Annotated in this window: 55 protein-coding genes and 1 pseudogene (2 of these 56 only partly in view); 17 read left to right on the top strand and 39 right to left on the bottom strand. The window is 72.7% G+C overall.

Annotation, left to right across the window (positions count from 1 at the left end; genetic code table 11):
• The 5 genes from ABEA10_RS09605 to ABEA10_RS09585 form a co-directional block, all read right to left on the bottom strand.
• On the bottom strand, positions 1 to 40 hold the 5' portion of the coding sequence (locus ABEA10_RS09605) for an AfsR/SARP family transcriptional regulator (protein ID WP_345460374.1). 3047 nt of this gene lie to the left of the window's left edge; 40 of the gene's 3087 nt are visible here — the first part of the coding sequence; it begins with the start codon at positions 38 to 40; its stop codon lies off the left edge, out of view.
• Between the two features lie 65 nt (positions 41 to 105).
• Positions 106 to 891, bottom strand: coding sequence for an IclR family transcriptional regulator (locus ABEA10_RS09600; RefSeq protein WP_345460371.1), 786 nt, complete (start codon positions 889 to 891; stop codon positions 106 to 108).
• Between the two features lie 44 nt (positions 892 to 935).
• Positions 936 to 2573, bottom strand: a complete 1638-nt coding sequence (locus tag ABEA10_RS09595) for an FAD-binding protein (RefSeq protein WP_345460368.1) — start codon at positions 2571 to 2573, stop codon at positions 936 to 938.
• A 3-nt stretch (positions 2574 to 2576) separates the two neighbouring features.
• A complete protein-coding gene (locus tag ABEA10_RS09590; RefSeq protein WP_345460366.1) occupies positions 2577 to 2999 on the bottom strand; it encodes an Ohr family peroxiredoxin in 423 nt (140 codons plus the stop codon).
• A gap of 84 nt (positions 3000 to 3083) precedes the next feature.
• Positions 3084 to 4130: a cyclase family protein gene (locus ABEA10_RS09585; protein ID WP_345460364.1), complete on the bottom strand. Its 1047-nt coding sequence runs from the start codon at positions 4128 to 4130 to the stop codon at positions 3084 to 3086.
• Between the two features lie 218 nt (positions 4131 to 4348).
• Here ABEA10_RS09585 and ABEA10_RS09580 point away from each other — a divergent pair, with 218 nt between their 5' ends.
• Genes ABEA10_RS09580 through ABEA10_RS09535 form a run of 10 tightly spaced genes read left to right on the top strand, consistent with a single transcriptional unit; the run spans position 4349 to position 14866 of the window.
• The gene (locus tag ABEA10_RS09580; protein ID WP_345460361.1) at positions 4349 to 5215 is read left to right on the top strand and encodes an isocitrate lyase/PEP mutase family protein; all 867 of its coding nucleotides are present in this window, start codon (positions 4349 to 4351) and stop codon (positions 5213 to 5215) included.
• Positions 5212 to 6513, top strand: coding sequence for a 3-isopropylmalate dehydratase large subunit (locus tag ABEA10_RS09575; protein WP_345460358.1), 1302 nt, complete (start codon positions 5212 to 5214; stop codon positions 6511 to 6513). The genes ABEA10_RS09580 and ABEA10_RS09575 overlap by 4 nt, the downstream gene beginning before the upstream one ends.
• Positions 6513 to 7055, top strand: a complete 543-nt coding sequence (locus ABEA10_RS09570; RefSeq protein WP_345460355.1) for a LeuD/DmdB family oxidoreductase small subunit — start codon at positions 6513 to 6515, stop codon at positions 7053 to 7055. Before ABEA10_RS09575 ends, ABEA10_RS09570 begins: the two co-directional genes overlap by 1 nt.
• A gap of 1 nt (position 7056) precedes the next feature.
• Entirely contained in the window at positions 7057 to 8697 is a 1641-nt protein-coding gene (locus ABEA10_RS09565; protein WP_345460352.1) for an alpha/beta fold hydrolase, read from the top strand.
• A gap of 51 nt (positions 8698 to 8748) precedes the next feature.
• Positions 8749 to 9918 (top strand): ABC transporter substrate-binding protein, encoded by a 1170-nt coding sequence (locus tag ABEA10_RS09560; protein WP_345460349.1) that lies wholly within the window; start codon positions 8749 to 8751, stop codon positions 9916 to 9918.
• 19 nt (positions 9919 to 9937) lie between these two features.
• Positions 9938 to 10822 carry a branched-chain amino acid ABC transporter permease gene (locus ABEA10_RS09555; protein ID WP_345460346.1) on the top strand — a complete coding sequence of 295 codons (885 nt, stop codon included), beginning with the start codon at positions 9938 to 9940 and terminating at the stop codon, positions 10820 to 10822.
• Positions 10823 to 11716 carry a branched-chain amino acid ABC transporter permease gene (locus ABEA10_RS09550; protein WP_345460343.1) on the top strand — a complete coding sequence of 298 codons (894 nt, stop codon included), beginning with the start codon at positions 10823 to 10825 and terminating at the stop codon, positions 11714 to 11716. It abuts the gene before it with no gap.
• A complete protein-coding gene (locus tag ABEA10_RS09545; RefSeq protein ID WP_345460340.1) occupies positions 11713 to 12477 on the top strand; it encodes an ABC transporter ATP-binding protein in 765 nt (254 codons plus the stop codon). The genes ABEA10_RS09550 and ABEA10_RS09545 overlap by 4 nt, the downstream gene beginning before the upstream one ends.
• A 21-nt stretch (positions 12478 to 12498) precedes the next feature.
• Positions 12499 to 13230, top strand: coding sequence for an ABC transporter ATP-binding protein (locus ABEA10_RS09540; RefSeq protein ID WP_345460337.1), 732 nt, complete (start codon positions 12499 to 12501; stop codon positions 13228 to 13230).
• 10 nt (positions 13231 to 13240) lie between these two features.
• Positions 13241 to 14866, top strand: a complete 1626-nt coding sequence (locus ABEA10_RS09535; RefSeq protein WP_345460334.1) for an AMP-binding protein — start codon at positions 13241 to 13243, stop codon at positions 14864 to 14866.
• A gap of 97 nt (positions 14867 to 14963) precedes the next feature.
• On the opposite strand, the gene ABEA10_RS09530 is transcribed toward ABEA10_RS09535, so the two are convergent.
• Both ABEA10_RS09530 and ABEA10_RS09525 read right to left on the bottom strand, forming a co-directional pair.
• A complete protein-coding gene (locus tag ABEA10_RS09530) occupies positions 14964 to 15587 on the bottom strand; it encodes a hypothetical protein (protein ID WP_345460331.1) in 624 nt (207 codons plus the stop codon).
• Positions 15584 to 15952 carry a hypothetical protein gene (locus ABEA10_RS09525; protein ID WP_345460328.1) on the bottom strand — a complete coding sequence of 123 codons (369 nt, stop codon included), beginning with the start codon at positions 15950 to 15952 and terminating at the stop codon, positions 15584 to 15586. Before ABEA10_RS09525 ends, ABEA10_RS09530 begins: the two co-directional genes overlap by 4 nt.
• On the opposite strand from ABEA10_RS09525, the gene ABEA10_RS09520 reads away from it, so the two are divergent.
• Entirely contained in the window at positions 15939 to 16205 is a 267-nt protein-coding gene (locus ABEA10_RS09520; protein ID WP_345460325.1) for a hypothetical protein, read from the top strand. The genes ABEA10_RS09525 and ABEA10_RS09520 overlap by 14 nt on opposite strands.
• Before the next feature lie 213 nt (positions 16206 to 16418).
• Here the strand turns inward: ABEA10_RS09520 and ABEA10_RS09515 are convergent, their stop codons facing one another.
• Positions 16419 to 16583: a hypothetical protein gene (locus ABEA10_RS09515; RefSeq protein ID WP_345460322.1), complete on the bottom strand. Its 165-nt coding sequence runs from the start codon at positions 16581 to 16583 to the stop codon at positions 16419 to 16421.
• Between the two features lie 330 nt (positions 16584 to 16913).
• Here ABEA10_RS09515 and ABEA10_RS09510 point away from each other — a divergent pair, with 330 nt between their 5' ends.
• Positions 16914 to 19619, top strand: coding sequence for a fibronectin type III domain-containing protein (locus tag ABEA10_RS09510; protein ID WP_345460319.1), 2706 nt, complete (start codon positions 16914 to 16916; stop codon positions 19617 to 19619).
• Positions 19620 to 19764: 145 nt separating this feature from the next.
• On the opposite strand, the gene ABEA10_RS09505 is transcribed toward ABEA10_RS09510, so the two are convergent.
• The 3 genes from ABEA10_RS09505 to ABEA10_RS09495 all read right to left on the bottom strand — a co-directional run bounded on the left by ABEA10_RS09505 (position 19765) and on the right by ABEA10_RS09495 (position 24448).
• A complete protein-coding gene (locus ABEA10_RS09505) occupies positions 19765 to 21057 on the bottom strand; it encodes a lanthionine synthetase C family protein (RefSeq protein WP_345460316.1) in 1293 nt (430 codons plus the stop codon).
• Positions 21054 to 24017, bottom strand: coding sequence for a lantibiotic dehydratase (locus ABEA10_RS09500; RefSeq protein ID WP_345460313.1), 2964 nt, complete (start codon positions 24015 to 24017; stop codon positions 21054 to 21056). Before ABEA10_RS09500 ends, ABEA10_RS09505 begins: the two co-directional genes overlap by 4 nt.
• A gap of 305 nt (positions 24018 to 24322) precedes the next feature.
• The gene (locus ABEA10_RS09495) at positions 24323 to 24448 is read right to left on the bottom strand and encodes a hypothetical protein (RefSeq protein WP_329236862.1); all 126 of its coding nucleotides are present in this window, start codon (positions 24446 to 24448) and stop codon (positions 24323 to 24325) included.
• Positions 24449 to 24496: 48 nt separating this feature from the next.
• On the opposite strand from ABEA10_RS09495, the gene ABEA10_RS09490 reads away from it, so the two are divergent.
• Genes ABEA10_RS09490 through ABEA10_RS09480 form a run of 3 tightly spaced genes read left to right on the top strand, consistent with a single transcriptional unit; the run spans position 24497 to position 28685 of the window.
• Positions 24497 to 25579, top strand: coding sequence for a lanthionine synthetase LanC family protein (locus ABEA10_RS09490; RefSeq protein ID WP_345460306.1), 1083 nt, complete (start codon positions 24497 to 24499; stop codon positions 25577 to 25579).
• Complete coding sequence (locus tag ABEA10_RS09485) at positions 25579 to 27537, top strand: ABC transporter ATP-binding protein (protein WP_345460303.1); 1959 nt, start codon at positions 25579 to 25581, stop codon at positions 27535 to 27537. The genes ABEA10_RS09490 and ABEA10_RS09485 overlap by 1 nt, the downstream gene beginning before the upstream one ends.
• Entirely contained in the window at positions 27534 to 28685 is a 1152-nt protein-coding gene (locus ABEA10_RS09480; RefSeq protein WP_345460300.1) for a JmjC domain-containing protein, read from the top strand. The genes ABEA10_RS09485 and ABEA10_RS09480 overlap by 4 nt, the downstream gene beginning before the upstream one ends.
• Before the next feature lie 14 nt (positions 28686 to 28699).
• On the opposite strand, the gene ssuE is transcribed toward ABEA10_RS09480, so the two are convergent.
• The 22 genes and pseudogenes from ssuE to ABEA10_RS09375 form a co-directional block, all read right to left on the bottom strand.
• Positions 28700 to 29254, bottom strand: coding sequence for an NADPH-dependent FMN reductase (gene ssuE / locus ABEA10_RS09475; RefSeq protein WP_345460295.1), 555 nt, complete (start codon positions 29252 to 29254; stop codon positions 28700 to 28702).
• Between the two features lie 43 nt (positions 29255 to 29297).
• Entirely contained in the window at positions 29298 to 30041 is a 744-nt protein-coding gene (locus tag ABEA10_RS09470; protein WP_345460292.1) for an alpha/beta hydrolase, read from the bottom strand.
• A gap of 123 nt (positions 30042 to 30164) precedes the next feature.
• The gene (locus ABEA10_RS09465; protein WP_345460289.1) at positions 30165 to 31229 is read right to left on the bottom strand and encodes an LLM class flavin-dependent oxidoreductase; all 1065 of its coding nucleotides are present in this window, start codon (positions 31227 to 31229) and stop codon (positions 30165 to 30167) included.
• Between the two features lie 30 nt (positions 31230 to 31259).
• Complete coding sequence (locus ABEA10_RS51045; protein ID WP_425550887.1) at positions 31260 to 31643, bottom strand: LLM class flavin-dependent oxidoreductase; 384 nt, start codon at positions 31641 to 31643, stop codon at positions 31260 to 31262.
• Positions 31543 to 31962, bottom strand: a pseudogene (locus tag ABEA10_RS51040) (LLM class flavin-dependent oxidoreductase); the annotation flags it as partial. The pseudogene ABEA10_RS51040 and the gene ABEA10_RS51045, both read right to left, overlap by 101 nt.
• A 77-nt stretch (positions 31963 to 32039) precedes the next feature.
• Complete coding sequence (locus ABEA10_RS09455) at positions 32040 to 33026, bottom strand: ABC transporter ATP-binding protein (protein ID WP_345460283.1); 987 nt, start codon at positions 33024 to 33026, stop codon at positions 32040 to 32042.
• Positions 33023 to 34027 (bottom strand): ABC transporter ATP-binding protein, encoded by a 1005-nt coding sequence (locus ABEA10_RS09450; RefSeq protein WP_345460280.1) that lies wholly within the window; start codon positions 34025 to 34027, stop codon positions 33023 to 33025. Before ABEA10_RS09450 ends, ABEA10_RS09455 begins: the two co-directional genes overlap by 4 nt.
• Entirely contained in the window at positions 34008 to 34889 is an 882-nt protein-coding gene (locus ABEA10_RS09445) for an ABC transporter permease (protein ID WP_345460277.1), read from the bottom strand. The genes ABEA10_RS09450 and ABEA10_RS09445 overlap by 20 nt, the downstream gene beginning before the upstream one ends.
• Positions 34890 to 34891: 2 nt before the next feature.
• Positions 34892 to 35905 carry an ABC transporter permease gene (locus tag ABEA10_RS09440; RefSeq protein WP_345460274.1) on the bottom strand — a complete coding sequence of 338 codons (1014 nt, stop codon included), beginning with the start codon at positions 35903 to 35905 and terminating at the stop codon, positions 34892 to 34894.
• A 22-nt stretch (positions 35906 to 35927) separates the two neighbouring features.
• Positions 35928 to 37469, bottom strand: a complete 1542-nt coding sequence (locus ABEA10_RS09435) for an ABC transporter substrate-binding protein (RefSeq protein ID WP_345460271.1) — start codon at positions 37467 to 37469, stop codon at positions 35928 to 35930.
• Positions 37470 to 37897: 428 nt separating this feature from the next.
• A complete protein-coding gene (locus ABEA10_RS09430; RefSeq protein WP_345460266.1) occupies positions 37898 to 38797 on the bottom strand; it encodes a DsbA family oxidoreductase in 900 nt (299 codons plus the stop codon).
• Positions 38794 to 39216, bottom strand: coding sequence for a cupin domain-containing protein (locus ABEA10_RS09425; protein WP_345460263.1), 423 nt, complete (start codon positions 39214 to 39216; stop codon positions 38794 to 38796). Before ABEA10_RS09425 ends, ABEA10_RS09430 begins: the two co-directional genes overlap by 4 nt.
• Before the next feature lie 26 nt (positions 39217 to 39242).
• On the bottom strand, positions 39243 to 39692 hold the full coding sequence (locus ABEA10_RS09420; RefSeq protein WP_345460260.1) for an RrF2 family transcriptional regulator: 450 nt from the start codon (positions 39690 to 39692) through the stop codon (positions 39243 to 39245).
• 154 nt (positions 39693 to 39846) lie between these two features.
• Positions 39847 to 40641: an amino acid ABC transporter ATP-binding protein gene (locus ABEA10_RS09415; protein WP_345460257.1), complete on the bottom strand. Its 795-nt coding sequence runs from the start codon at positions 40639 to 40641 to the stop codon at positions 39847 to 39849.
• On the bottom strand, positions 40638 to 41510 hold the full coding sequence (locus ABEA10_RS09410) for an amino acid ABC transporter permease (protein WP_345460254.1): 873 nt from the start codon (positions 41508 to 41510) through the stop codon (positions 40638 to 40640). Before ABEA10_RS09410 ends, ABEA10_RS09415 begins: the two co-directional genes overlap by 4 nt.
• Before the next feature lie 12 nt (positions 41511 to 41522).
• Positions 41523 to 42401 carry an ABC transporter substrate-binding protein gene (locus ABEA10_RS09405; RefSeq protein WP_345460251.1) on the bottom strand — a complete coding sequence of 293 codons (879 nt, stop codon included), beginning with the start codon at positions 42399 to 42401 and terminating at the stop codon, positions 41523 to 41525.
• Between the two features lie 137 nt (positions 42402 to 42538).
• The gene (locus tag ABEA10_RS09400; RefSeq protein ID WP_345460248.1) at positions 42539 to 43675 is read right to left on the bottom strand and encodes a M20 family metallopeptidase; all 1137 of its coding nucleotides are present in this window, start codon (positions 43673 to 43675) and stop codon (positions 42539 to 42541) included.
• Entirely contained in the window at positions 43672 to 44703 is a 1032-nt protein-coding gene (locus ABEA10_RS09395; protein WP_345460245.1) for a ketopantoate reductase family protein, read from the bottom strand. Before ABEA10_RS09395 ends, ABEA10_RS09400 begins: the two co-directional genes overlap by 4 nt.
• Complete coding sequence (locus tag ABEA10_RS09390; RefSeq protein WP_345460242.1) at positions 44700 to 45503, bottom strand: SDR family NAD(P)-dependent oxidoreductase; 804 nt, start codon at positions 45501 to 45503, stop codon at positions 44700 to 44702. The genes ABEA10_RS09395 and ABEA10_RS09390 overlap by 4 nt, the downstream gene beginning before the upstream one ends.
• Positions 45500 to 46819 (bottom strand): MFS transporter, encoded by a 1320-nt coding sequence (locus ABEA10_RS09385; protein ID WP_345460239.1) that lies wholly within the window; start codon positions 46817 to 46819, stop codon positions 45500 to 45502. The genes ABEA10_RS09390 and ABEA10_RS09385 overlap by 4 nt, the downstream gene beginning before the upstream one ends.
• Positions 46816 to 47736, bottom strand: a complete 921-nt coding sequence (locus ABEA10_RS09380; RefSeq protein ID WP_345460236.1) for a polysaccharide deacetylase family protein — start codon at positions 47734 to 47736, stop codon at positions 46816 to 46818. The genes ABEA10_RS09385 and ABEA10_RS09380 overlap by 4 nt, the downstream gene beginning before the upstream one ends.
• Entirely contained in the window at positions 47733 to 48749 is a 1017-nt protein-coding gene (locus ABEA10_RS09375; protein WP_345460233.1) for an Lrp/AsnC family transcriptional regulator, read from the bottom strand. Before ABEA10_RS09375 ends, ABEA10_RS09380 begins: the two co-directional genes overlap by 4 nt.
• Positions 48750 to 48983: 234 nt before the next feature.
• Between ABEA10_RS09375 and ABEA10_RS09370 the strand changes: the two genes are divergently transcribed.
• Positions 48984 to 49784: an SAM-dependent methyltransferase gene (locus tag ABEA10_RS09370; RefSeq protein ID WP_345460230.1), complete on the top strand. Its 801-nt coding sequence runs from the start codon at positions 48984 to 48986 to the stop codon at positions 49782 to 49784.
• A gap of 170 nt (positions 49785 to 49954) precedes the next feature.
• Positions 49955 to 51331 carry a ricin-type beta-trefoil lectin domain protein gene (locus tag ABEA10_RS09365; protein ID WP_345460227.1) on the top strand — a complete coding sequence of 459 codons (1377 nt, stop codon included), beginning with the start codon at positions 49955 to 49957 and terminating at the stop codon, positions 51329 to 51331.
• A 94-nt stretch (positions 51332 to 51425) separates the two neighbouring features.
• On the opposite strand, the gene ABEA10_RS09360 is transcribed toward ABEA10_RS09365, so the two are convergent.
• The 6 genes from ABEA10_RS09360 to ABEA10_RS09335 form a co-directional block, all read right to left on the bottom strand.
• A complete protein-coding gene (locus ABEA10_RS09360; protein WP_345460224.1) occupies positions 51426 to 51647 on the bottom strand; it encodes a ferredoxin in 222 nt (73 codons plus the stop codon).
• Positions 51648 to 51678: 31 nt separating this feature from the next.
• Positions 51679 to 52887, bottom strand: coding sequence for a cytochrome P450 (locus ABEA10_RS09355; protein WP_345460221.1), 1209 nt, complete (start codon positions 52885 to 52887; stop codon positions 51679 to 51681).
• A gap of 22 nt (positions 52888 to 52909) precedes the next feature.
• The gene (locus tag ABEA10_RS09350; protein WP_345460218.1) at positions 52910 to 53635 is read right to left on the bottom strand and encodes a TetR/AcrR family transcriptional regulator; all 726 of its coding nucleotides are present in this window, start codon (positions 53633 to 53635) and stop codon (positions 52910 to 52912) included.
• A gap of 99 nt (positions 53636 to 53734) precedes the next feature.
• Positions 53735 to 54913 (bottom strand): FAD-dependent oxidoreductase, encoded by a 1179-nt coding sequence (locus tag ABEA10_RS09345; RefSeq protein WP_345460215.1) that lies wholly within the window; start codon positions 54911 to 54913, stop codon positions 53735 to 53737.
• 42 nt (positions 54914 to 54955) lie between these two features.
• Entirely contained in the window at positions 54956 to 55543 is a 588-nt protein-coding gene (locus ABEA10_RS09340) for a maleylpyruvate isomerase family mycothiol-dependent enzyme (protein ID WP_345460212.1), read from the bottom strand.
• On the bottom strand, positions 55540 to 55843 hold the final stretch of the coding sequence (locus ABEA10_RS09335) for a fumarylacetoacetate hydrolase family protein (protein ID WP_345460209.1). The gene runs 527 nt beyond the window's last position; only the last 304 of its 831 coding nucleotides appear in the window; its start codon lies off the right edge, out of view; it ends in the stop codon at positions 55540 to 55542. Before ABEA10_RS09335 ends, ABEA10_RS09340 begins: the two co-directional genes overlap by 4 nt.

Genomic DNA, 55843 nt, shown 5'->3' with positions numbered 1-55843 from the left:
CCGACCGTACGCGCAAGGGCCCCAGGATGCCGAACCGCATGCCGCGATTATCCCGGTGGTCCCGAAGCCCGTGCGTCCGCGGACTTCGCGCCGAACCGGCCGAGGTCAGTGACCGAGGCGGGCGGACAGTTCGCGGGCGGAGGAGGTGACGGCCTCGATGATCTCCAGCAGGCGGCTGCCGCGGAAGCCGTCGTTCACGCCGCCGAGGCTGAGCGTCGCGGCGATCTCGTCCTGCGCGTCGAACACCGGGGCGGCCACGGCGCCGACGCCGTACAGGTAGTCCTCCTCGCTGATCGCGTAGCCGTCGCGGACCACCTTGTCGAGGTGATCCGTGAGGGTCTGCGCGTCGACCAGGGTGTTCGAGGTGTACTGGTCCAGCGTCCGGGCGAGCCAGCGTTCGCGCAGCTCGGCCGAGAAGGCCAGCATCACGACCGGCCCGGCGGCCGTGTGGTAGGGCAGCACGGTGCCGACGCCGACCGTGTTGACCCGCACCGGGTTGTTGCCCTGGACCATGTCGACGCAGACGGCGCCCTCCTGGCCGGGGATCATGAGGTACGCCGTGTCGCCGAAGCGGTCGGCGAGGCCGCGCAGGAAGGGCACCGCCTCCCCGCGCAGGCTCAGCTCGGCGAGCGCCACCGCGCCGACGCGGAACGGCCGCATGGTGAGCCGGTACGTCGCGCCGTCGCCTCGCGTCAGCCAGCCGGCCCGGATGAGCGTCGAGGCCAGCCGGTGGACCGTGGTCTTGTTCATGCCGGTGGCCGCGGTGAGGTCGGTCAGCGTGAGGTTCGGCTTCTCCCGGGTGAAGCACTCCATGAGCTGACACGCCTTCAGCACCGAGACCACCAGGTTCTTGGGGTCGACGGCCGCCGCCCCCTGGTCGTCGGCGGTCATCGCCCCTCCCCGAGTGTTCCGTAATCCGGTCCATATTCCGAATACTATCGGCGGCCCTCGACCGCCACGGCCAGCGCGTGCGATGCCGCCGCATAGGCATAGGTGTAGTTGCGCGCGTTGGCGAGACCGGTGACATAGCCTCTGAGTTCCTTGGTGGCGGCGGCGTTGCCCGTGGCGTACAGGCCGGTCACCGCGCTGCCGTCGCGGCGACGTACCCGTGCGTGACCGTCGATCCACAGCCCGAGGGTGCCCATCCCGAAACCGACGATCGACAGCGGCAGAGCATAGTACGGCGGGGTGGCCAGCGGGCCGAGGTTCGGATTGGGGCCGTGCCGCGGATCGCCGTAGGCACGGCGGATGAACGGCAGGGCGCCACGGCCGAACTCCGGGTCCTCGCCGCGCGCCGCGCCGTCGTTGTAGGCGGCGACGGTGGCGGCCAGGCCGTCGGAGTCGATCCCGGCGATCTCGGCGAGCTCGCGCACCGAAAGGGCCCGCGCGATCGCGTCCGGCCACGGGTCTCCGGGCCCGTACGGACCCAGCCGGTAGCGGCGGCGGAACTCGTCGTCGGCCAGGAACCAGCAGGGGAAGTTGGCCCACCGCTTCTTCCGCCCGTCGTAGCGGCGCAGGGCGCCGATCAGCGCGCCGTAGTAGCTCTCGTCGCCGAACCGCCGTCCGTCGCGGTTGACGATCACCGAGTGCGGCAGCCCGAGGTGTTCCAGCAGCGGCCGGCACAGGGGCACGTCGCCGCCCGGGTGGGTCTCGCCGGGGAAGTGGAAGCCGACGCTGAAGAACGGGTCCGCGCCACGGACGGTGGCCGCGCCCGCCCGCTGCGCCAGCAGCAGGTTGTCGCCCTCCACCACGGGCGGCGCCGACTCGACGAGCGCGGGCACGTCCTCCAGCTCGCAGGCGTCCGGCGCGCAGCCGTACCCGCCGGTGGCGAGCAGCACGCCGCGCCGCGCGCGGACCGTCGTACGGCCGTCCGGGCCGTCCAGGACCGCGCCCGCGACCGTGTCGCCGTCCATCACCAGCGCGGTCACGCGGTGGTGCAGCAGGCAGTCGACGCCGCGCTCGGTGAGCGCGGCCCGTACGAAGGCGGCCGACAGCCCGGAGCCGTGGGTCAGCAGGTCCGTCTCGGCGCCGTGCCGCCGCAGCCGCTCCAGCTCGGCGGCGTCGAGCGCGCGCTCGGCGTACAGGTCGTCGCGGCTGACCCCGGTCTGGTAGTACGGGCTCGGCCGCAGCCGGTCCCGCCAGGCGCCGAGCGTCGCGCCGGGCACGGCGCACTCCAGCAGTCGTCCCTCGGCGGTCGAGCCGGGCGCCGGGTGGTAGAGGTCGGGGCAGTTCCGGATCACCTGGAAGGGCACGCCGGCCTCGCGGTACCAGCGCGTCGCCTCGATCGCCAGCTCCAGGTAGACACGGCGCGCGGGGCGGTCGATTGGGCGGCCCTCGCCCTGGACGTGGTCCAGGTAGGCCTCTGTCGCGGGCAGTGAGTCCTCCAGCCCGGCCTCGGCGGCGAGGTCGGTCGCCCCGGCCCAGACGAAGCCGCCGCTGTAGGCGGCCACCCCGCCGACCAGGCCGGATCGCTCCACCACCAGCACGTCGGCACCGAGGGCGTGCGCGCGCACGGCGCCGGCCAGGCCGCCGAGGCCCGCCCCGACGCAGAGGAAATCGACGACGCGGTCCATGGCTCAGCTCTCGATCCGCACGTCCACCGGGATGTTCCCGCGCACCGCGGCGGCGTACGGGCAGACCTTCTCGGCCTCGGCCACGGCGTCGCGCAACGACGCGGGGTCAGCGTCCGGCGCGGCGACCGTCAGCCGTACGGCCAGGCGGAACCCTCCCCCGTCAGCCCGGTGAAGGTCGACCTCACCGCGCGCCGACAGCTCGCCGAGCTCCAGCCGGCGCCGCCGGCCCACCGCCGCGACGCTGCTGAGGAAGCAGGCGGCGAAACCCGCCGCGAACAGCTGCTCGGGGTTGGTGCCCGCCCGGTCGCCGCCCAGTTCCTTCGGCGCGGCCAGAGTGAGGTCCAGGGCCCCGTCCGTGCTGCGGGCCGAGCCGGCCCGGCCGTGGGCGACGTCGACGAGGGCGGTGTAGACGGGTGCGTCGGACATGGTCCTCCTTGCGGGCCGTTGGTGACTCTTCGAAAGGGCAGGGAGCAAGATCTGAACGGCACCCCGCCGCGCTCCGGATGCCGGTCAGATGACGGCGACGGGGGTGATGGGTGAACCGGTCCCGCCGGGCACGGCCAGCGGGGCGAGGATGAGCATGAAGTCGTCGCGCCCCTCGGCGGCCAGCGCCTCGGCGAGCTCGTCGAGGGCCATGCTGTGGACGAGGTGCACACCGAGGTAGACCAGGGCCAGGACGTGCACCGGGAGCCGGCAGTCGTCGACCGGCACCGGGAAGGCGTCGCCGGGCCCGTCGGTCCCGACCACCGCGGCGTCCCGTTCACGAACGAACCGCAGAGCGTCCGGATGCAGGCCCGACAGGCGCCCATAGCGATCCCCGGAGCCCGACCCGGACCCGGACGCTGAGCCGCCCACGCTCGGTGTGCCGGGCCTGGACGCCACGTCGCTTCCGGATGCCGGACCGTCCCCGGACGCTGAGCCGGATCGGAACGCCGCATCGCCTTCGGATGCCGGGCCGCCCCCGGGCGCCGGGCGGGGACTGGGCGCCGACCAGCGGCCGGTGCGGACGATCAGCGCGTCGCCCGGGGCGAGGCCGGGGGCCGCCGCGGCGAGTTCGTCATAGCCGACCGCCGTGCCGGCCGGCAGGTGGCCGACCCCGCGCAGCCGCGGGATGTCGGCGAGGACGCCCCGGGTCACGACCGGGACGGCGGTCGTGATGTCGCAGGCGCTGACGCCGCCGGGCCCGGCCATCTCGGTGAAGTCGCGGTCGCCGTAGCCGCGGCCACGGTGCGCGACGTGGCTCAGCGCGTCCATGTGGGTGATCTCCAGGCCGTGGCACTCCGAGCGCACCTGGTCGCTCGCCGCCTGGACGTCGCCGCCCGCGTTGGAGCCCCACCAGGTGATCATCCGGTGGTCGAAGGCGGTCTCTCCGGCCCGCGGATAGTACGGCGGGAGGCCGTTCCGCAGGGGGCGCGTGAGGGAGAACGCCCGGCCGCCGCGTACGAGCGCCGCCGCGGCGCGGATCCGTTCGGCGTCGATGAGGTTGAGCGCGCCCCGCTCGTCGGCCTCGCCCCACCGGCCCCAGTTGCCGTCGACTCCGGGCCAGAACGTGTCCATCGGGTCCTCCAGCCGGGCTCGACAGGGCAAGCCGGTGAAAGTGATTCCGGATGACGGACTATCACACGAGATCGCCGCACCGGTCAAGACCGTCGCTTCAGACCCGTTTGACCAGCAATGCGGGCCAAATGTTTCAGGACCGCGAACCTATTGACAGCCCCTAGGGCGAAACCTAGTGTCTGCTCCGAAATTTATTCCGTATTCCGGAAAGGTGAAGCATGACAGCGACGCGCCTCCGTGAACTGATGGCCGACGACGTGGTCTTCGCCCCGGGCGTGTGGGACGGCCTGACCGCACGCCTCGCCGCACAGGCCGGCTTCCCCGCCCTGTGCGCCTCGGGATTCGCGATCTCCGCCGCGCTCGGCCTCCCCGACGCGGAGCTGTACACGATGTCGGAGAACCTCGACGCGGTCCGCCGGATCATCGAGGCCGGCGACCTCCCGGTGATCGCCGACATCGACACCGGCTACGGGAACGCCGTCAACGCCGCGCGCACCGCACGCCGGTTCGCCGACGCGGGCGTCGCCGCGGTCTTCATGGAGGACCAGGAGTCGCCCAAACGCTGCCCGATCTGCGTTGGCGACCCGGTCCCGGTGATCAGTCTGGGGGAGGCCACCGGGAAGATCCGCGCGGTGCGCGACGCCGTCGGCGACCGCCTCGTCGTGATCGCCAGAACCGACGCCGCCGGCGAGGAGGCGCTGGCCCGGGCGGAGGCGTACGTCGCCGCGGGCGCCGAGATGATCATGCCGGTCACCAAGACCTTCTCCACCGTCGAGGAGTGGGCCGGATGCCACAAGCGCGTCGGCGTCCGGCTGATGGCCACGCTCACGGCCTCGACGTGGGTCGAACGCGACTTCACGCCCGAGGTGCTGCGCGAGGTCGGCGTACGGCTCGCGCTGCTGCCCACCCAGATCCTGCTCTCCGCCACCGGCGCCATGCGCGAGACCCTGCGCCGGCTGCGGTCGGGCGAGCCGCCCGCCCAGGTCAGCGCCGACGCGTTGCCACACCACGACTTCGTCGACCTGATCGGCTTCGCCGACATCGAGAAGGCGCAGGAGAAGTACCTGCCGGCGGCCGGGGCGTGAGCGACGTGACCCAGGCGACGGCCACGACCGGCACGGCACTGACCGTCACCGAGAAGATCCTCGCCCGCGCGGCGAGTCTCGGCGAGGTGCGCCCCGGGCAGAACCACCCGTTCCGGCCGGACTACATGGTGGCCTACGACTTCCCCGGCTACACCGACCTGATGTTCAAGCAGATGCACGACGACTTCGGGATCACCGAGGTCGACGACCCGGAGCGGTACCTGGTCTTCATCGACCACATGCTGTCCAACCGGAACGAGCGCGAGGAGGAGGTGCACGACGTCACCCGGCGCTGGGGCGAGTTCTACGGCATCACGGTGCACGAGGGACGCGGGATCGGGCACCAGGTGGCGGCGGAGCTGGGCTACGCGCTCCCCGGCAAGTTCCTCATCCACTTCGACGGCCACATCAGCGGTCTCGGAGCGTTCGGCGCACTGGGCTGGGGCGTGCGCCGCGACCTGCTCGAGGCGTGGGTGAGCGGGCGGATCTTCCTCGACGTGCCCGCCTCGATGCGCTTCCACCTGACCGGGTCGTTCGCGCCGGGCGTGGACAACCGCGACCTCATCCACGAGATCATCTCCCGGGTCGGCGCGGACGGCTGCGCGCACCAGGTCATGGAGTTCACCGGGCCGGGCGCGGAGAACATGAGCATCGGCCGCCGCCAGGGGCTGTGCGGGATGGCCATGTTCACCGGCGCCGTCTCCGCGATCTTCAACCCCGACGAGACGGCGCTGGAGTACGCCCGTCGCGTCGCCCGTACCGAGTTCGAGCCGCTGACCAGCGACCCCGGCGCGGCCTACACGGCGACGCACGAGATCGACCTCGACGCGCTGCGCCCGCGCGTCGTGCTGCCCGGCTCGGCCCGCTCCGCGAACACCCTCGGCGTGGACGAGGCGGCCGGCACCCCCATCACCCGGGCGTTCATCGGCTCCTGCGCCAGCGGCCGGATCGAGGACATCCGCGCCGCCGCCGAGGTGCTGCGAGGCCGCAGGGTCGCGCCCGGCGTACAGCTCAACGTCGTGCCGACCTCGCAGCTCATCCACCGGCAGGCCGAGGAGGAGGGCCTGCTGGACGTGCTCCGCGAGGCCGGGGCGAACGTGGCCATCTCCAGCTGCGACTTCTGCTTCGGCTACGCCCGTCCCCTCCAGCCGGGCGAGAAGTGCATCTCCACCGGCGTGCTGAACATCTCCGGCCGGATGGGCAGCACCGACGCCGACATCTACATGGGCTCGGCCTACACCGTCGCGGCCAGCGCCGTGTCGGGACGGATCACCGACCCGCGGGAGGTGGTGAAGTGATGAAGCCGGCCACGTCGGCCCTGCCCGACGTCCTGCGCGGGCGCGTCGCCTGGATCTTCGGCGACGACTTCGACGTCGACCTGATCATCGGCGTGGAGAACATCAAGTACTACGACGCGGACAAGCTGCGCGCCGTGTGCATGAAGGCCTTCGACCCGGAGTTCGTGGAGAAGGTCGAGCCGGGCGACGTCGTCGTCGGCGGGCGCAACTTCGGCTATGGGCACCCGCACTACCCGCCCCTCGTCGCCCTGCGCAACCTGGGGATCAGCGCGGTCCTCGCCGAGTCGTTCTCGCCCGGGTTCTGGCGCGGCGAGACCTACAACGGCATGCCGCTGGTGACCGTCCCGGGCATCGCGACGGCGGTACGGCGGTTCGACCCCGTCGAGGTCGACTGGCGGCGAGCCGTCGTACGGCTGCCGGACGGCACGGAGCTGACCGGCAACCCGCCCAGCGAGCGGGTGATCAAGGTGCTGGAGTCCGGCGGCAGCCTGAACCTGCTGCTGCGGGAGCATGGCCGCCACCGGACCCCGGCGGAGAGCTGACATGCGCGGCCGCTACGTCGACACCGGCCACGGGCAGATCCGGGTCTGGCTCACCGCGGACCGTCCGGGCGTCCTGGTGCTGCCCGGGATCCGCTGGTCCGGCCGGCCGCTCGCGGAGGAGCTCACGCTCTGCGCACCGGACCGGCCGGTCGCCGTCGCCGACCTGCCGGGCGTCGGCGGATCGGCGCCGGGCGCGGCGGCCCGCGTGGGCACGGCGGCCGACGCGCTCGCCCAGGTCGCGACCGCGCTGGGCGCGCACACCGTCGTCGGGCTGGACATGAGCTGCGACCTGGCCGCCGCCGTGGCGGGCCGGGTGCCGGGCTGCCGCGAGGTGCTCCTGGTGGACCCCGGCTACCTCGCCGCCGCGCGGGAGATACCGCCGCCCGACCTCACGCCGCGCGCCGACGGCACCCACCTGCCGCGGCTGTGGCAGCTCGTACGGGACGCGCACCTCTTCCCGCCCGGAGCACCACGCGCCGCAGTGCCCGGGAGAGCCGAACTGCCCGGACCGGGCTCACTCGACCGTACGGTCGTCGCGTTCGCCGAGCACCCCGAGGACTTCGCGGCACTCTGGCAGACCTGGTGCCGCGCGGCCGAGGACCCGTTCATCGCCGCCGGTCCCGCGCCGTCGGCCGTGAATCCGGACGGCACCGGGCCGACGCCGGTCGACCGCTGGCCGGTCCGGCTCTCCCGCGCGCACGGCGACCCGCCGCCGCAGGCTCCGCCCGCAGCGCGACCCGCCCGGCGGGCGCTGCCGCTCGCCGACGCGCCCGGCGATGTGCGCGACACCGGCGTACGGCGGGCGTTCGCCGACACCTCGGCCGGGCAGGTGCACCTGCGGCTCGCGGGCGACGCCACGGCGCCACCGCTGCTGGCGCTGCACTCGGCGCCCGGGTCCGCGCAGCTCCTCGAACCCCTCATGCGGGGACTGGGCGCGGACTTCCACGTGATCGCCCCCGACTACCCGGGCAACGGCGAGTCGGACAAGCCGTGGCGCGACGGGGTGGGCGCCGGGCGGCTGGCCGACGCGATGGCCGAGGTCGTCGAGCGGCAGGCCGGCGGGCCGGTGCACCTGTGGGGCACCCACACCGGTGCCGTGATCGCGCTGGAGCTGTGCGTACGCCGCCCGGACCTCGTGCGCCGGGCCGTGCTGGAGGCGCCGCCGCTGCTGCCGCCCGAGCTCACCGACGACATCCTGGAGCACTACCTGCCGCCGCTGCGGCCGGACCGGTTCGGCGCCCACCTCGTACGGGCCTGGGGGATGCGCCGCGACATGTTCCTGTTCTGGCCGTGGTACCGCGACCGGACCGCCGCGGGGCGCCCGCTGCGCGTGCCGCGCGCGCGGGAACTGCACGACTGGACCGTAGGCCTGCTGCAGAGCGGGCCGACCTACCACCTCAGCTACGCGGCGGCCTTCCGGTACCCGACGCGGGACCGGCTGCCCAAGCTCACGACGCCGGCGCTCATCTGCGCCGGCCCCGACGACATGCTGGCCGACAACCTCCCGGCCCTGCGCTCCGCGGCCCCGGACGGCGTCACCCTCGCCCCGACGCCCGCGACCTGCTGGTACCCCGACCAAGATCCCGCCGCGGTCGGCGAGACCGTGCGGCGGTACCGGGATTTCCTCACCGCCGCCGGCTGAAGACGCGGGCCGAACGCACAGTCCCGGGATCCCTTCTTTCGAGGAGACGCAATGGCACCATCACTTCGCCGCCGCGGTCCGCTCGGCGTGCTGATCGCCGTCACCGCCCTGCTGGCCGCGGCGTGCAACGGCAACACGCAGAGCGGCGACGTCAAGCTCGGCTTCATCACCGCGCTGACCGGGCCCGTCGCCTTCGCCGGGCAGACGTTCGCGCACGGCACCGAACTCGCCGTCGACCAACTCAACCAGGAGGGCTACCTGGGCGGCGGCCGGAAGATCGAGCTGGTGAAGAAGGAGGGCGCCGAGACGCCGGCCCGCGCCGTGGAGCAGGCCAAGCAGCTCGCCGGCGACCAGAGCGTCGTGGGCACCATCTGCTGCATCCTGTCGCCGACGGCCGGGGCGGTGAAGCCCATCACCACGGCGGCCAAGATGCCGCTGGACATCTACGGCGCCACCGACCTCGGCCTGGAGAAGCCGCCGTACGTCGTGCGGACCACGACGATGCCGCAGGACGCCAACAAGAGCCTCGCGCGGAAGGTCGCCCAGCAGGCCCACCCGGCCTCGGTGGCGTACGCGGTGACGCAGGACAACTCCGGCTGGGTCTCCCAGCTCAAGAGCTTCCAGGAGGGCTTCGCCGGCACCGGCGTACGCGACCTCGGCACGGTCAACACGCTCGCCGCGCAGACCGACTTCAGCGGGGCGGCCGGCCAGCTCATGGCCAAGAACCCGGCGGCCGTCGTCGTCGCCTGCCTCCAGCAGTCGTCGATCTCGCTGATCAAGGCGCTGCGCAGCCGCGGGTACAACGGGCTCATCGTGGCCAGCGAGGCGATCGGCAGCCCCGGCGCCTACAAGGCCGCGGGGGGCGCGCTGGCCGACATCCCCTTCCCGGTGTACTTCTTCGCCGGCAAGGCCGACGCCCAGGGGCAGAAGTTCGCGCAGGCGTACAAGGCCAAGTACGGCACCGACCCGGACGACTACGCGGCCCAGGGCTACATCGCCGCGTACACGATGGCCACCGCGATCAAGAACGCCGGCAAGGACGTCACCCGCGCGAGCGTCACCAAGGCACTGTCGTCGCTGAAGCAGATGGACGGCACCATCTACGGCACGGTCGGCTTCCAGAACGGGCAGCTGCACGCCCCCGAGAGCATCGTGCACATCACGTGGACCAGGGACGGGCGGCAGACCGAGTGGACGCCGTCGGGCGCGGGCAAGTCGTGAACGGGCCGGTGACCTGACCATGTTGCTCGTCCAGCAGCTCATCAACGGCCTCGCCCTCGGCGCCGTGTACGCCCTGTTCGCGGTCGGGTTCGGCGTGGTCTTCTCCACGATGCGGATCCTGAACCTGGCCCAGGGCATGTACGCCACCTGGGGAGCGATCTTCGCCTACTGGGCGGTCGCGCACGCCGGCCTGCCGTTCCCGGTCGCCTGCCTCGTCGGCACCGCGATCGGCGCGATGGCGGCGGTGGCGGTCGACCAGGTGGCCTTCCAGCCGCTGCGGTCCCGCGGCGGCGAGCAGCTCCTCGGCACGATCATCACGAGCGTGGCGCTGTGGATCTCACTGCGCGAGGCGGCCAGCCTCGCCACCGGCGCGGCTCCGCTCGGCTTCCCGCCGGGCACGGTGCCGGGCGGGCTGATCCGGTTCGCCGGTCTGCGGGTGCTGGCCACCCAGGTCATCGCGATCGTCTGCGCGATCGTCGTGACCGCCGCCATCCACGTGATCCTCCGGCACACCCGGCTGGGCGCGGCGATCCGCGCCGTGGGCCACGACCGCGGCGCGGCCATGCTCGGCGGAGTGAACCCGCGCGTGGCGATCCTGACCGCGGCGGCCCTGGCCGGCGCCGCGACGGGACTGGCCGGGGTGTTCTACGCCGACGGACAGACCTTCACCTTCAGCCTCGGCGACGGCCTGCTGCTCCAGGGCTTCGCGGCGGTCGTCATCGGCGGCATGGGCGACGTGCGCGGCGCGGCGTTCGGCGGATTCGCGATCGGCGTCGTCCAGGTGCTGTCGGCCCAGTACATCTCCAACTCCTTCCAGGACGCGATCACCTTCGGCCTCCTGCTGGTCGTCCTGGTCGTCCGGCCGCGCGGCCTGCTCAAGACGGTCGAGCTGGGGAGGGCCTAGATGGGACAGCAACTGACGCTCCTGGTCAGCGCCGCCGAGTTCGCGCTCGCGGGCGCCGTCCTCGCGCTGAGCACGTACATGACGCTGTGGGCCGGGCTGCTCAGCTTCGCCACGGTGAGCTTCGCCGCGGTCGGCGCGTTCACCGCGACCCACCTGATGACCTCCGCGGGCCTGGGGCTGTGGGCCGCGCTGCTCGTCGGCGGGCTCGGCGGCGGGGTGGTCGCCGCGGTCGCCGGGCTGCTGCTGATCCGGCTGGCCGGCCACTGGCTGGCGCTGGCCACGGTCGCGCTCATCCTGGTCACCCGGGTCGTCGTGGTGAACCTCGGCGGCCTGACCGGGGGTTCGCAGGGCGAGGTGGTGCCGGTCGAGGTCCACCTGTGGCAGCTCATCGTGGTGTTGGCGGTGGCCTGCCTGGTCCTGGCCCGGCTCGCCCGGTCGAGGTTCGGCACGGCGGCGGTGGCGACCCGGGAGGACCCCACGGTCGCCGCGACGATGGGCATCCCGGTACGCCGCGTGCAGGCTGCCGCCTTCGTGATCAGCGGCGTGCTCGGCGGGGTCGGGGGCGTGCTGCAGGCGGGGCTGCTGCGCTACATCGACCCGGACAGCTTCTACATCGACCTGGCCGTGACGGTCATCGCCTGCGTCGTGCTCGGCGGCGCGTACCACTGGTTCGGGTCGGTCATCGGCGCGGTCGTCTTCACCGGGCTGCCGGTGTACGTGAACCAGTTCATCGGCCAGGGGCAGGCCATCATCGACGGGGCACTGCTGCTGATCATCATGATCTGGATGCCCGGCGGCCTCGTCGACCCGCTGCGCTGGCGGCGGCTGCGGGACGGACGCCGTACCGCGCCGGCGCCGGAGACGGCGCGCGAACCCGCGGAGGTGCGGTCATGACCGATGCGGACGCGCTGGTCGTCGACGGCCTGGCCAAGCGGTTCGGCGGGCTGAGCGTACTGCGCTCGGTCGACCTCACCGTCCCCCGCGACACCGTCTTCGGGATCGCCGGGCCCAACGGGGCCGGCAAGACCACATTGCTCAACATCATCAGCGGCCTGCTGCCCTCCGACGGCGGCTCGATCCGGCTGTACGGCGACGCGTGCCACCGGCTGCCGGCGCAGGCCCTGGCCCGGCTGGGCGTCGCCCGTACGTTCCAGAACATCCGGCTGCTGCGCGGCCTCACCGTCGCCGAGCAGGTGCTCGCCGGTGCGTACCGGCGCCGCCGGGTCGGTGGCTTCCGCGGCTCGGCCGGCACGCCACGGGCCCGCGCGGAAGTGCGCGAGCTGCGGGATCAGGCGCTGGAGACCCTGGAGGCGGTCGGCCTGCGCGACGCCGCCGACCGGCTGGCCGAGACCCTGCCGTACGGCGACCAGCGGCGGCTGGAGATCGCCCGTGCGCTGGTGTCGCGACCCCGGCTGCTGCTCCTGGACGAACCGACCGCCGGCATGAACGCGGCCGACTGGACCGGGATCGGCGAGCTGGTGACCGGCCTGCGCGAGAGCGGCACGACGATCGTCGTGGTCGAGCACAACATGCGCCTCATCCAGGCGATCTGCGACCGGGTCGCCGTGCTGGCCTCCGGCGAGGTCATCGCCTGCGACGAGCCGGATCTCTGCCTGCGCCGCCCCGAGGTGCGCAAGGCGTACTTCGGCAAGTGATAGAGAAGGGGACGAGAGACCATGTTGACCGTCGAGTCGCTCGAGGTGACCTATGGTTCCATCCGCGCCGTGTCACGTCTCGACATCTCCCTCGGCAAGGGGCGGGTCGCCGCTCTGCTGGGCGCCAACGGCGCGGGCAAGTCGAGCACGATGCGCGCGATCGGCGGGCTGCTGCGCCCGAGCGGCGGGCGCGTCGTCTTCGACGGCACCGACATCACCGGGATGCCCGCCCACCGGGTCGCCCGGCTCGGGCTGGCGCTGGTGCCGGAGGGCCGGATGGTCGTCGGCTGCCTGACCGTCGAGGAGAACCTCGGCCTCTCCGCGTACGCCCGTGGCCGGCGCCGTACGGCCCTGGTCGACGAGGTGTACGACCTGTTCCCCCGGCTGGCCGAACGCCGTCACCAGACCGCCGCGCTGATGTCGGGCGGCGAGCAGCAGATGCTGGCGATCGGCCGCGCGCTGATGACGGCGCCGTCCCTGCTGCTGCTCGACGAGCCGTCGATGGGCCTGTCCCCCGCGCTGGTCGACACCGTCTTCGCGGCGATCTCCGCGATCCGCGCCACCGGCATGACCATGCTGCTGGTCGAGCAGAACGCCGCCCTCGCGTTCCCGCTGGCCGACCACGCGTGCCTCATCCAGCGGGGCGAGATCGTCGCCGAGGGCACCCCGGAGGAGCTGGAGAAGGATCCCGCGACCATCGCCCGCCACCTGGGCATCGAGGACGAGCCGCGACCGACGGCCCCGCACGCGTGAAGGAGGACTCATGACTCCCTACTGGCAGGCGCTGTACGCGCCGGGTGTGCCCGGTGAGATCGAGCTCGAGGCGGACAGCGTCGTGGAGCTGTTCCGCCGCCGCGTCGCCGAGCGGCCGGACGCGCCGCAGCTCCACTACTTCGGCACCACCCTCGACCGCGCCGAGGTCGACCGGCTGAGCGACGCCTTCGCGGCGGGGCTCGAACGGCGCGGCGTCGGCGCGGGCGACCGGGTCGCGATCGCGCTGCAGAACACCCCGGTCTGCGTGCTGGCCGTGCTCGCTGTCTGGAAGCTCGGCGGCACGGTCGTCCCGGTCAACCCGATGTACAAGGAACGGGAGCTCGCCCACCTGCTCACCGACTCCGGCGCCCGGGTCCTGGTCGCGCACCCCGCCGCCCGCGGGGTGGTCGCCGCGCTGCCCGCCGGGAGCACGCCCGGGCACGTCCTCTACTCCCGCGACGGTGCCCTCGCCGCCGACCTCACCGGTCCCTGGCCGGACGACGCGGACGACGACGTTCTGGCGATCTTCAAGGAGGGCGGCGCGCCGCGGGCCCCGGCGAGCCCGGGACCGGACGACGCGGCGCTGCTCAGCTACACCTCCGGCACCACCGGCCCGGCCAAGGGCGCGATCAACCTGCACCGCAACCTCGCCTACCAGGTCGGCGCCTGCCGGACCTGGATCGGCCTGGGCGACGGCGACTCGATCCTCACCGTCGCACCGCTGTTCCACATCACCGGGCTGGCCATGCACCTGGCCCTCGGTCTCGGCGGCGGCCTGCCGCTGGTGCTGACCTACCGGTTCGACGCCCGTACGGCGGCGGCGCTGGTCGAGCGCTACCGGCCGACGTTCACCATCGGGTCGATCACCGCGTTCATCGCCCTGCTGGCCGAGCCCGCGACCCGCGACCATGACCTGAGCTCGCTGACGAAGGTGCTCAGCGGCGGCGCACCGGTGCCGGCCGCCACCGTACGCCGGTTCGCCGACGAGTTCGGCGTCTACATCCACAACGCCTACGGCCTGACCGAAACGACCTCGGCCGCGGTCGCCGTGCCGCTCGGCACCCGCGCGCCGGTCGACGAGACGTCCGGAGCCCTGGCGATCGGCGTGCCCCTGCCGAGCGTCCACGTGGAGATCCGCGGTGACGACGGCCGGCCGCTACCCCCCGGAGAGGTCGGCGAACTGGCCATCGGCGGCCCGCAGGTCGCCGCGGGCTACTGGAACAAACCGGAGCAGACCCGCGCCGCGTTCCCGGAGGGCACGCTGCTCAGCGGGGACGTCGGCTTCATGGACACCGCGGGCTGGGTCTACCTCGTCGACCGGAAGAAGGACATGATCGTGGCGGCCGGCTACAAGATCTGGCCGCGCGAGGTGGAGGACGTGCTGTACGAGCATCCGGCCGTACGCGAGGCGGCCGTCGTCGGCGTGCCCGACCCGTACCGGGGCGAGACGGTGCGTGCCTTCGTCAGCCTCCGCCCCGGCGCCACCGCGACCGAGACCGAACTCCGGGACTTCTGCCGCGCCCGGCTGGCCGTCTACAAGGCCCCTGCCCAAGTGCTGATCGAGGACGACCTGCCGAAGAGCGTCACCGGCAAGATCCTCCGCCGCGAACTCCGCGACGCACCGGTGGAACCGTGAGCGCCTGATCGACGGTCCGCTGCGGCGGGGCTGTGACCTGCGGGCGCGGATCGGCCTTGCCACCGTGAAGGGTGCGCGCCAAGGCCAACGGCGCACGCTATTGGGTTCGGGGCACAAGCTCGATCGGGCCGTCGGGAATGACGATGCCGACCGCGACGGTCCGGCCGGCGTTGTCGGTGTCATCACCGAAGTACTGGTTCTTGAAGGTCGGCTTGAAATAGCAGCGCTGCTTGAGCTTGGTGCCCGGCCTCACGCGCTGCTGCGTCGGCAGCGAGGCGTCGCAGCGGATGGCCGTCGCCTGCGAGGAGTACTTGCGCCACAGCGCGGCCTCGATGCCCGCCTTCGTGGTGACCAGCACGTCCGGGGTGGCTCGCCAGTTGTAGTTCGTGCTCGTCGTCTGCCGCGTTGTCACGGTGTAGGTGATGACCTGCCCCATGTAGGTGATCCGGCAGGTGAACGACGGTGCGATGTCGACCGTGTCGCATCGGGTCGCGATGGGGCGGACCAGGCCGCCGGCGGCCATGACCCGGCCCTCCAACGCCTGCTCCAGCCCGCCGAGGCCCGTGACGAACATATCCGCGGGCTGCGAGGGGGACGGCTCGTTCGGGACCGGTATCGGCCGGCCTCGCCCATCCCATTCGTCCTTCTTGTCGCTCGTGCATCCGGCCAGCGCCAGAAGACATCCGCAGGCGGCGGCGAGATACCCGGGCCGCACGTTCATATCTCCCTCAAAACGATACGCGCGATCTTGATTAGTCCGTCCTTTGAGTGGCCATTGAAGAATGCGTTGATCGCGACGGTGCGCATCTCGGTCCCCTCGAGACGGGCGACCGCAAGAATTTCGTCCTTGTTCACGTCGCTGCCGCTGGTGTACAGTGCCGCGTCGCCCAATCCGGTCACCTTCTCGAGTGATCCGGTGTATTTTCCGATGCTGAGCTGAACCGTCTGTTCGGCGGTGGTACTCGCCTTGCTCGTGCCCACGTCCACCTGGACCCACTGCCCGCTGCCGATCTGGTAACGGCAGGTATGGAAATTCGGACTGTGGCTGAGTTTCATCTCCATGGACTTGGGCTTGCGCGTACCCATGGCCGAGGCGATCGCCGAGGGGCTCACCAACGGGCAGGCCGACCGCACCCAAGGCCGCGGCGACCGGCTACTGGACGGCGTTGGCGTCGGGCTGGCCACCGAGAGCGGGGGCGGCTGGGTCTTGGTGTCGGTCGAGGAGGACGAGCCGCCGCCGCAGCCCCCCGTCACCGACGCGACTCCGAGCAGCACGAGGACCGGCACGAGCAAGGCGCGCATCAAGGGCTCCAGTTCCAGATTCAGGGCGAACGCATGAATGTTCGCCGCCGCGCCGTTTCACCGAGGCCGATGAGGACAGCCAGGGTGCTCTCCCGCAGTCGCGTGTCCTCGTCGACGGTGATGGCCGCGCGGCAACGCTAACAGCACACCGGCGGGCACATTCGCCACAATGCGCACCCGTTCTCGCCATATCGCGCACGCGTACGCCGCCGGCTAAGTGGAGTTCCCGGGAGGCGACGCGGCCTTCTGCTCAGGTTCGGCGCAGGAGGCCGTTGACCAGATCATCGAAGAGCGCGGCGAGCTCGTCGTCGATGATGGCGTCGGGGCGGGTCAGCACCAGGTGTCCGAAGTGCTCGGCGGCGGCGACTACGGCGTGAGCCGCCCGGAGGCGGTGTCGTGCGGTGGCGGCCTCCACGTCCACTTCAGCCGCTGCCGGTCAGCGGCTGTCCTGCTGCGCGGCGCGTACGCCGGGCGATCACCCGGCTCCGGTGACCATTTGGGAAAATTAGGGAAAATCCTTGATCGATCGAATGAATCGGTCTTACTCTCGCGATAACGGAAAGCGCTTTCCCTATCTAAGGCGCAGGAGCCCGCCGCAGCGTTGACCATGCCCACCAAGTGCGCATTTTCCATCAGAAGGGAAGATCGGTCGCGACGTCGGCGACACGCAGGCAAAGGTTTGCCGACGATGTAGAGGAAAGCGCTTGCCACCTGCTGCGGCAGGTTCGAGAAAGGCGAGGCGAGGATGAGACGAGCAGGCACATGGCCGGCGACGAGACGGCGGGCGACACGGTTAGCGGTCGCGGTCGCCGGCGCCGTGGTGCTCACGGCCGGCCCGGCGGCGGCCCACGCGCGCGATCACCGCGGTCCCCGCCCGGCGGCGCCGACGCACGTCACGGTGCCGCGCCTCGCCTACGACGACTCGAGCGTCACGCTCACCTGGCGCGGGCCGTCGTCCGGGCCAGCGCCCGTCGACTACCACATCTACGCCGACGGCCGGTTCGTCGGCGACGCCCAGCGCGGCAACGACACCGACGCCAAGCGGTTCATCGACCGGTTCTACGCGGACCCGGGCAACGCCGACCAGGTGAAGGTCGTGGAGCAGAACTTCACCGTCACCGGCCTCGAGCCGCACCACCGGTACCGCTTCACCGTACGATCGGTCGCCGCCGACGGCACCGAGTCCCGCGCCGGCAGGGCGGTCGCACAGACGACCGCGGCACCGTCGCACGTGTTCGACGTGACGCGGTACGGCGCCGAGGGCGACGGCACCACCGATGACACCGTCGCCATCCAGAAGGCCATCGACGCCTGCGACAAGGGTGGCACGGTGCTCCTGCCCGCAGGGACGTTCGTGTCGGGCGCGTTGTGGCTGAAGAGCGACATGACCTTCAAGGTCGACGCGGGCGCCAAGCTGCTCGGCAGCACGAACCCGGACGAGTACCCCTACCACTTCCGCCTGTACGACTACTCCACCGACGAGCGCTACTACTCCCTGCTGAACGCGCACACCTACGACTACGGCAGCCTGCACGACATCCGGATCGTCGGCCCCGGCACCATCGACGGCAACGGCTGGAAGCAGAACGGGCTGGACGAGGGCTACTTCCCGGTCTCGGCGAAGAGCAGTTCGAGCACGTGGCAGCAGAACGGGATACTCGCCAAGGCGCAGGTCGAGCAGGCGGGCCAGAAGTACGGCAACCCCGCGCCGTACCCGACCCGGTCCAGCCTGATCACGATGCGCGGCGTGGACGGCGTGTACTACGGCGGCTTCAAGGCGGAGAACCCGTCGGCCCACACCCTGGTCAACCTGCACAGCGATGACGTCACCGTGAACGACGTCAAGCTGCTGACCTACGACGTCAACAACGCGGACGGCATCGAGTTCAGCCACGGCGACGGGCTCACCGTCATCAACGACGTCTTCGACACCGGTGACGACGCGATGAACTTCGCCGCCGGACTCGGCGCCGCCAGCGAGGATCAGCGGCCGACCCGCAACGCGTGGATCGCCGACAACTACTTCCGGCACGGGCACGGCGCGGTCGTCGTGGGCAGCCACACCGGCTCCTGGATCGAGAACGTGCTCGCCGAGCAGAACGTCGTCGACGGCACCGACGTCGGGCTGCGGATGAAGACCGTGCCCACGAACGGCGGCGGTGGCCGCGACGTCGTCTTCCGCGACACGGCCATGAAGAACATCGCCGCGCAGGGGTTCATCTTCACCTCCGCCTACAGCGACCCGAACGCGGCCATCGTCGTCGAGCCCGCCCGTCAGCGGGCGCGGTTCCAGGACGTCACCGTCTCGAACGTGACGGTCGACGGCACCGGAAGCGCCGCGATCGACGTCGTGGGCGTCGCCGACCGGCCACACACCCGGCTGAGCTTCGACCACGTCACCTTCACCGGTGCCGGGCAGGCACAGCTGTCCTACCTGACCGACAGCACGTTCAAGGACGTTCGCCTGAGCGGCCTGGACGCCCCATGGGAGATCAAGCACTCCTCGGGCCTGGCGTTCACCGGTGACACCACCATGAGCGGTGGCACCGCCGACGCCGGGCACGCACCGTCCTGGCCGCCCGGGGCGGCGCTGACCGCCGCGGCGACGGACACGGCGCTCACCGTTTCCTGGCCGGCCGCGACGGACGACACGGGTGTCGCCGCCTACGACGTCCTCCTCGACGGCCACATCGTGACGAGCGTCGGCGGCGACGCGACCGGGACGACGCTCGACGGGCTCGGTCCCGCTCTGACGTACCACGTCTCGGTGGCGGCCCGCGACGCCACGGGCAACTCCACGCCCGGCCCGGACGCCGACGCCCGGACCACCGGATCACCCGACCGCACGCCGCCGCGGGTCCCGACCGCGTCGGACGCCCTGAAGGTCGACGCCGCGAGCGTGGGTACCACCTGGGGACGGGTCGATTGGACACCTGCGGACGACGACCACGGAGTCGGCCACTACGTGGTGCTCCTCAACGGCGACGCGGCCGGCACGGTCGCCGGCACCGACACCTCTTACACCCTCACCGGCCTGAAGCCCGGCACGACCTACCAGGTCGGCCTGCGGGCCGTGGACGCCGGCGGGAACGCCGCCACCTACCCGGCGACGGCGGAACTGACGACCGGCCCGGCCTACGACCGGGCCGTACCCACATGGCCGGCCCACAGCCGGGTCCGGGTCGCGAGGATCAGCGCCACCGGCGCCGTCCTCTCGTGGCCGCAGGCGACCGACGACCAGCAGGTCGCCGGATACCGGGTGCTCGTGAACGGCCACCCGGTCGGTACCGGGCCGTTCACGCCGATCAACACGGCGGTCACCACCCGGGACACCGCGTACACGCTGACGGGGCTCACGCCGGGACGGCGCTACGTCATCACCGTCGAGGCGGGTGACACCGCCGGCAAGTGGACCGGCGGCGGGCCCGGCCGCGTGATCAGGGGCAGGTGACCGGGGCGGAGGACGTCTTCTCCCCGGACGACCACGTGTCTCCGCCCCTGATCGGCTGAGCCCCCGCCGGTGACCGGACCGGCGGGCGCCGGCGCGTCACGCGAGGTGACCGCCGCGCGCCGGCGCCCGCCCGTCCCCCTCGACGTCAGTTCAGCAGCAGGGCGGTGTCCCAGCCGGTCCTCGCGGGTTCGTCGTTCGCGTAGGCGTGCAGCGCCAGCGCGATTCCGGCCGCGCCCTCCAGGAAGCCCGCCCGGTCCGGTGCGACCATCGCGCCGGCTCCCGCGGCGTACCGGAAGCCGAACGGGGCTTCGGGATCGAAACAGCCGACGACCCGGCGGGCGAGCCCGTCGGCCGCCTCGCGCAGGTCGGCGGCGCCCTCGTCGGCCGCCATCAGGCGCGTCATGTGCAGCATGCCCGCCCAGCCGTGGCACAGGCCGGCGTCGATCATCTCCCACTCGTCCCAGGGACGGGCGAGCGCGCGGCGCAGCACCGACACGGCCGTCTCCCGCCAGGACGGCCGGTTCAGCGCGAGGCCGGCGAGCTGGAGCGCGCGGGCGATGCCCGGCGCGCCGTAACACCAGCCGGGCCGGTCGGGCCGCGCCGATCCGTCCGGGCCGCGGAGCTGCCGGTGGAGGGTGACGACCGGCGGCCACGAGCCCTCGTGAAGCCACTCCAGCAGCCACGCGACGATCCGCTCGATCGCCGCCTCCTGCCCCGGCAGGCGCAGGCCGTCCCGGTGGGCGATGGCCAGCAGGGACAGCGGGCCCGCGATTCCGTGCGCCAGGCCGAAGTTGAAGTGGCCGTCGCGGTCGGGTGTGTTCTTCAGCGGAGCGTGGGCCACCCACCACCCGGGCACGCGTACGCCGTCGATCTCGACCGGCTCGGTGAGGGCGATGAGGGAGCGCACCGCCGGCTCGGCGTGTCCGGTGCCGAGCAGCAGCCGGCCCAGGCCGGTGAGACCCTGCACGACGTCGTACGCGGCGAAGGCGGTCCCGGGCCGTCCGGCGGCGATGCGGTCCAGCTCCTCGCGGGCCCGTTCGCTCGCGGCCGCGCGGACCGCCGGCTCGGCGCGGGCGAGCAGGCTCGCGTAGTCGCCGGGCCGTGTCACCGCCGCCCGTGTGGCGAACACGACGGCGGGCAGTCCCGCGAACAGGCCGCCCCGGCCGGGCAGCGCGGCCCCCGCTCCCCGGGCCAGGTACGCGTGCGCGCTCGGCCGGTCGCCCAGTTCGGCGTGGAGCAGCGCGATCCCCGGGCATCCCTCGTTCAGCGCGGCCGGATGCCAGGTGGCGGGCGTACTGCCGTCCGGGAATTGGTCGACCGCCGCCCCGGTGATCCGCGTGACCGCGACCGGGTCGGCCAGCCGCCGCGCCACCTCCGCGACGACGGCCGCCGCCTCCGTCCGCACGGCGCCGGTGGCCGTCGCTCCGCCCGGCGTCACTTCGCGTGCCTGTCGCGGTCCGCCAGGGCCTGGAGCGCGCCACGCGCGATCGCGTACGAGGCGCCCTCCGCCTCCGGGGCCGCCCCGACGAGCCGGTTGTGGTGCATGTGCAGCAGCGCCGGAAGCGGTGGCCGGCGGTTCAGCGAACGGATCACCTTGCCGTACGCCGCCACGGCGGTCCGGCGGCGCTCCCAGATCGCGGTCAGGCGCGGGTCGAGGTCCAGCCCGTCGATGACCTCGATCGCGGTGCGGCGTATCGCCTGGAAGGCGGCGTGGTGCTCGCCCTTCGGATAGGCGTGCAGGAACCAGTCGCGCCAGTCGGGGGCGCCGAAGGCGCGCACCAGGTCCACGTAGTTCGCCGCCGCGAGCAGCTCGGGCCGCAGGGGCAGGCGCAGGCCGAGCTGCTCGATCACCGCCTCGCTGTCCGCCTGGAAGACCCGCTCGGCCGCCTCCAGGGCCTCGGGCCCGCCATAGCGTTCGACCTCCGGTTCGTACGTGTCGAGCACCAGCGTCCGGGCGAGCCCGGCCTGGCACAGCCCGTCCGCCCAGTCGTGCACCAGCGGCAGGACCTCGGCGTTCAGGCGGTCCGGGCTGCCGTGGAACCGGAGCCGAAGGTGCGGCTCGGGGTCGAAGTAGCGGATGAAGAACCACCGGTCCACCGATGACGGCAACGCCGCCCGCAGCGCCGGCAGCCGCCGGCCGATCAGCTCGGCGTGCCGGTCGGCGGAGGCGTACAGCTTGGCGAACAGCCACTCCCCGCCCGGCCGGTGCGCCGACGGACGGCTCCGCACCGTCGCCGGCGTACGGACGGGGGGCTCCGAGGAGCCCGTGCTCAGCGTGACGACGAGCTCGGTGGCACGCCCGTTCGACCAGCCGGTGCCGAAGCCCTCCCCGCCGGGCGACTCGACCAGCAGCGTGCTCGGGCGGCGGCCGAGCTCGTGGCGCAGGATCCGGCGGTGCAGCGGCGCCTCCAGGTCGAGCCCGATGCGGTTGTCGCCGTTCGTCATGAACACCTCGGACGGCACGCGCCAGCGCTCGCGCCAGGCGTCGAGGCGGCGCAGCCATTCGCTCTCGGTCAGGCCGGCGTCGATGAGGCCGACGTCGGGCCGCCAGGTCGCGGAGGCCAGGATCGTACGGCCGTGGCGGACCCGGGGCAGGAACGGCAGCATCGCGTCGAGCTCACCCCAGGTCCACGCGTTGCACGCCCGGTGGCGGGCCTCGGTGACGTCGTAGAGGAAGCGGGCGATCTCCGGGCCGACCCGGCTCACCACCAGCATGTGCAGGGTCGTCGGGGCGATCTCGGTGTCGCGGCTCAGCGAGTGCACGAACAGCCGTCCGTTCGCCGCGCCGACGACCAGGTCGTCCAGGTCGATCACCGAGCGGTCGCCCGGGTCCGCGAACGTCCCGACCGGCAGGCCGTGGTCGGTCAGCTGCGGCACGCGGGCCACGTTGGAGACCCGCGTCCAGTTCGCCTGGAAGGTGAGCTGCGGCCGGACGGTGCGGTCCTCGTGCAGGATCCGGGCGGTCTGGTCACGGAGACCGTCGAGCAGGTAGGCGAAGCGGCCGCTCAGCGCGCCCGCCCGGCGCGACAGCGGCATCGTCGCCAGAGCGAGGCGAAAGTCGCCGTTCTCCAGCGCGGTCACCGACTCGGCCAGGAGGTGGGCGCCGATCTCCAGCGTCGGCGGCAGGCGTCCGTCGTCCGCGCCGGAGAGGCGGTCGATCATCGCCGCGTCGAGCTCGACCTCGTGCGCTCCGTCGAGCAGCGCGCGCTGGGCGAGCTCGCCGAAGACGCGCTCGCGGTACCGGTTCGGCTCCGGCCGGCCGACGTCGCGGGTCGACGTACGGTAGCCGGCCGGGGTGCCGAGTCCCTTCTCCGGATCCAGGAGCTCCTTGACCGGAACCAGCCGGCCGGTTCCGTACCGGTCCACGAAGTCGTCGTGATAGGCGCGCATGTGGGGTGCAGCGCGGTCGGGCGGGGTGACGCGGGTCAGCACCGCGGCGACGGACTCCAGCTCCTCGGCCACCGCCCAGGGAAGCGTCACGTCGGCGTCGAGTCTCACGTCCACGTGGGGCGCGTGCTGCTTCTCGCCCAGCCGCCGGGTGGTGCGGATGACCTCGTTCCACGCCGTCAGTCCCGCGGCCATCGGCGTGGCCGCGTAGGCGTCCAGCGCGGCGGCCGCCTCGTCCAGCCCGGTCCCCTCCCCCGGAGGGAGCCGGTCCAGGACGTGCCGGACGGGGTCGGCGTCGTCGGGGGGCATCAGCTCGGTCAGCAGCAGGTACCGCTCGATGAGCTGCAGCAGCACCCGCTCCACGGCCTCCGGCGAGCCCTGCGGGAAGGCGTCGCGCAGGTGCTCGGTCAGCTCGGTGAACGGCACCGGGCGGCGGGCCCGCTCGATCACCGCCGAGACCACGGGGGTGCGGCGCACGGACACCTCGAGCGCGGGCCCGTCGTCGCCCACGGGCAGGTGCGGCAGGACGAGCCGGTCACCGCGGATGAAGCTGAGGTTGTTGCGGACCACGCGCAGCCGCCGGACGACCTCGGGCCGGCGTTCCCAGTCGCGCACCAGCGCGTGCAGCCAGCCGACGTCCGGGCGGGCGCTCTTGCGGTGCTCGTCGCCGAACTCCACCTTGGCGGCGTGGTCGAAGCGCGCCTCGGACACCCCCGCCATGACGCCGAAGGGCGTGGCCCGGGTCGCCATGCGAAGGGCGTAACGGGAGACCGAGATCACGGCGCGCCGCAGTTTCTTGGGGTCGACCGGGCGCCCGGCCTCCAGCGCGTCGAGCGTGTGCGTCAGCGACGGGCTCGACACCGCGATCGCCTCCCGCACCAGCGGGTCGGCGATCATCGAGCGGAGGTAACCGACCGGGTCGTCGCCGTCACTCCGGGTCCGCGCCGCCGAGCCGGCCGGCAGCACGCTCATGCGCACCAGCACGCGTTCGGCGGCCCTGAGTCTCGGCATATCTGTCATGCAGCATCTCTCCGTGCACGCTGATTGAACTCGAAAATCTGACCAGATCAGTTAAGCGAGTAGTCGCGATACCCGACCCAGAACGTACCAGCGAATTAACCCGGAATGGCAACCATTCGCGACGTCAGCGATCGGTAAGCGCGGCATGGCAGACTTTCGGCGCGCCGCAGGCCCTGCGGCGTTCTTCAATGAACAGGAAGGAAAAATATGCCGCCGGTCGCATCTCCCGATGTGGATGAGAGCATCTTCGACCTGGACATCGAATTGCTGATGGAATCGGATTCCGTCACTCCGATTCAGTCCTGCAGCGGTAGCGACAGCACCTGCGGGACGCAGGTGTCCTGGAGCGGTACCTGCGGCGCGACGCAGGACTGCGGGACCTGCAGCCCGACGTACGGCGCCATGGCTCCCGGTATGTGCATTTGATCGATGCCGCACGGCGAGCCGCCGCCCGCCGAATCGCAGGCGACGTGGCGGCTCGCCTTGCTTCCGGCGGGACACCCGATGGCACGGCGGCGGGGCCAGGGCGTCGGCCGGACCACGTCGGCCGCGCGCATCTCTACGCGGCGCTGCACCGGCTCGAACCCGAGGCGGGGTGGGACAGGATCGGCCACCGGTTCCTGGAAGGCGGGCTCACGACGGCCGGACCGGCCGGGCTGTTCAACGGCGGCCTCGCCGGCCTCGGCGTCGCGGCCGCGCTGTTGAAGGGACCGACCGGCCGCTACGGGAACCTCTTGGCGAAGGTGGACGGAGCGATCGATCGCGTGGAGAACCACGTGGAGAACCACGACCTCATGGAGGGGACCACGGGCGTCGGCGTCTACCTGCTGATGCGGCCACTGCCGGAGCGACGGCGGGCCGTGGTCGGCGCGCTGGCGAAGGCCGCCGCCGGCGACCCGCCGTTCCACGTGCCGCCGCACCGGGTCCCCCCGGCCTGGGCCCTGCCCCAGGGCTACGCCGACTGCGGCCTGGCCCACGGCGCCGCGGGCCCGCTGGCGCTCCTCGCCCTGCTCAGCGAGGAGCACACCGAGGTCCCCGCCGGTACGCTCGCGCGGATCGCGGACTGGCTGCTGGACGTGGCGCACACCGACGAGTGGGGCATCGCCTGGCCCGCCGGAGTCGCGGGGCGGGACCGGCTGCCCTCGCCGCGCCGGGCGTCGTGGTGCTACGGCGTCCCCGGGATCGCCCGTGCCCTCTGGCTGGCCGGACGGGCCCTGAACGAACCGGGCTACCAGAGCGTCGCCCGCGAGGCCATGACCGCGTTGCTCGACCATCCGGAGGCATGGGGCATCGGCGCTTCGCCGGACCTCTGCCACGGGCTCGGCGGGCTGCTGCTGGTCACGGGGGCCTTCGCGGCCGACGACGAGCGGTTCGGGACGGCCGTGGGCGATCTGCTCGACCGGGTCCTCGGCGCCTTCGACCCGGACCTGCCGCTCGGCTTCGCCACCGGTGGCGAGGGCCTGCTGACCGGCGCGGCGGGTGTCGCGCTGGCCCTGCTGACGGTGACCGGGGACGCGCCGGGTCCAGCCGCTCGCCCGTTCCTGGTGGCCTGATGGGACGGCATCGCGCAGGCGCGGCGGCCGAAGCGGCCCGCGACGAACTCTTCGGCTCCGGCATCCGGCTGTCCCTCGGCCAGCTCCGTCACGAGGGCGCCGGTTCGCGGGTCGGCTTCTTCACGATGGCCCGCGAGCTTCCGCGGCTGATGGCCGTCACGGTCCGGCTGGGGCGGGCGGCGGCCCCCGGGGCGCTCGCCGCGATCGTGATCGCCGAACTCATCGGGGGCGTCGCGACCGTGGTGACGCTGATGTCGACGTACCGCGTCCTCGTGCCGTTGATGGCCGGCGGGCCGTCCCGGGACCGGCTGCTCGCCGCCGGGCCCGCGCTGGCCGCGATCGCCCTGGCCGCCGGGACGGCCAGCGTGATGCGGGCGGCCAGCAAGGCCGCGGCGAGCCGGCTCGGCCCGCGGGCCGAGCGCCTGGCGTACACGCGGCTGCTGGAGAGGGCCGCGAAGGTGGAACTCGCCGCCCTGGAGGACGCCGGCTTCCACAACCTGCTGGGAGCGGCCCGCCAGGGCACCCGGGCGACCCGCGTCGTGATCACGAACGCGGTCGCGCTCCTCACGGGCCTGACGAACCTGGTGGCCTCCGCCGGGGTTCTCACGGTGCTGCACCCGCTCCTCCTACCGTTGCTCCTGGCGACGATCGCGCCGAAGGGCTGGAGCGCCGTACGGGCCGCGCGGGCGCGCTTCGCCTCGGCCAAGCGCTACATGGACCTGACGCGTCAGCTCGAAGTCCTCGGCGACCTGCTCAGCAGCCCGAACACCGGCCCGGAGATCCGGGCGCACGGCGCCGCGCCGTACCTGCTCGCGCACTACGACCGGCTGTCGTCGGTGGCCGAGGAGGAGCAGGAACGGCTGGGCCGCGCCGAGGCGCGCGGCGTGCTGGCCGGCGACGCGTTGTCGGGCCTGGCGAGCGTGGCGACCTACGCCGCCCTCGGCGCGCTGCTCCTCGTGGGCACCGTCCCGCTCGCGGTGGCCGGGGCGGCGGTGATGGCCATCAGGACCGGCCGGACCAGCCTGATCGGCCTGATCATGTCGACCAACCAGATCTACGAGCAGGGACTGTTCGTCCTCGAGTGGGAGCGGGCCTGTGCCGAGGCGGAGCAGCGCGCCCTGCACACCGGCGACCTGGCGCTGCCGCCCCACCCGGTCGAGATCCGCACCAGGGATCTCCGCTTCACCTATCCGCACAAGACGCGGCCCGCGCTGGACGGGGTCGACGTCGTGATCCGGCCGGGCGAGATCGTGGCGCTCGTCGGGGAGAACGGCTCGGGCAAGAGCACCCTGGCCAAGCTGCTGTGCGGTCTCTATCTGCCCGGCGGCGGGCAGGTGACCTGGGGCGGGGTGCCCATCGAGTTGCTGGACCGGCGAGGCGTCTTCGAGCGGGTCGCCCTGGCCGCCCAGGACTTCCCCCGCTGGCCGTTCACCGCGCGGGTCAACCTGGCCATCGGCCGCACCGACCACGCCGGCGACCGCGAACGCCTGTGGTGGGCCGGGCTGGCCAGCGGCGCCGACACGGTGGCCGCGTCGCTGCCCGACGGCTGGGACACCCTGCTGGCCCGGGAGTTCATGGGCGGCACGGAGCTGTCCGGTGGCCAGTGGCAGCGCATCGGCCTCGGCCGCGCGTGGTTCCGCGACGCGCCCGTTCTCGTCTTCGACGAGCCGACCTCCGCCCTCGATCCCCGGGCGGAGACGGAGATCTTCGACAAGGTCGGGACCCTGGCCGCGGACGGCCGGACGGTCATCCTCATCACTCACCGGCTGGCCTCCGTACGCCGCGTGGACCGGATCTACGTGCTGCGGCGGGGAAAGGTCATCGAGCACGGCACGCACGAAGGCCTGATGGCCGCCGACGGCGCCTACGCCGAGATGTACCGGCTGCAGGCCGAACAGTACGTCGACTCTCCGGTCCCCACGGCCGACGACAAGAACAAAAAGGAGTTCTCGCAGTGACGGCACTCTCCACACTCATCGGAGACGTCGACGAATTCTTTTCCCGGCATCTCGGAAAGGCGGCGCTCCACCGACCCGGTGCCGCGTCGAATCTGAAGAACCTCATCTCGGTCGAGGACATCGACCGGGTTCTCACCGGAAGCGCGCTCCGAACGCCCGGCGTACGGATCGCCAAGGACGGGACGGTCATCCCGGCTGACCGTTATGTGGCGAAATCGACGCTCGGTTACGCGGACCTCGGCGATGTCGTCGACCCGGTCAAGGCCGTGCGGTTCTTTCGTGGCGGCGCGACCATCGTGCTGGGCACGGTCAACCTGCTGCTGCCGCACCTGCACGCGCTCTGCAAGGACATCGAGACGGACCTCGGGCACCCGGTGGACGCGAACGTCTACGTCGCGCCGCCGCACGCGCGGGCCTTCGAGGTCCACTGCGACGCCCAGGACATCATCATCGTCCAGATCCACGGAAGTAAGCGGTGGGAGCTGTTCGACGCGATCGTGCCGAACCCCGGCGGCGGGAAGGTCGTCTCCGACCTGGACGCCTCGTCGTCAACGTACGAGCTCCGGGAGGGCGACGTGCTCTACGTGCCCCGGGGCATGCCCCACCTGGTGCGCACGGCCGACGCGTCCTCGATCCACCTCACCCTCAGCATCAACACCCTGACCTGGGCCGATCTCCTGCGCGGCCTGGTGCTGGAGATCCTGCGCTCCGACGACTTCGCCGGCGCGCTGCCGCTGGGCCACGACGTCGCCGGACAGGCCGCGCCGATGATGAGGAAGTACGCGGACCTGCTCTCGGCGGCGCTGGCCGACCGCGCCGACGCGGACGCCGTCGACCGGATCGTCTACGGCAGGACCGCGTTCGGCGACGGGCTCAAGACCGGCCTTTTCCGGCAGGCGCTGCTCGACACGCCGATCGACCTCGCGGACCGGATCGCGCTGCGCCCCGGCACCTGGCCCGTGACCACGGACGACGGGCGGGTGACGGTGGGAGACACCGGATTCCGCCTCCCCCGGGAAGCCGTCGAGACGTGCCGCCGCCTGCGGAAGGGGCCGATGAAGGTCGCCGAGATCTCCCCCGCGCCGGACGAGGCACTCAAGATCGCGAGCGCACTCGTCACCCTGGGCCTCTGTACGACGGGATCATGATCCTCGGCGGCCGCTCAGCCGGTGGCCGCGAGTCGCGCGGTGGAGCCGATCTCCGCGGAGAAGTGGTCGACCAGGCGGCCGAGGGCCTCATCGGTGCCGGTCTCGACGGCCGTCGATCCGTCCTCGAGCGCCGTGATGTGGCGGTCGAGGACGAACCATCCCTGAACGATGTGCCGGGCGCCCATCGACGACAGCACGGGCCGCAACGCGTAGTCGATGGCCAGGACATGTGCCGTGCTCCCGCCCGTGGCCAGCGGCAGGATCGTCTTGCCCGTCAGCGCGTACTGCGGGAGCAGGTCGAGCAGCGACTTCAGCAGCCCCGAGTACGCCGCCTTGTAGACGGGAGTGCCGATGACGACGCCGTCGGCCCGGTCGAACGACTCGGTGGCCGCGACGATGGCGGGGTGCCCGGAGTCCGCGCCGAGCAGCGCCTCGCTCGGCAGCGTACGGACCTCCAGCGACGTCACCTCGTGGCCCTGGGCCGCGAGCCGTACCGCCACGTGGTCGAGGAGCCGCGCGGTACGGGAGGTGGCGGACGGGCTTCCGGAGACGGTCAGGATGCTGGCCATGGTGACCTCACCTCACGGTGGAGAGGGTGAACGGGACGCGTACTCAGCTGAGGGTCTCGACGACCACGACGGGGCCGCGGTCCGGTCCGGAACGCAGGCGTTCGAGCCACTGCACGACGTGGGCGGCGACGCTGCGGTGGTCGATGTCGTTGAGGACGTCGTGCCGTCCTCTCCGGACGATCCCCAGCTCGGCCGCTGGCAGCCGGGCGGCGATCGAGCGTGCGGTCGCCGGTGGGGTGACCGGGTCGGCGTCGCCGTGCAGGAGGAGCACGGGCAGGCCGATCCGGTCCAGCGGGAGTTCCGCGGACAGCAGCGCCGCCGGGGGCGGTGCGGCCAGCGAGCCGCGGACGAACCGGATGTCGTCGGTGAGCCGCCGCCGGTGCGCGGGGCAGGCGGTGCGCGCCTCGAGCTCGTCCGCCCACGACGACTGGGGCGTCGTCCCGAAGGCGGCGAGGCCGGCGACGATGACACCGTCCGGCGGACGGTCCTGCGCGGCGGCCAGGGCGAGGGCCTGGAGGGCACCGGTGTCCGACCCGGCCAGCACGATCGGCCCGGTCGCGGTCGCGCCGATCTCGTCCACCAGCCGGGCGAGGGTTTCCAGGTCGTCGCCGGGCGTGCTGTCGGCGGCGTGGACGGCGTAGGCGTCGGCCGAGAGCCGGCGGCCCAGCCGCTCGTAGACGCCCCCGTGCTCGCCGCGCCCGGGAAACAACACGACGGTGCCGCGCGGGTGGAGATCGCCGGCGGGGGGCCAGGAGTGGATGGTCGGCAGGGTGGCGGGTTCGGTCATGTCGGTGCCTCAGCTGTTCCGGGTGACACGGGCGAGCGCGCCGCGGCCGGCCGCGGCGATGATGACGTCGTCACTGCGGCCGGCGCGCAACCCCAGGTGGTGCGCGTTGCCGGGGCCATCGGATCAGACCAGCGCCGCGGCGTTCGCGCGCAGCAGCGGGACCAGGCGCCGTCCCCAGTCGACGACGTCCTCGAGCGGGTCGAACCCGCGGATCAGGATGGTGTCGACGCCCACCCGCCGGTAACCGTCGAGTGCCTCCGCGACCTGCTCCGCCGTGCCGACCAGCGCGGTGGAGTTGCCGCCCGGCCCGGTGAGCGCGGTGATGCCGTACCAGAGCCGCTCGTCGTGGCGTTCGTTCTCGGCCGCCTGCTGCTGCAGTCGCGCGGAGCCCACCGAGGTGGACATGCGGTACGGGTGCGAGGCGCCGGCCCGCTCGGCGGTGAGCGCGCGGATGCGTTCGGCCCGTTCCCAGGCCGCGTCCTCGGTGTCGGCGATGATCGGCCGGATCGACAGGCTGAACCGCAGGGTGCGGCCGTGCGCGGCGGCGGCCTCGCGCAGCGCGGCGATCCGCTCGGCGATCCGCCGCCTCGGCTCGCCCCACAGCATGTAGACGTCCGCGTGCCGGGCGCCGACCTCGATCGCCGCGGGCGAGGCGCCGCCGAAGTACAGCGGGATGCCCTCGGGCGTGGCGGGCTTGACCGTGCTGAAGGCGCCCTCCACCCGGTAGAACTCGCCGCTGTGGTCGAACGGCCGGTCCGCCTCCCACACCCGCCGCAGCAGCGACATGAACTCGGCCGTCCGCGCGTACCGCCGGTCGTGGTCGGCGAAGTCGCCGTCGCGTTTCTGGTCCGCCTCGTCGCCGCCGCTGATGTGGTGGATGGCGACCCGGCCGCCGCCGGTGAGGTGGTCCAGGGTGGCGAGCTTGCGGGCGACCAGGGTCGGGGCGACGAAGCCGGGCCGGTGCGCGATCAGCACCTTGAGCCGGGTCGTGGCGTTCAGCACGTGCGCGGCGACGGCGAACCCGTCCGCGCCGGTCGCGCCGTACCCGATGAGGACCCGGTCGAAGCCGGCGGTCTCGTGCGCCCGGGCGAACCTCGTCAGGTAGTCGGCGTCGATGGTGCCGTAGTGGTCGCCGTGGGTCTCGGACGCGTCGCGCGTCCCGACCATGCCGAGGAGTTCGAAGGTCATGTTCGCTCTCTTTCTAGGCGAGGATGCCGGTCAGGGCCTGGGCGCGGACCAGGCGGATGAGGTTTCCGTAGTCGGTGGCGGCCACGCCTCGGTCTCGGTCGCGGCCGGGATGGGCCGCAGGCTGACGCTGAACCGGGGGTCGCGGCCGTACGGGGCGGCGGCGGCGCGTACCTCGGCGATCCGTTCGGCGATCCGTTCGGCGATGCCGGCCAGCGGCTCGCCCCAGAACGCGTACACGTCGGCGTGCTCGCCCCCGACCCGTATCGCGTCCGCGGAGGCGCCGCCGAAGTAGACCGGGACCCGGCCGTCCGGGCGTACCGGCGTGAAGGCCGCCGCGTACCTGGTAGAACTCCCCGTCGTAGTCGAACGGCGCGGTGGACTCCCACTCCAGGCGCAGCACGTCGAGGAACTCATCCGTACGCCGGTAGCGCGTCGATTTGTCGGTGATGTCGCCGTCCCTGGCCTGGTCCGCGTCGTCGCCGCCGGTGATGACGTGCAGCGCGACCCGGCCGGGGTGGAAGGCGTCCAGGGTGGCGAACGTGCGCGCCGCGAGCGTCGGTGCCACGAAGCCGGGCCGGTGCGCGAGCAGGACGCCGAGCCGGTCGGTGCCGGTGAGCACCTGGTCGGCGACGATGGACCCGTCCGGGCCGCCCGAGGAGTGGGCGACCAGCACCCGGTCGAACCCCGCGTCCTCGTGCGCCCTGGCGAGTGCCCGCAGGTAGTCCGCGTTCACCGGCGGACCGCCGGACGCCTTCTCGATCTCGGTCTCGGTGTGCGCCCGGGTCGCGGCGATGCCGATGAACTCGATGCTCACGTCAGCGCTCCTCTCGTCTGCCCGACCAGGTCGGACCAGGTTTCGGCGTGGTGGCAGGCCACCGTCCGGCCGTCCGCCCGTTCCTCGCGCGGCGGTTCGACGGCGCAGTCGGCGGTGGCGAACGGGCACAGCGGGGCGTAGCGGCACCCGCCGCCGTGCGGCCACGACTCCCGGTCGCGGGCCGGGCGCAGGCTCGCGGCGGACCGGCCGAGCGGACGGGCGCCGATGCTCGGGGCGGAGGCGACCAGCAGCGCGGTGTACGGGTGGGCGGGGTCGCCGAACACCTCGCCGACCGGGCCCTGCTCCACCAGCCGGCCGCCGAACAGCACCGCGACCCGGTCCACCAACCCGGCCAGCGAGGTCAGGTCGTGGGAGATCATCACGATCGCGACGCCGAGCTCACGGCGCAGCCGGTCCAGCAACAGCAGGACCTGGTTGCGGCTGGAGGCGTCCAGGGCGCTGGCCGGTTCGTCGCACAGCAGCACCTTCGGGCGCACCGCGATGGCCCGGGCCAGGGCGACCCGCTGCCGTTGCCCGCCGGAGACCTGGCCGGGCCGCCGCGTGCCGAGCGCCGGGTCGAGGCCGACGCGGATCAACGCCTCGTCCACGCGTTCGGCCTGTTCGGAGCGGGTGAGGCCGCCCGCGACGGTCAGCCCCTCGGCGACGATCGCCGCCACGGTCAGGTCCGGGTCGAGGGAGCGCAGCGAGTCCTGGAAGACCAGCTGCATCCCGCCGGTCCGGCGGAACGCGCGCAACCGCCGGCCGCGCAGCGCCGTCACCTCCGTACCGTCGAAGGTGACCCGTCCCTCGTCCGCCGGGACGAGGCCGACCACGGCGCGGACCAGCGTCGTCTTGCCCGAGCCGGTCTCCCCCACCACCCCGACGACCTCGCCGGGCCGGACGCTCAGGCTCACGCCGGACAGCACCCGGCCGGACCGCCGGCCGTACGACACCCCGAGCCCGTCCACCTCCAGCAGACTCATGACGCCTCCTCGAAGCGTACGCAGCGGGCCGCGCGGTTCTCAGCCGGCGAGCGCAGCGTCACCGGGCCGGCCGTGCACCGGTCCTCGGCGTACGGGCAGCGGTCGGCGAAGCGGCAGCCGGGCAGTGCGGCGCCGGTCGGCGGCGGCTGCCCCGGCAGCACCTCCACCGAGCCGGGCTCGGCGATCCGCAGCAGCGCCTCGGTGTACGGGTGGGCCGGCGAGCGCAGCACCTGCTCGGTCGGGCCGGACTCCACCAGCTCCCCGGCGTAGAACACCAGCACCCGGTCGCAGGTCTCGGCGACCACGGCGAGGTCGTGGGTGACCAGCAGCAGCGACAGGCCGCGCTCGGCCCGCAGCTGGGCGAGCAGTTCCAGCACCTCGGCCTGGATCACCACGTCCAGCGCGGTGGTGGCCTCGTCGGCGATCAGCAGGTCCGGCTCGCCGCCGATCGCGATGGCGATCAGGACCCGCTGGAGCATGCCGCCGGACAGCTCGTCGGGGTACCGGTGATAGACCGTGCCCGGGTCGCGCAGGCCCACCGCGTCGAGCAGCTCGACCGCCCGGGTCCGGGCCCGTTCCCTGGGCAGCCCGGCCGCCACCTGGAGCGACTCGGCGAGCTGGCGGCCCACCGTGATCGAGGGGTTGAGGTAGGACGCGGGGTCCTGGAAGACCGCGCCGAGGGTACGGCCGCGCACGCCGTCCCACTCCCGGCGCGTCAGCCCGGTCAGCTCCACGCCGGCCAGGTCGATCGTCCCGGCGCCGACCGCGCAGCCCTTCGGCAGGACGCCCAGGATCGACCGGCAGGTCAGCGTCTTGCCGCTCCCGGACTCGCCGACCAGGCCCACGGCCTCGCCGCGCCGGACGGTGAAGGAGACGTCGCGTACGGCCTCGGCGGTGCCGTCGCCGACCGTGACGTGCAGGCCGTCGACGCGCAACAGGGTTCCGGCCGGAACGGCGGCGGGCCGGAGGTCGGTCCGGGTCTCAGCGGACGGCGAAGGCATCGGGCACCTCCTGAGGGGAGCCGGACTCGGCCGGCGAGGCGTCCACGGGCAGGTCGGCGCTGTCGCCGATCGCGTCGGCGATGGCGTTCAGCGCGCCCACCGTGATCATGATCGTGAGGGCGGGGATGAGCGGCGCCCACGGCTGCTGGGAGAGAAAGCCCAGGTCGTCGGCCAGCATGCCGCCCCAGGTGGGCGCGGGCGGCTGGACTCCGATGCCGAGGAAGCTCAGCGACTGCACGGCGAGCAGGCACTCGGCCCCGGCCTGCGCGGCGGTGACCGCGATGGTCGGCAGGATCTTGCTCCACAGGTGGGTGCGCAGGATCCACAGCCGGCCGGCGCCGAACAACTCGGCCGCCTCGACGTACTGGGCCCGCAGCAGGGTGAGCGAGGCGGCCCGGCCGACCCGGAAGAAGATCGGGGAGTACAGCAGCCCGATCGCGAGCATGGCCTGGGTGAGCCCGTTGCCGAGCACACCGACCACGGCGACCACGAACACGACGTACGGCAGGGTCTGCAGGGCGTCGACGAAACGTAGCGACGTCCACTCGTACCCCCGGCCCAGCCACAGGGAGCCGATGCCCAGGGCGACACCGACGGCCAGCGCCGTACCGACGGCCTCCATCGTCGCGACGATGGAGGAGGAGGTTCCCGCGATGAGCCGGCTCAGCACGTCGCGGCCGAGGCCGTCGGTGCCGAGCAGGTGATGGAGGCCGGGTCCGGACAGCGTGCGGGCCGGGTCCTGGGCCAGCGGGTCGAGCGGCGCGAGCCAGTGGCCGGACACCGCGGCCACCGCCACGACGGTCAGGACGACGGCCGACAACCGGGCCGACGGCAACCGCAGCGCGCGACGGAGAGTATGCACGGCTACCTCCTCGCCTGCGGGGTGAACCGGGCGAGCAGGGCGCCGAGGACCAGGTTGCACACCAGTACGGTGGCCACGGTCACCAGCAGGGTCCCCTGGATCACCGGGACGTCGTGCCGCTCGGACGACTGGAGCGTCAGCAGCGCGACGCCCGGCAGGTTGAAGATCCGCTCGGTGGGCACCGAGCCGCTGAGCAGCGCGGGTACGCCGACCGCCAGGATGCCCAGCGTGGGTCCGAGGGCGTTGCGCAGCGCGTGCCGCAGCAGCACCCGCCGCCGCGACAGGCCGCGCACGGTCGCCCCGACGATGTAGTTCTCCCGCAGCGTGGCCACCAGGGAGGTCCGCAGCTGCCGCGCGATGTGGGCGGCCAGGGTCAGGCTCAGCGCGAAGGACGGCATGAGCATGCAGCGGAACCACTGAACCGGGTCCGTGGTGAGGCTCACGTACCCGCCGGCCGGCAGGATCCGCAGGGTCGCGGAGAACATCACGATCAAGACGATGCCGACGACGAACCCCGGGATCGTGCTGAGGACGGAGCAGACGGCGGTGACCGAGCGGTCCAGCCGCCCGCCGCCGTTCAGCGCCGCGGCGATCCCGGCCGTACCGCCGATCAGCACGGCGAACAGGGCGGCCAGCCCGGTGATGGCCAGGTCCACCGGCAGCGCCTGGCGGATGCTGGCGGAGACCGGGATGGAGGTGAAGTAGGAGGTACCGAGGTCGCCGGTGAAGGCATGGCCCAGCCAGCTCGCGTACTGCGTCAGCAGCGGCCGGTCCAGCCCGAACTGGTGGTTCATCCGGGCGATGTCGGCCGGGGTGGCGGTCTCGCCGAGCACGGCCGCGGCCGGGTTGGTCTTGGACAGCGCGCCGAGCGCGTACGTGCCGAACGAGGTGATGAGGAAGACCGTGGCCGTGGTGACCACCACCCGCAGCACCCTGCGCGCCCACGCGGACACCCGCCGGGAGACGGCGGCCGGGCCGGCGGGGGCCGGCCGCGCCGGCGCGACGACGGCGCTCATCGGGCACTCCGATCCGGGGCGTTCACGCGACCGTGACCCCCTCGAACCGCTGCACGACGGTGTCCTTGGGCAGCGCCGACACCGACTTGGTGTGGGCCAGGATCCGCGGCGTGGTGAAGAGGAACACGTTGGGCATCGTGCGTACGGCGGCGGCGGTCGCGGCCTGCACGACCTGCGGGTACTTCGGGTCCTCCAGCGGGGTCCGGGTGACCGTCCGCACCGCCGCGGCCAGCTCCGGCGACGTCCTGCGGCCCGGGTTCATCAGGCCCTCGGTGCCGAACAGCACCTGGAACGCCTGCGCGGTCGAGTCGCGGCCGGCGAACGCGTCCACGAACAGCGCCTTCGAGTGCTGGATGTAGATGATCTGGGTGGCCTCGGCCTCGGGAATCGTCTCGATGGTCGGCTTGAACCCGACCGCCTGGAGCTGCGCCTGGAGCTGCTGGGCGAGGGTGCCGGAGGACGAGGCGGTGATGGTGACCGGCGCCCCCGTGCCGTACCTGGAGGCGGCCAGCAGCTCCCGGGCCTTGGCGGGGTCGTGGGCGTAGACGCCCTCCAGCTGCGGGTCGTAGCCGACGTAGCCCTTCGGGAAGGGCTGGTAGGAGACCTCGCCGATGCCGAACTGCTGTGTCTTCAGCAGCGCGGCCCGGTCCACCGCGAACTTCAGCGCGAGCACCGCGTTGGGGTCGTCGAACGGCGGCTTGGTGACGTTCACGTCCAGCACCGCGACCACCAGTGAGGGGATCACCTGCACCTCGAGCCCGGCGGCCTTGGCGGCGGCGACCTGGCTGCCCGGGATCTGGGCGACGTTGTAGCGGCCGGACTGCAGACCGGCGATCACCGTGGCGGCGTCCGGCAGCGGGAAGAGCTGGAAGTTCGCCGCCTTGACGTTCGCGGCGTCCCAGTAGGCGGGGTTGCGTTCGAGGGTCGCCTGCGAGTTCTCCACGTACGAGGTCAGCGTGTACGGGCCGGCGCCGGCCGGCTTGGTGGCCAGGCCCGCGGGGTCGCGCTCGAACGCGGCGGGGTTGACCACCATTCCGGTCTTTCCGGCGAACAGGCTGGGGATCTGGTAGTTCGGCGCCCTGAGGTCGAGGACGACGGTCGTGGCGTCCGGCGCGCTGACGCTCTTGATGTCGACGAGTTGCGCGGCGATGAGCGACTTGGGCGCGTCGCGCCCGCGCTCGATGCTCTTCTTCACCGCAGTCGCGTCCAGCGGCGTACCGTCGCTGAACTTCAGGCCGGACCGGAGCCTGAACGTGACGCGGCTGCCCTCGTCGCTGTACTTCCACGACTCGGCGACGGCCGGGACCGGGTTGCCCTGCCCGTCGTGCTTGGTGAGGCCGGCGTACACGAGCGAGAGAGCGTGCACGTCCCAGCCGGCCGAAGACGTCACCGGGTCCCACGACGTGGGCAGGTCCCAGCCCCACTTGAGCGTGTCGGGCGTCGTTCCGCCGGATCCGGCCATGCCGCCGGAACCGCAGGCGGCGGCGAGCAGCAGGGACGAACCGGTGGCGAGGCCGAGCCCCAGGAAGGAACGTCTGCTGGGTTCGGAGAGAGCGGTGCTCATGGCAGGTTCGAGTCCACCTTTCGTGAACGGTCGTGATCACCCGAGAGGTGGCAGGCTCGAGGGCGTCGGGCGTGGCGATTCACCGGAGCGGCGCATGGCGCGTCTCCGTGAGTTCGGTGAGATCGGAAGACGGTGACCGGCTCGGCGCTGGGACGGTCACGCGGAAGAAGGTCGCGGCGGCGGTCCTGGGAAGACGGTCGTACGGCGACGGTCGCGCGGGCGGGGCTCAGGCGACGGTGGCGGCCCCGATGCCGGCGCCTACCGACACAGGGCGCTGCACGTCCGCCGGTAGTCGACGAAGCGGCAGACCACACCCGGATGCGTCGAAGTCATGTCCCTATCGTCGTCGCGAGCGCGATTCCTGTCAATAGACACCTAAATATGTCTTATTACCTTCGCAAGGGGGCGGTCCGCCGGCGGCGCGCCGGTCAGCCGCGGAGCACGGGGTGGGTGGCCGCCTCGGACGGGTGCAGCCAGACCGGGCCGCCCGCCCCGTCGACCCGTACGGCCCCGGGCGGAGGGCCGGCCGAACCGGCGAGCAGGGCCAGGTCCGGCTCCGTGACACTGCGGTGGCGTTCGAGAAGCTCCGCGGCGGTGAGGCGCGGCGCCGCGAGGCGCACACCGGGCGCCACGCGCTCGGCCGCCTCCACGTACTCGCCGAGCTCCCGCCAGCCGGGGACGACCGCGCGGCCGGCGGGGCCGGTGAACACCAGGGTCGGCAGCGCGAACCGGTGTCGCTCGCCGACCTCCTTGGCCCGCCCCGGATGGGGTCCCGGCCCCGTCACGGCGAGGACCTCGGGGAACGGCTCCCGCGTCTCCGCCCAGTCCCGGCGGACCGCGGCGCGCACCTCGCCGGAGACGAGATCGCGAGAGAGCCGGGCGTGGTTCAGCCCCGGAACGCCGGTGACGGCGTCGAGCACGGTCTCGGCGCGGTCCGCGGGCGCGCCCAGCAGGAAGGTGGTCTCCCGCAGCCGGCGCAGGACCGGGACGGCCACCTCGGCGCCCTGCGCCTCGGCGGCCTTGGCCGCGAGCGAGGACGGCCAGCTGCTCCGTGCGACCCACCGCAACCGCGGCGCGTACGGGGCCGCCGTGTGCCGGGCGATGTCCGCGATGTACCGGTGATACCAGGCGGCCTCCGCGTCGGGGTCCGGCGGCGGGTCGTCGTCCTCGTCGAACAGGATGCCGAAGACCCGGCGCCACCCGACCCGATCGCCGTCCAGACCGGCCAGCGCGGTGCGGAGCCATCGGAACTTCGGCTCCGAACCCCAGGCCCACGGGCACGCCGGGTCGGTGAACTCCACGACGGTCAGCGGACCGCCGGCCGTCATGGCCGTTCGACCGGCGCCCACAGACTGGGCAGGTTCACCACCACGCCCTCCTGGCTGGTGCGCGAGATCACCACGACCGCCTCCGTGTCGCCGGGGTTCTCCTCGCGATGCGGGGCGTACGGCGGAACGAAGATGAAGTCGCCGGGCTCGGTCTCCAGCCGTACCTCGTCCTCACCGTCCGCGAAGACGAACACCGGATTGCCCGACACGACGTAGATCGAGGTCTCCGTCTCACCGTGGTGGTGGTCGCCGGAGTTCGTGGCTGGCGCCACCAGGGTCTTTCCGGTCCAGAGCTTCGACGAGCCCACCGTCTTGCCGGAGATCGCCTCCAGCCGGGTCATGCCGGAGGTCTGACTCGTCTCGCCGGTCAGCTCCGCGCCGCGAACGTGCCGCAGCTCGCCGTGCCAGTCGTCTGCCATCAGGGGCCTCCCATTCTGTTCCGCCGTCACACGCTGAGAGCCGCGTCGCGCAGCAACGACGCGGCGGGCTCGGGTGGGTCGTCCGCCAGCAGGTCGGCCAGGGTCACGCTGTCCAGGATGTCCTCGAACCGTTTCTGCAGTCCGGCCCACAGCTCCGACAGCCGGGCGGCCGGGCCCGGATAGCGCTGGTCGCCGAGGCTCTCCCCGTGCACGGTCATCAGCTGGCCGTCGACCGCGGCGACGACGGCCGCCAGCGAGATCGAGGCCGCGTCCCGGCTCAGCCAGTAGCCGCCCTCGCAGCCCCGCTGGCTGCGCACCAGCTCGGCCCGCCGAAGGTCGCGGAAGACCGCCTTGAGGAACCGGTGCGGGATCTCCTGGGACAGGGCGATGCCCTCACAGGTGAGCGGCCGGCCGGTGTCGGCGGCGAGTTCCAGGAGCGCCCGGATCGCGTAGTCCGCCCGTGCCGAGATTCGCATGGCGACCTCCCCCTTTGAGCGCTCCCCTGAGATGACCTGCCGCCGGGCCCGGCGATGCAGGCTCACGCCATCAAAATAGCCCCTTTCAGGTATCTATTGCATGAGCCACCCACCGGGATGGCGGTGGTCGCGCGGCCGGACGGCGCAGCGCGGCTCAGATCCGGCCGGACTCCAGCACGCGCTGGAGGAACTCGCGGGTCCGCGGCTCCCGCGGCTCGGTGAAGATCTGTTCGGCCGGGCCCGTTTCGAGCAGCACCCCGTTGTCGAGGAAACAGACCGTGTCGGCGATGTCGCGGGCGAAGCCCATCTCATGGGTGGCCAGCACCATCGTCATGCCCGACTCCTTGAGCTCGCGGATGATGCCCAGCACCTCGGTCACCAGCTCGGGGTCGAGCGCGGAGGTGACCTCGTCCAGCAGCATCAGGCTCGGGCGGGTGGCCAGGGCCCGGACGATGGCGACGCGCTGCTGCTGGCCGCCGGAGAGCCGGTCCGGGTACTCCTTCGCCTTGTCGGCCAGGCCGAACCGCTCCAGCAGCTCCCGCGCCTGTGCCACCGCCGCGGCCCGAGGCGTCTTGTGCACGCGTACGGGCGCCAGAGTGATGTTGTCCAGCACCGACATGTGCGGGAACAGGTTGTAGGACTGGAAGACCATGCCGATGCGTTTGCGCGCCCGGTCGGCGTCCGCACGCACGTCGGTGATCTCGGTGCCGTCCAGGTAGATGGCGCCGTCGTCGACGGTCTCGAGCAGGTTGACGCAGCGCAGCAGGGTGGACTTGCCCGACCCGGAGGCGCCGATGAGGCAGACCACCTCATGGGCCGCGACGTCCAGGTCGACGCCGCGCAGCACGGGCTGGGAGTGATAGGTCTTCCAGACGTTCTCGATGCGCAGCAGGGCGGCGTCCGGAGACCGCGGAGTCGCGCCGTCGATGCCGTCACTCCGCGCGGTCATGTGCCGCCTCCCGGTGCGCGTCGCCGCTCGGCTCGGGCGGCCAGGTGATCGGTGAACCGGGCCAGCGGCACGGTCAACGCGATGAACAGCAACGCCGCGGCCAGAAAAGGGGTGTAGTTGAACGTGTCGGCCGAGTGGATCTGGGCCTGCCGGAGCGCCTCCAGCGGGCCGAGCACGGCCACCAGGGCGGTGTCCTTCTGCAGCGAGGAGAAGTCGTTGAGGAGCGGCGGCACGACCCGTCGCACCGCCTGGGGAAGGACCACGAAGCGCAGGCTCTGCACGTGACTCAGCCCGAGTGAGCGCGCCGCCGCCCGCTGGCTGGGATGGATCGAGTCGATGCCGGCCCGGAACACCTCCGCCACGTACGCGCCGTAGGACAGGACGAGCGCCGCACCGCCCAGCACGGCCGGATCGCTGGGAACGCCTCGCAGGTTGAGCGCGGGAACACCGAAGCCGATGAGGTAGACGAGCAGGATCGTCGGGACGCCGCGGAAGACGTCGGTGTAGCCGACGGCCAGGGCTCGGATCGGGAAGAAGACCGGGCCGGTCAGGCTACGGGCGAGCGCGACCAGCAGGCCGAGGCCCAGGATGAGCGGCTCGGCGATCAGGAAGATCTCGACGTTGAGCCAGAATCCGCGGAGCACGTCGGGGAACGCGTCGCCGAGCTGGCCGACGGAGAAGAAGGTCTGCCGGACCCGGGGCCAGCCCGGCGAGGAGACGAGCAGCCCGATCACGAGGGCCAGGAAGACGACCGTCGAGACGGCCGCCACGGAGGCGGACCGGCGGCCGGTCCGCCTCCGTTGCCGCTCGCGTTCGAGCTGGCGTGCGCTCTTCACCCAGGCGGGTGGGTTCGCATCGGACGTGGTCACGTCAGATCCGCGTCACTTGAGTACCGCGGCGCCCGCGGACGAGGTCAGCCACTGGTCCTGGATCCGCGCGAGCTCGCCGGAGGACTTCAGCTGCCCGATGGCCACGTTGAGGCAGCCGGCCAACGGGTTGCCCCGTTGCAGCAGCAGGCCGAACTGCTCCGTGCCGTCGGCGCTGCGCGGGAGCTGGCCGACGATCTTGGAGTTCTTCACCTGGGCGGCGGTGACGTAGAAGGCGGTCGGCAGGTCCAGCACCACCACGTCGACCTGCTTGTTCTTCAGGGCGTTGATGGTGTCGATCTGGTTGTTGAAGACCTGCGGCTGGGTGGCGGGCTGGATCTGCTTCCGGACCGCCTGCAGCGCGGTCGTACCGACCTGTACCGCGATGCGCGCGTTCTTGAGCTCGTTCACGCTGGTGACGCCCGCGTACTTGCCACCGTCGGCGGCGACCACGGCCTGTGCGACGTCGTAGTAGCCGTCGCTGAAGGTCACGGCCTTCCGGCGCTCGGGGGTGATCGAGATCTGGTTGATGTCGAAGTCGAACTTCTTCGGGCCCGGCGCGTAGGAGGAGTCGAACGACTCGGTCGTCCAGGTCACCTCGTTCTTGGCGAAGCCGAGCCTGTTCGCCACGGCATAGGCGACCGCGCTCTCGAAGCCCTGACCGTTGCTCGGATCGTCGTTCTTGAACCACGGTTCGAACGCCGGCTTGTCGGTGGCGACCGTCAGCCGCCCGGGCTTGGTCAGCTTGAGCTTGTCCTTGGCGCAGGCCGCGGTGCCCGTCGCCGACGTGCTCGCCTTGGCGTCACCCGTGCTGTCGGCCGGGGCGCAGGCAGCGGTGACGAAGGTGAGCGCGGCGAGCCCCACGACGGCCGACGTCAGCGAAGATCGGGGCAAGGACGCCTCCCGGAATGTCCCGAATAATGCAGATCGATTTAGCGTGGATCCTACGGGAGGCTACCCCCCTTACGCTGCGCCGTCGCCCGTCCGTGCCGGACGACGGCGTCATGCGTCGGGAGCCGGGAGTCGAGGTGTCAGGCGAACGACTCGATGACGGCGGCGGCCAGGGCGGCGCGCTCGATCATCCCCGACACCGTGGCGTGCTCGGTGCGCGCGTGGGCGCCGGCGCCCACCGCGCCGAACCCGTCGAGGACCGGGACGCCGAGGGCCGCCGCGAAGTTGCCGTCGCTGGCCCCGCCGACCGCCGTCTCCCGCAGGTCGAACCCGAGGTCCTTCGCGAGGGTCCGGGCCCGCTCGTACAGGTCCGCCACGGCCGGGGTGCGGGCCATGACCGGGCGGTTCCAGCCCCCGTCGATCCGCACGCCCACCCGCGGATCCGCCGGCCGCCACTCCGTCAGCGCCCGTTCCACCCGCTGCGCTTCGGCCTCGTCGGCGACGCGAACGTCGATGCCGGCGTGGGCCGACCCGGCGGTCACGTTGCGGCGGGTGCCACCGCCGGCCACGCCGACGTTGACCGTCGTGCCCGCCGCCAGGTCGGTCAGGGCGGTCGCCGCGAGGACGAACTCCGCGAGCGCGGTGATCGCACTGGCGCCCGCGGTGGGGTCGAGACCCGCGTGCGCCTCGACGCCGGTCAGCGTCACGTCGAACAGGCCGACGCCCTTGCGGGCGGTCTTCACCGCGCCGTCGGCGCTCGCCTCGAAGACCAGCACGGCGGCGGCGTCCCGGCAGGCCTCCTCGATGACCGGGCGGGACGCCGGGCTGCCGATCTCCTCGTCGCCGTTCAGCACCAGGCGTACGGGCGGGCGGCCCAGCCCGGCCGTGTCGAGGCCGCGCAGGGCCCAGACCGCCTGCACGAGACCGGCCTTCATGTCGAACACGCCCGGTCCGCGGATCACGTCGCCGTCGACGGAGAACGGCAGCTCGGCGAGCGTGCCGACCGGCCAGACGGTGTCGTAGTGCGCCAGGATCACCACGGTGCCGGCACCGCTTCCCGGGTACTCGACGACGACCGTGTCGCCGTGCGGCGCCCCGGAGTGCGTGCGCACGGACGCCGGCGCGCCCAGGCGGCGGGTGATCCACGAGACGACCCACTCACGGCCGGCCGCGAGCCGGTCCCGGTCGTCGCTGGGCGTCTCCAGGCGGACGTACTCGCCCAGGTCGTCGAGCATCTCCCCGACACCGGCGCGCATCCACTCCAGCAGGTCGCTCATCGCACCGGTCCCTTCGCCGCGGCCGCGTCGAGCAGCGCGATACGCGACTCGCCCATCGAGGACGCGTCCGCCTCGACCTCGGCGAGCTGGCCGAGCAGGAGGCGAAGGACGGGGACCTCGATGCCGTGCCGTTCGGCGGTGGCGACCACGGGCCCGTACTGCGTCGGCACCTCGGTAGGGCGGCGGCGCACCGCGATGTCGCGCCAGATGCCGCTGCGGGTCTTGGTCTGGGTCCGCAGCCACGCGACCAGCCGGTCGGTCGCGGAGGCGGACTTGCCGGGGTCGGCGCCGTCGATGTACGCCGAGGGCTCGAACGCGTCGAACGGCTCCAGGGTGACACCCTCCGCGGCGGCCACGGCGAACACCTCCCGGGCGAGCGCGTGCGCGGCCGGGCGGTGCCGGTCGAGAAGGTCTCCCATCGCGTCGTCGGCCAGCGCCGTCGCGGTCAGCATCGCCCCGAAGCCCAGCTTGGCCCACAGGTACCCGGGGACGTTGCCGGTGACCTCGACGGGCCCCCACGCACCCAGGTCGGCGGCCAGCTCGCGCACCCGTGCGGAGACCGAGCCGTCCATCTCCCCGATCGCGATGGCGCCCGCGCCCCCGTCGCCGATCACGCCCGGGGCCAGGACGTCGGCGAACAGGTCGACGAACGCGCCCACCGTACGCTCGGCGCCCACGTGGGAGGCGATGAGTTCCTCGTTCAGCCCGTTCTGGAGGCTGACGACGTAGCCGTCCGCGGCGAGGTGACCGGCGATCCAGCCGGCGGCGGTCCCGGTGGCCTGCGCCTTCACCGCGAGCAGCACGCGGCCGAGCGGTGCGCTCACCTGGTCGAGCGTGAGGGCCGCGGCGACCGGCTGCGGGGTCCGTACACCGCCGCGTTCGAGGATGACGCCGTCGCGGGCGATCGCCGCGACGTGGGCGGAGTCGGCGTCCACGACGGTCACCGGATGGCCCGCGCGGGCGAGGTGCCAGGCGAGGGTGCCGCCGATCGCGCCCGCGCCGACGACGGTGTACTCACGAGAGCTCACAGGTGTGCTCCTTCGGGGTCGAGACCGGGGGTCTGTACGTCGGTGAGCCCGGGCCAGTGGACGGGAAGGGCGGTCGTCCCGGCGGAGGCGCCGCCGTCGACCCGCAGGATCGCGCCGGTCACCCACTCGGCGGCCGGGGAGACGAGCCAGCGGACCGCCGCGGCGATGTCGTCCGGCCGCCCGCGCCGCCCCAGCGGGTTGACCGACACGGCGGCGGCGTACTCCTCGGTCACCGGGTTCGCGGCGCTGTCGACCGTGACGAAACCGGGGCTGACCGCGTTGACACGGATGCCGGCTCCGCCGAGCTCCACGGCCGCGGCCCTGGTGAGCATCTCCAGCGCCGCCTTCGACGTGCTGTAGTGCGCCGCGCCGGGCCGGGCGCGCAGCGCCGCTCCGGAGCTGATGTTGACGACGCTGCCGGGCCGGCCCGCCGCGACGGCCAGCGCGGCGTACGCCCGGACGGCCAGCATCGGCGCCCGTACGTTGACCGCCTGGACGCGGTCCCACAGGGCCGCGTCGAGGTCGAGGAAGGGACGGGCGGGGTAGATGCCGGCGGCGTTGACGAGCGCGTCGAGGGGACCGCCGGACTCCCACGCCCGGCGTACGACCCGCTCGGGCGCGTCGGGTTCGGCCAGGTCGGCGACGACCGGCGTCGCCGTAAGACCCTCCAGGGACGCGCGGAGCGGAGGCTCCCGGAGGTCCACCCTGGTCACCGTCCAGCCGTCCGCGGCGAACGCCGCCGCGACGGCGGCGCCGATGCCGCTCGCCGCCCCGGTCACGAGGACATGCCGGTCGCTCACTCGATCTCCTTTCCCTTGGTCTCGGGCATCGTCAGGTAGACGACGACGCCGATGGCGGCCGCGACCGCCGTGTAGACCCAGACCTTCTCGCGGTGCCCGTGGGTGGCCATCCAGGTCGTGACGTACGGCGCCGTGCCGCCGAACAGCGCGACGGCCAATGCGTACGGCAGGCCGATGCCGGTCGTCCGCACCTCGGCGGGGAACTGCTCGGCCATCACGACCGCGCAGTTGGCGGAGTAGCCGACGAGGAAGAACATCCCGACGAGCTCGACCACCAGCAGCGGCCAGAAGCCGTTCCCGACGAGCTGGAACAGCGGCCAGGACAGCACGAGGAACCCGGCGGCGAACGCGGTCATCGTCGGCTTGCGGCCGAACCGGTCCGACAGCATCCCGCCGAACGGCAGCATCACCAGGAAGACGACGATCGCGATGGTGTTGGCGAGGAAGGCGCGGCTGAGCGGCACGCCCTCGGCGGCGTGCGCGTACCCGGGCATGTAGCTGACCCAGACGTAGTAGAGCAGCGTCCCCGCGATCGTGATCCCGATGACGCGCAGCGCGGCGCGCGGGTGGCGCGACACCATGTCGCGGAGCGGCGTCGGCCGCGCGTCGTCACCGCGGTTCTCGGCCAGCTCGGTGAAGGCGTCGGTCTCCTCGACGGCGGTCCGCAGCCACAGGCCGACGAGCCCGAGCAGCCCGCCGACGGCGAACGCCGCCCGCCAGCCCCACGCCGACAGCGCCCCGTCGTTCAGCGTGCTCGTGAGCAGGGTGCCCATCAGGGAGGCGATGAGCGTGCCGGCGCCGACCGAGACCTGCTGCCACGAGCCGATGAACGCCCGGCGGCCCGGTGACGCCGACTCGATGAGGAACGCCGAGGAGGTGCCGAACTCCCCTCCGGCGGAGAATCCCTGCACCAGGCGGGCGATGAGGAGTACCGCCGGGGCGACGATGCCGACCGCGCCGTACGGCGGGCACACCGCGACGATCAGGGCGGCGGCCGCCATCATCGAGATGGTCAGGGTCATGCCCGCCTTGCGCCCGCGCCGGTCGGCGAAGGCGCCCAGCACCGCGGCGCCGATCGGCCGCATCACGAACCCGACGGCGAACACCGCGAGGGTCGCGAGGAGGTCGGCGGTCTTGTCGCCCTTGGGGAAGAACTGGGTGGAGAAGATCGGCGCGAACGCCGAGTAGACCGCCCAGTCGACCCACTCGACGGTGTTGCCGACCGCCCCGGCGACGACCGCGCGCCGCTGCTTGTCGGTCATCCGCGCGCCCCGCCCGCCCGTGCGCACGGCGTCGCGGGAGTGGGTGACGCTCATGAACCCTCCTCCGGCGGTGCGGTCTGCCGCGGAGGCTCCGTGCGGACGTGCTCGGCGATCTGGGCGTGCGTGGCGAACCAGACGCCGTCGAAGCCGGCGATGTAGGTCAGCAGCTCGGTCAGCACGACCATGCGCGAGCGGTGCCCGATGATGTGCGGATGCATGGTGAGCTGGAACAGGCCGCCCTCCGCGCGTGCGGCGTCGAACTCGTCGCACCACAGCCGGAGCACCTCGCGCGGCGGCGTGTACGGGCGCAGTGAGCCGTAGCGCTCCATCATGAAGTAGGGCGCGTCGTCGCGGATCCACTCGACGGGGATCTCGACGATGCCGGTGGGCTCACCGTCGGCGAGGAGCTCGTAGCACTCGTCGTCGGCCATCAGGGACGAGTCGTAGACGAGCCCCAGCTCACCGATGATGTCCAGGGTGGCGTCGGAGAAGTCCCAGGAGGGAGTGCGCACGCCGGCCGGGCGTACGCCGGTGATCTCCTCCAGGGTGTCCAGGGCGCGGGCTGCGAGCATCCGCTCGTCGTCCGGGGCGAGCAGCATGTTGCGCTCGTGGATCCAGCCGTGCGCGGCGATCTCGTGGCCGGCCGCGACGTAGCCGCGCGCCTCCTCCGGATGCAGCAGCGCCGACACCGCCGGCATGAAGAACGTGGCGGGCACGCCGTGCCTCTCCAGCGCGGCGAGGATGCGCGGCGCGGCGACCCGTGAGCCGTACTCGCCCTGGGCGAGCTTGCCGGGCCGGGTCTCCCCCTCACGCAGGGGGATGGTCTCGTGGTCGGAGTCGAACGACAGCGCGACGGCGACCCTCGCGCCGCCGGGCCACGGCGGCGTCAGCCGGCGGCCGGCCCGGACCCGCTCCACGTGCCTTCGCCAGGTCGTCTCGTCCCACTGCCAGGGTTCGCTCGTCGCGTTCAACGTCCTCTCCTTTCCTTGCGGGGCTCGGGCGCGGTGGGGACCCAGGCGCGCTTGAGCGTGTCGAGCTGCAGAGTCGTGTCGGCGCGGCGTACGCCCGGCAGTGCGCCGACCACGTCGGTCGTGAAGCGGTACAGGTCGGCGAAGTGCCGCAGCGACACCTGCCCGCAGAGGTTGAACCGGCCGGCGGTGGCCGACAGGTACTTCACGCCGGGCTGGGAGGCGAGCCGCCGGCCCGCCGAGTCCAGGTGCGCGGGCTCGACGTCGAGCCACAGCATGAACTCGACGGCGAAGCCGAGGAGCGTCGGCTCGACCAGCGTGCGAAAGCGCAGGCAGCCGCGTTCGACCATCGAGTCGATGCGGCGCGCCACCGTCGACTCGCTGACGCCCACCCTCCCGGCCAGCTCCTTCACCGGCATCCGGCCGTCCTCGCCGAGCGCGGCGGCGATGGCCAGCTCGAGGTCGTCGAGCCGGTCCGGGGGGCGCTCCCACACCTGGTCCTCGAACGGGCGCACCGGCTCCGGGCGCAGCAGCGCGGCGGCGTCGGGTTTCACCAGCCCGGGATCCCAGTCGTGCGCGGAGGTGAAGGTCCGCATCACGGTGAAGGTCTCGGTCTCGGTGAGCTGGTCGTGCGCCGGCATGTCCCGGGTGAGCAGCTGCGCGAGGTGACGGTGGGTGGGCACGACGAACTCGGCCACGGCGTCGGCGGCCCCGGTGACGACCGCCACGAAGCGCGCCTCCGGCCGCGCCGCCAGGGACGCGGCGACGTCCTCGGCGGTCCCCGGGCGGCAGGAGATCCGCGTCAGGACGGGGACCCCGAGCCCGCAGCGCAGCACGTCGACGACGCCGATCACGCGGGCCGCGCCGCGCTCGCGCAGCGCGGCGAAGCGCCGCTGCGCCGTGGACTCGCTGACGCCGGCGGCGCGCGCGACCAGATGCCAGGGGGCGCGGCCGTCGAGCTGAAGCGCCGCCATCACCTGGCGGTCGACCTCGCCGAGCTTGGTGTCATCGACCATTGGGCCATAGTGGACGACCGAAACCAGCAATTCAAGGCGCGATGTGACGGAATCTCGCATAGTGGTCTGGTTTCTGCGGGTTTTCCTGCAGGCGCCGTCCGTCTCACGCCGCCGTGCCCGTAGGCCGGACCGCCCCGGACCGTCCGGCGGGGAACTTCTGTTACGGCCGGATCCGGCCGGGCTGATCATCTAAAGTTTGATCACCCGCCCAAATCGCCCGATGGAGGTCATGTCGTGTCGGACAGCGGCGAACGCGCGCCGGCGGGCCTGGACACCAGCAGGCCGAGCGTCGCCCGGATGTACGACTACTACCTGGGCGGCAAGGACAACTTTCAGGTGGATCGGGACGCCGTCGACCGGGTCGAGAAGGCGATGCCCGGCACCCGCCAGGTCGCGCACCAGAACCGCGCGTTCCTGCGGCGGGCCGTGCGCTACATGGCGCGGCAGGGCGTCCGGCAGTTCATCGACATCGGGTCCGGGCTGCCCACGGCCGGCAACACGCATGAGATCGCACAGGAGGTCGACCCGTCCGCGCGGGTCGTCTACGTCGACAACGACCCCGTCGTGCTCAACCACGGCCGGGCGCTGCTCGCCGCCGACAGCCGTACGACGGTGGTCACCGCCGACATGCACCGGCCGGACGAGGTACTCGAACACCCGGCGGTCACCAGGCTCATCGACTTCGGCCGGCCGGTCGGCGTGCTGATGATCGCCATGGTTCACTTCCTCACCCTGGACGAGCAGCCGTACGTCATGGCGCGGCTGCGGGACGCACTCGCGCCGGGCAGCCACTTCACGGCCACGCACGCCACGACGGACGGTCTGCCGGCGGACATGGTCGCGCAGACCGAGGCCGTCTACGCGACCACGCCCACGCCGATCCACTTCCGGCCGCACGCCGAGATCGCCCGCTTCTTCGACGGGTTCGAGCTCGCGCCTCCCGGCCTGGTGATGCTGAACGAGTGGCGCCCGGACGCCGACGCCCCGGTGGCGCAGCCGTGCTGGCTGTACGGCGCGGTCGGCCGCAAGCCCTGACGCTCCACGGCACCGGCGGGTATTGACAACATTCTTAACAGAGGAAGACCATGCGATAGAGCGCTCTCACAACCCCGCCCGCCGCCTCTGCCACGCATCGGTGTCACGGACTCCTCCGTCCACCGCGGCACCGTCGCGTCCGGCAGCGGCCCGCTGAGAAGAGGTACGTCGTGATCGCGGATTCCCCTGCCGCATCCGCGCGGAGACCTCGGCCATCGCGCCTTCGCCGACTTGTCCTGGCCGCCGTCACGGCCGCGGCCACCGCCACCGCCACCGTCGCCGTCGCGCCGGACTCCGGCGCGTCGATCCCCCCGCCGCCCTCCGGCTGGAGCACCGTCTTCAGCGACGACTTCACCGGCGCCGCCGGCACCGGGCTGGGCACCGCCGACTGGCTCTACGACACCGGCACCGGATACCCGGGCGGCGCCGGGAACTGGGGCACCGGTGAGGTCGAGACCATGACCAACAGCACCCAGAACGTCTACCAGAACGGCAGCGGCGACCTGGTGATCAAGCCGCTCCGCGACGGCAGCGGCCACTGGACCTCCGGCCGGGTGGAGACCCAGCGCACCGACTTCGCCGCCCCCTCCGGCGGAAAGCTGCGCATGGAGGCGTCGATCCAGCAGCCGAACGTCTCCGGCGCGGCGGCGGCCGGCTACTGGCCGGCGTTCTGGGCGCTCGGCGCGGCCGCGCGTCCGGTCGGTGCGACGAACTGGCCGGGCATCGGCGAGATCGACGTGATGGAGGACATCAACGGGCGCAGCTCGGAGTTCGCCACGCTGCACTGCGGGACGAACCCGGGCGGCCCGTGCAACGAGACCACCGGCATCGGCAGCGGCGAACGCGCCTGCGGCGGCTGCCAGACGGGCTTCCACCAGTACGCGGTGGAGTACGACCGCAGCGTCTCCCCCGAGCAACTGCGCTACTACCTTGACGGCAACAACTTCTTCACGATCAACTCGAACCAGGTCGACGCGACGACCTGGAACAACGCCCTCCACCACGGCTTCTTCATGATCCTCAACGTGGCGATGGGCGGCGGTTTCCCGGCGGCGTTCGGCGGCGGCCCCACCGGCTCGACGCAGTCGGGGGTGCCCATGCTGGTCGACTACGTACGGGTGCTGACGAGCGGCGGAGGCGGCACGACGCCCCCGCCGTCGAACGGCCAGGCCATCACCGGCTACGGCGGTCTGTGCCTGGACGACCGCTCCTCCAGCACGGCGAACTTCAACCCGGTGCAGATCTACACCTGCAACGGCACCCCGGCCCAGCAGTGGACCGTCGTCGAGGCCGGCAGCACGCTGCACGTCCTGGGCAAGTGCCTGGACATCAACGGCGGCGGCACCGCGAACGGCACGAAGGTCGACCTGTACGACTGCAACAACACCGCGGCGCAGGTCTGGATCCCCCAGTCCAACGGCTCGCTGTACAACCCGCAGTCGAACAAGTGCCTCGACGACACCGGCTGGTCCACCACGCCGGGCACCCAGGTGGAGATCTGGGACTGCACCGGCGGCGCCAACCAGGTGTGGCACCTGCCCTCCTGACCCCTCCGTCCGGTCCGGCGGCCACGCCGTCCGTACCCTGACCCTGCCGGGGCCGCTCACTCAGGTGGGCGGCCTCCGGCGGGTCACGCCCGGGTCACTCCTCCGGAGCCAGGGTCTCCCCCGTCTCCTTGTCGCGGATGGTGATGGCCTCGACCGGGCACGATTCGGCGGCATCGATGGCCGGGTCGGCCGGATCGACCTCCGCGCGTACCGGGTGGGAGACACCGTCGACGACCGCGAAGTGGCCGGGGGCGGTGCCCGCGCAGATCCCCGAACCGATGCACGTCGACGCGTCCACCTCGATCAGCCACGTCATGTTCGCTCTCCTCCCCGTACGGGGCCGGTGCTCAGGGCCGGTCCCAGGTGATCGGCAGCCGCGCGGGTCCTCGCGTGGCCGTTCCGGTCTTCCAGACGATGTCCTGTTCGGTGCCCGCGAAGCGCAAACCCGGCAGCCGCCGGAGCAGCGCGCCGAGGGCGACCTGGAGCTCCATCCGGGCCAGCTGGGCGCCGAGGCAGTGGTGCGGGCCGTGCCCGAACCCGACGTGGGACGCCTCCTGACGGTGCAGGTCGAGGGTGTCGGGGTGGGTGTAGATCGACTCGTCGCGGTTCGCCGACTGCAGAGCGACCACGACGGGCTCTCCGGCCCGTACCGTCACACCGCCCAGTTCGACGTCTTCCAGCGCGTAGCGCGCGCTGCCGGCGCCGCCGCCCAGGGGCACGTAGCGCATGAGCTCCTCCACCGCCTGCGGGATCAGGCCGGGATCCGCGCGGAGGGCCGCGAGCTGTTCGGGGTGGGTCAGCAGCGTGTAGACGAAGTTGGGGATCTGGGAGGCCGTCGTCTCGTGACCGGCGACGAGGATCCCCTCGGCCATCGCCAGGAGCTCCTCCTCCGACAGCCGGTCCTGTTCGTCGCGCGCCGTGACGAGGGCGCCGATCAGGTCGTCTCGCGGCGTCTCCCGGTGTTCGGCGATCAGACCCGCCATGTACTCCCTCATCCGGCCCACGTACTCGGTCACCTGGTCCGGCGTGAACCTGGTGGTGGACAGGAACGCGTCGGACCACAGGCGGAAGTCGACCCGGTCCTCGACGGGAACCCCGAGCAGCTCGCAGATGACGGTGATCGGCAGGGGCAGCGCGAAGTCCTCGACCAGCTCGGCGGGCGGGCCCTGGGCCATCATGCGGTCGATGAGCTGGTCGGCGATCTGCTGGGCGCGGGGCCGCAGCCCCTCGACGCGCCGGGCGGTGAACGCCTTGGCCACCAGCCGGCGCAGCCGGCTGTGCTCGGGCGGGTCATGGTGCAACAGGCTGCCCGGCGAGCCCACGTGGAACCGCGTCCGGGGTTCGTCACGGCCGCGTGCGGCGGCCCGGCTGAACCGCGGGTCGCCGAGGACGACCTTGGCGTCCTCGTAGCGGGTGACCAGCCAGGCGGGCTCGCCGTACGGCAGGCGTACGCGGCGCAGCGACTGCTCCCGGCGCAGCTCGGCGAACGCCGGATCGATGCTGAGGCGCTCGGACGCGCCGAACATCTCAGACCAGGACCTTGCCGTCGTCGTCATCACCAACTCCTCCGTGTCGTGTTCACCTTCGGCGGGCGGGCTCCCCCGGGCCGTAGCCGGGCCCGTCGCGCAGCGCGGGTCCGAGCAGGTGGCAGATGGCGTCGGTGAGCAGGTCGAACGGGTCGTCGGTCTCCAGCGGCCAGCCACCGGCGATCCAGATCGACAGGAACGACTCCACCTGGAGCACGGCCATCAGGGCCCGCTGCCGGGCCTCCGCGGGCGGCGTACCGGGCCAGTGGCGCGGGTCGGCCAGCAACGCCACATAGCGCTCGTGCGCGGCGAGGGAACGATCGCGGGCTCCGCCGGGGTCGCCGAGCGCCGTGGACCCGGCCGCCGCCAGCACCCTGATCACCGGCGCCATCTCGCGCCAGGCCGCCGCGGCGTCGCGCAGCCACGCGCGGACTCCCGCGCGGGTCCACTCATCCTGGACGGCCAGCGCGGCGCAGACGCCGTCGGCGACCTCGTACACACGCGCCACGAGCGCCCGGAGGATCTCCACCTTTCCCGGGAAATACGCGTACACCGTCGCCCGGGTGACCCGGGCCGCCCTGGCGATGTCCTCCATCGTCGCCTCGACGAAGGACTTGCCGGCGAAGACCGCCACCGCCCCGTCGAGGATCCGGCGGCGCGTCAGCCTCTTGTGCTCGTCGCGCGGGCTCGTGCGGCGGGCGGACACCTCCGAGCCCCCGGATCGCGCCACCTCAGACTGGGCCGGTGAACCACCGTAAAGCGTGGTGTCATGTCCCATGCCCTGACGATACAAGGCGGGCGAGCGCTATACAAGGTGTATAAGTTCCAAGGTCAGACGGTTATGAGGCATCGCCTCGGGACATGCCGGCGGCCTGCCTCACCCGCCGTACAGCCAGTCGGTGTAGCGGTAGTCGCGGGGGTCGCGGCGCCGGAAGAGCTCGTTGCGCAGCAGCCGGCCCACGCCGTCCACGTGCCAGATGTCGCCCCAGGTTCGGGCGGTGTTCTGCACGCGGGCGGTGCGTTCGGTGCGTTCGGTCTCGTACCGCTTGAGCGCGTCCGTCCACTCCGGCCGCGGGACGCCCCGCAGCTCGCCGGCCAGGCAGTGGGCGTCCTCGATCGCCTGGCAGGCGCCCTGCGCCAGGTACTGCAGCATGGGATGCGCGGCGTCACCGGTCAGGACGAGCCGGCCGTCGGTCCACTTCGGGATCGGCGGGCGGTCGTACATCGGCCAGCGGCGGTCGCGCCACAGCGACTCCAGCCCGGTCCGCACGTCCGCGCACGCGCCGGCGAACGCCGCGTCCAGCTCCTCCGGGCCGCCCCACTCCTGCTCTCCCCGCCGGTAGGCCGGGGACGCGAAGACCGCGACCGTGTTGAACACCTCGCCGCGTCGCAGCGCGTACTGCACCAGGTGGCAGCCGGGGCCGACGTGGACCACGACGTCGCGCAAGGTGTCGCGGTCGATCCTCGAGCCGAGGTCCGCCACGGGGAACGCGCCCCGGTAGGCGACGTATCCCGAGCAGACCGGGCCGTCGTCGCTGAGCCGGGCCCGCAGCGTGGAGTGCAGGCCGTCGGCGGCGACCGCGAGGGGCGCCCGGCGCTCGCCGAGGCGGCTGCGCACCGTCGCGCCGTCGGCGTCCGGCACGACGTCCCGCACGTCGCAGTCCGCGACCATCTCCACACCCGCCCGCTCGCACGCGCGGGCCAGGATCGCCAGCAGGTCACTGCGGTGGATGACCACGTACGGAGCGCCGTAGCGTCGTACGAAGTCATCGTCGAGGTCCTGATGGGTCAGCTCACCGCCGTCCAGGGCGTCCTTGAACAGCAGGCGGCGGGGAACGACTCCGGCCTCGAGGACCTCGTCGAGCAGGCCCCAGTCCCTGAGGATCCGCGTGGCGTTGGGCGCCATCTGCAGGCCGGCGCCGACCTCGGCGAACCTCGGGGCGCGTTCGAGGACGGAGACCGGGTGCCCGGTGGTGGCCAGGGCGTAGGCGGTTGCGAGCCCCCCGATACCTCCACCGACCACCACGATCCCGGCGGGATCAGGTGCGGAGTTCATCGTCGTGTTCCTTCTCGCCGTGTTCCTTCTCGTCGTGTTCGTTCAGAGCCAGGGACCGAGCGCGGGCGCCTGGGCGGTGCGCCCGCTGAGCCACGCGGCCAGCCCGGCGGCGTGCCCTCGCGCCGCGTGCCGGGCCGCGGCCTCGGCGACCAGCGCGGTGTTGAAGCCGTCGGGCAGGTCGGCGAAGCCCACCCCGTGGTCCAGGTCGACGGCGTGCACCGCCACCTCGCGGGCCCGCATCCACGGGATCTCCTCGGCCGGGACGGTCCGGCCCTGCGCGGTCACCACGGGGTTGCGCCACGCGCTCTCCGGCAGCGCGTCCAGGTCCTCCGCCAGGGACACCGCCGAGCCGCGGACGAGCGCGCGGAGCTCGCCCGCCGGCAGCAGCGCGAGGGTCTCGATCTCCTCCGCCCGCTGCCGCGGCCCGGAGTACATCCGGTTCTCGACACCGGTGGCGGCCCAGCTCAGCAGCCGGCGCAGGGCCTCGGCGTTGCCGTGGACGTGGGCGATGACGTGCCGGCGCGTCCAGCCGTCCAGCGCCGTCGGCGCCGTCAGCTCGTCGTCGGTGAGCCGGTCGACGGTGCCGAGGAAGAGCTCGGTGCCCCGGTCCATCCAGGACCGCGCGCTCACGCCGTCCTCGCCGTGTTCTCCAGCCGCCCGATGCCCGCGATCTCGGTCACGACGGTCGCCCCGTCCGACAGGTAGCGCGGTGGCCTGCGGGCGTGGCCCACACCGCCCGGCGTGCCGGTCGCGATCACGTCGCCCGGCCGCAGCGTGAGGATGGTCGACGCGTAGCGGACCAGGTCGACCGGGTCGAACACCAGGTCGGAGGTGTCACCCTTCTGCATCACCTCGCCGTCGACCCGGCAGGTGAGCGCCAGGGCGGGGCGCACGCCGCCGGGCAGCTCGTCCGGCGTGACCACGACCGGG

The organism is Actinoallomurus oryzae, assembly GCF_039541955.1.
GTDB lineage: Bacteria > Actinomycetota > Actinomycetes > Streptosporangiales > Streptosporangiaceae > Actinoallomurus > Actinoallomurus oryzae.
The sequence above is the reverse complement of the archived record's forward strand: the minus strand, read 5'-3'. Positions and strand labels throughout refer to the sequence as shown.

Coding starts and splice junctions, on each gene's coding strand:
- ABEA10_RS09470 (WP_345460292.1), bottom strand. CDS start 30,041: ATGACCGAACCCGCCACCCTGCCGACCATCCACTCCTGGCCCCCCGCC.
- ABEA10_RS09600 (WP_345460371.1), bottom strand. CDS start 891: ATGACCGCCGACGACCAGGGGGCGGCGGCCGTCGACCCCAAGAACCTG.
- ABEA10_RS09465 (WP_345460289.1), bottom strand. CDS start 31,229: ATGACCTTCGAACTCCTCGGCATGGTCGGGACGCGCGACGCGTCCGAG.
- ABEA10_RS09450 (WP_345460280.1), bottom strand. CDS start 34,027: ATGCCTTCGCCGTCCGCTGAGACCCGGACCGACCTCCGGCCCGCCGCC.
- ABEA10_RS09595 (WP_345460368.1), bottom strand. CDS start 2,573: ATGGACCGCGTCGTCGATTTCCTCTGCGTCGGGGCGGGCCTCGGCGGC.
- ABEA10_RS09430 (WP_345460266.1), bottom strand. CDS start 38,797: ATGACGGCCGGCGGTCCGCTGACCGTCGTGGAGTTCACCGACCCGGCG.
- ABEA10_RS09580 (WP_345460361.1), top strand. CDS start 4,349: ATGACAGCGACGCGCCTCCGTGAACTGATGGCCGACGACGTGGTCTTC.
- ABEA10_RS51045 (WP_425550887.1), bottom strand. CDS start 31,643: ATGAGTTCCTCGACGTGCTGCGCCTGGAGTGGGAGTCCACCGCGCCGT.
- ABEA10_RS09400 (WP_345460248.1), bottom strand. CDS start 43,675: ATGAGCGACCTGCTGGAGTGGATGCGCGCCGGTGTCGGGGAGATGCTC.
- ABEA10_RS09345 (WP_345460215.1), bottom strand. CDS start 54,913: ATGAACTCCGCACCTGATCCCGCCGGGATCGTGGTGGTCGGTGGAGGT.
- ABEA10_RS09425 (WP_345460263.1), bottom strand. CDS start 39,216: ATGGCAGACGACTGGCACGGCGAGCTGCGGCACGTTCGCGGCGCGGAG.
- ABEA10_RS09360 (WP_345460224.1), bottom strand. CDS start 51,647: ATGACGTGGCTGATCGAGGTGGACGCGTCGACGTGCATCGGTTCGGGG.
- ABEA10_RS09530 (WP_345460331.1), bottom strand. CDS start 15,587: ATGAACGTGCGGCCCGGGTATCTCGCCGCCGCCTGCGGATGTCTTCTG.
- ABEA10_RS09565 (WP_345460352.1), top strand. CDS start 7,057: ATGCGCGGCCGCTACGTCGACACCGGCCACGGGCAGATCCGGGTCTGG.
- ABEA10_RS09355 (WP_345460221.1), bottom strand. CDS start 52,887: ATGACGACGACGGCAAGGTCCTGGTCTGAGATGTTCGGCGCGTCCGAG.
- ssuE (WP_345460295.1), bottom strand. CDS start 29,254: ATGGCCAGCATCCTGACCGTCTCCGGAAGCCCGTCCGCCACCTCCCGT.
- ABEA10_RS09510 (WP_345460319.1), top strand. CDS start 16,914: ATGAGACGAGCAGGCACATGGCCGGCGACGAGACGGCGGGCGACACGG.
- ABEA10_RS09350 (WP_345460218.1), bottom strand. CDS start 53,635: ATGGGACATGACACCACGCTTTACGGTGGTTCACCGGCCCAGTCTGAG.
- ABEA10_RS09545 (WP_345460340.1), top strand. CDS start 11,713: ATGACCGATGCGGACGCGCTGGTCGTCGACGGCCTGGCCAAGCGGTTC.
- ABEA10_RS09535 (WP_345460334.1), top strand. CDS start 13,241: ATGACTCCCTACTGGCAGGCGCTGTACGCGCCGGGTGTGCCCGGTGAG.
- ABEA10_RS09495 (WP_329236862.1), bottom strand. CDS start 24,448: ATGCACATACCGGGAGCCATGGCGCCGTACGTCGGGCTGCAGGTCCCG.
- ABEA10_RS09435 (WP_345460271.1), bottom strand. CDS start 37,469: ATGAGCACCGCTCTCTCCGAACCCAGCAGACGTTCCTTCCTGGGGCTC.
- ABEA10_RS09375 (WP_345460233.1), bottom strand. CDS start 48,749: ATGGTCGATGACACCAAGCTCGGCGAGGTCGACCGCCAGGTGATGGCG.
- ABEA10_RS09415 (WP_345460257.1), bottom strand. CDS start 40,641: ATGACCGCGCGGAGTGACGGCATCGACGGCGCGACTCCGCGGTCTCCG.
- ABEA10_RS09500 (WP_345460313.1), bottom strand. CDS start 24,017: ATGCCGAGACTCAGGGCCGCCGAACGCGTGCTGGTGCGCATGAGCGTG.
- ABEA10_RS09440 (WP_345460274.1), bottom strand. CDS start 35,905: ATGAGCGCCGTCGTCGCGCCGGCGCGGCCGGCCCCCGCCGGCCCGGCC.
- ABEA10_RS09420 (WP_345460260.1), bottom strand. CDS start 39,692: ATGCGAATCTCGGCACGGGCGGACTACGCGATCCGGGCGCTCCTGGAA.
- ABEA10_RS09555 (WP_345460346.1), top strand. CDS start 9,938: ATGTTGCTCGTCCAGCAGCTCATCAACGGCCTCGCCCTCGGCGCCGTG.
- ABEA10_RS09550 (WP_345460343.1), top strand. CDS start 10,823: ATGGGACAGCAACTGACGCTCCTGGTCAGCGCCGCCGAGTTCGCGCTC.
- ABEA10_RS09485 (WP_345460303.1), top strand. CDS start 25,579: ATGGGACGGCATCGCGCAGGCGCGGCGGCCGAAGCGGCCCGCGACGAA.
- ABEA10_RS09590 (WP_345460366.1), bottom strand. CDS start 2,999: ATGTCCGACGCACCCGTCTACACCGCCCTCGTCGACGTCGCCCACGGC.
- ABEA10_RS09570 (WP_345460355.1), top strand. CDS start 6,513: ATGAAGCCGGCCACGTCGGCCCTGCCCGACGTCCTGCGCGGGCGCGTC.
- ABEA10_RS09585 (WP_345460364.1), bottom strand. CDS start 4,130: ATGGACACGTTCTGGCCCGGAGTCGACGGCAACTGGGGCCGGTGGGGC.
- ABEA10_RS09560 (WP_345460349.1), top strand. CDS start 8,749: ATGGCACCATCACTTCGCCGCCGCGGTCCGCTCGGCGTGCTGATCGCC.
- ABEA10_RS09455 (WP_345460283.1), bottom strand. CDS start 33,026: ATGAGTCTGCTGGAGGTGGACGGGCTCGGGGTGTCGTACGGCCGGCGG.
- ABEA10_RS09525 (WP_345460328.1), bottom strand. CDS start 15,952: ATGGGTACGCGCAAGCCCAAGTCCATGGAGATGAAACTCAGCCACAGT.
- ABEA10_RS09540 (WP_345460337.1), top strand. CDS start 12,499: ATGTTGACCGTCGAGTCGCTCGAGGTGACCTATGGTTCCATCCGCGCC.
- ABEA10_RS09385 (WP_345460239.1), bottom strand. CDS start 46,819: ATGAGCGTCACCCACTCCCGCGACGCCGTGCGCACGGGCGGGCGGGGC.